This window comes from Streptomyces silvae (assembly GCF_016745505.1).
In the GTDB taxonomy this organism is placed as follows: domain Bacteria; phylum Actinomycetota; class Actinomycetes; order Streptomycetales; family Streptomycetaceae; genus Streptomyces; species Streptomyces silvae.
The window spans coordinates 1-57671 of the sequence record NZ_JAERUC010000207.1 but is presented as its reverse complement, the minus strand read 5'-3'; the positions used below and the strand labels follow the sequence as shown (position 1 = coordinate 57671).

Sequence of the window (57671 nt, the reverse complement as noted above, 5' to 3'; positions counted from 1 at the left end):
GGCGTTGACCTCCGTCGCCGCCATCGCCTCCCTGGCCGCGTCGAAGTCCTCCGTCTCCAGATAGCCGACCAGCGGGCCGTCCTCGCGCAGGAACAGCGAGTAGTTGTGCCAGCCCGCCTCCGACAGCGCGGCGAGCATGTCCGGCCACACCGCCGCATGGCGCTCGCGGTACTCGTCCTTGCGGTCCTCACGGACCTTCAGCAGAAAGCAGACACGCTGCATGGAGCCGGCCCCTCCGGTCAGAAGTCGAACGAGTCGATGTTCTTGGCGTCGAAGACGGTCGGCTCGCCGAGGATGACCTCGCCGTCCTTGCCGATGGTGTACTCGCCGAGCTTGCCCGCCTTGAACTTCTCGCCCTCCGCACCGGTGATCTGCCCCGAGGCCAGCGCCGCGGCCGCGTACGAGCCGAGATAGCCGAGCTCCTCCGGGTTCCAGAGGGAGAACTGCTCGAGGGTGCCGTTCTTGATGTACTTGCGCATCTGGTTCGGGGTGCCGAGCCCGTTGAGGACGACCTTGCCCTTGTACGAGGAGTCGCTCAGGTAGCGCGCCGCCGCGGCGATGCCGACCGTCGTGGGCGAGATGATGCCCTTGAGGTCCGGGTAGGCCTGCATGAGACCCTGCGTCTGCTGGAAGGACTTCTGGTCCGCGTCATCGCCGTACGCGACCTTGACCAGCTCCATGTCCTTGTACTTCGGGAGCTTCAGCTCCTGCTTCATGTACTCGATCCAGGTGTTCTGGTTCGTCGCGTTCTGGGTGGCCGACAGGATCGCGACCTTGCCCTTGTAGCCGATCTGCTCACCGAGGTGCTGGACCAGGCTGCGGCCGATCTCCTCCGAGCCCGCCTGGTTGATGAAGAGCTGACGGCAGTCCTTGGCCGTGTCCGAGTCGTACGCCACGACCTTGATGTCCTTCTTCATGGCCTGCTTGAGCGGGCCGCACACCGCGTTGGGGTCGTTCGCCGCCACGAGGATGGCGTCCTGGCGCTGCTGGATCAGGGTGTTGATGTAGGAGACCTGCGAGGACGCGCTCGCGTCGGACGGGCCGACCTCCTTGCCCGTGCCGCCGTACTCCTTCGCCGCCGCGATCCCCGCCTCGTCGATGAGCTTCTCGTACGGGTTGTTGATCTGTTTGGGCAGAAAGGCGAGCTTCAGGCCCTTCTTCAGCGGTGCGTCCGGATCGGCCTTCGCGGAGCTGCCGGCCTTCGCGCTCCCGCTCTCCTCGCTGTCCTTCGTGGTGCCGGAACAGGCGGTGAGGGCGAGGGCGAGCGAGACAGCGGCGGCTGCGGACGCGACGGCGCGGCGCCCGGCGGCATTGCGGAGCATCATGACGGCGTGTGCCTTTCGGAGGGGGTACGGGGGAGGGGCGTTCAGGACGACCGGGGCGGGGGAGTGTTCGCGGCCCTCCTGTGCCGGCGTTCGACGACCGTGGCGATGACCCGAGGGGTCAGGACGGACGCCACGAGCAGCAGCCCGGTCACGATGACCTGCACCTCGTTGGCGATGTCGTTGAGCGTGAGCAGGTTCTTCAGCAGGCCGATCAGCAGGACACCGGCGACCGCGCCGAAGAGCGTGCCCTTCCCGCCGTCGAAGTCGATGCCGCCGAGCAGGACGGACGCGATGACGAGCATCTCGAAGCCGAGTCCGTTGTCCGCGCGGGCACTTCCGTAGCGGAGGGTGAAGACGACACCCGCGAAGGCGGAGAAGAGACCGGTCACGACGAAGAGCAGCAGCTTGATCCGCTTGACCCGGATACCGGCGAAGTACGCGGCCTCCTCCTGGGCGCCGATCGCGAAGAGCGAGCGGCCCAGCCCCGTGGCGTGCAGCACCACCGCGGCCACCACGGCCAGGACGAGGAAGAGCAGCACCGGATAGGTGAGGAAGGTGCCGGGGACGGTCGTGGTGTCGACGGCCCAGTCCGCGTAGACCTGCGGGAAGTCCGTCACCGCGTCGCTGCCGAGCGCCACCGAGGCCAGGCCGCGGTAGAGCGCCAGGGTGCCGATGGTGACGGCCAGGGACGGCAGCCCCACCCTGGTCACCAGCCAGCCGTTGAGGAGACCACCGGCGACGCCCACCAGCAGCACCACCGGCACGATCATCTCGAACGCCCAGCCCGCCTCCCACAGCGCTCCGGTCAGCGCGCTGCCCAGGCCCAGCATGGAGGCCACCGACAGGTCGATCTGCCCGGCGACGACGAGGAGCGTCATCGGCAGGGCGATGAGGGCGACTTCGGCGATGTCGTTGAAGGCGAACGCGAGGTTCTCGCCCGAGCCGAAGCCCTCCGTGGTCCCCAGCCCGACGACGAGGACCGCCACCAGCAGGACACCGACCGCGGTGTCCCAGCGCAACGCCAGATCACGTACGGGAGAGGGCTTCGTCGCGGCCCGCGGGGCGGGGGCCGTCTTCGTGTCAGGCGCCGTGGTCATGACGGGCGTTCCTCTTCCTCAGGGCGGCGGTCATCCGCAGGTTCACGATCCGGTCGACGCTGATGGCCAGCAGGAGCAGCGCACCGGTGATGGCCCCCTGCCAGAAGGAGTCCACCTTCAGCACGACCAGGACGCTGCCGATGGTGGTGAGCAGCAGGGCGCCGAGCGCGGCGCCCCAGACGGTGCCGGTGCCGCCGGTGATGGCGACACCGCCGACGACGACCGCGCTGACGACGGTCAGCTCCCAGCCGTGCGCGTTGTCCGCGACGACGGTGCCGAAGCGGGCCAGCCACAGGGCCCCCGCGAAGCCGGCGACGGCACCGGAGAAGGCGTACGCGGCGAGGATCCGGCGGCGGATCGGGATCCCGGCGAGCCGGGCGGCCTCGGGGCTCGACCCGATCGCGTACAGCTCACGCCCCGAGCGGTAGCCGCGCAGGAAGTACGCGGTCGCCGCGAGCAGCACGACGGCGATCAGCGGCAGATACGGGATGCCGAGCACGCTCCCGCTGCCGAGCCCCAGCACCGCGTCCGGTACGTCGGAGGCGCTGATCTGCTCGCCCTGCGCCCACCAGTAGTCGACGCCCTGGATGATGTAGAGCATGCCCAGGGTCACGACGAGCGCCGGGACCCTGCCGAAGCTGACGAGGGCGCCGGAGACCAGGCCGCAGACGACGCCGATCGCGATGCCGAGCAGCATCACCGTCAGCACACCGTGGTCGCTCCCCGCGACGAACTTCCCGCAGGCGAAGGCGGACAGGCCGACGACCGAGCCTACGGACAGGTCGATGTTGCGGGTGATCACGACGGCGGACTGGCCGACGGCGAGCAGCACCAGGATCGAGGCGTTGAGCAGCAGGTCCTTGATGCCCTGGTCGGACAGGAAACGCGGGTTGGCCAGATAGGTACCGAGGATCAGCAGGGCCAGCGCCCCCGCGATGGAGATCTCCCGCGCCCGGAAGACCGCGTCCACGAGCGAGGAGGCGCTCCGCTCGGGCGCCTTCGAGGTGTCCGGGGGGCTCTCGATGGTGGTGGTCATGCCGCTGCCCTCTCGTTGCGTCCGGTGGCCGCGGCCATGACCGACTCCTCGGTGGCGGCCTCGCGCGGGATCTCGGCGACGAGCCGGCCCTCGTGCATCACGAGCACCCGGTCCGCCATGCCGATGACCTCGGGGAGGTCGGAGGAGATCATCAGGACCGCGAGACCGTCGGCGGCGAGCGCGGAGAGCAGCCGGTGGACCTCCGCCTTGGTGCCGACGTCGATCCCGCGGGTCGGCTCGTCGACGATCAGCACGGCGGGGCCGGTCGCCAGCCACTTGGCCAGCACGACCTTCTGCTGGTTGCCGCCGGACAGCACGCCCACGGTGTCGGCCAGCCGGCTGTACTTGAGCTGGAGGCGCACCGCCCAGTCGGCGGCCCGGTCGTGCTCCAGGGCCCGGCTGACGAGCCCGCGCTTGCGGACCTCGGCCAGGCCGGTGAGGCCGATGTTCCGCTCGATCGACATATCCATGACCAGCCCGCGCTGCCGCCGGTCCTCCGGCACGAGCGCGAGCCCGGCCTCCATCGCGGCGGTCGGCGAACCGGGGCGCAGCACCGTGCCCGCCACCCTCACCTCGCCCGCGTCGGCGCGGTCGACGCCGAACACGGCCTGGGCGACCTCGGTGCGCCCGGCGCCGACGAGTCCGGCGAGTGCGACGATCTCGCCGCGGCGTACGTCGAAGGACACGTCGCGGAAGACACCCTCACGGGTCAGCCGGTGCACCGACAGGGCGACCTCGCCGACCGCCGCGTCCTGCTTGGGGTAGAGGTCGCCGAGATCGCGGCCGACCATCCTGCGCACCAGGTCGTCCTCGGTGAGCCCCTCCACCGGCTCGGAGGAGATCCACCGGCCGTCGCGCAGGGTCGTGACGCGCTGGCACAGTGCGAAGATCTCGTTCAGGCGGTGCGAGATGAACAGCACCGCCGCGCCCTCGGAGCGCAGCGTACGGACGACGGAGAAGAGCCGGGCCGTCTCGCTGCCGGTCAGGGCGGCCGTCGGTTCGTCCATGATCAGGACGCGGGCGTCGAACGAGAGCGCCTTGGCGATCTCGACGATCTGCTGGTCGGCGATCGACAGCCCCCGGGCGGGGCGGTCCGGAGCCAGATCGACCCCGAGTCTCCGCATCAGCCCGGCGGTGGCCGCGTGGACGGCCCTGCGGTCGATGCGGCCCAGGGACCTCCGGGGCTGACGGCCCATGAAGATGTTCTCGGCGACGGACAGGTCGGGGAAGAGCGTCGGCTCCTGGTAGATGACCGCGATGCCGGCGTCGCGGGCGTCCGCCGGGCCGTGGAAGACGACGGGCTCCCCGTCGAGGAGCACCTCGCCGCTGTCCGGGCGGTGCACCCCGGCGAGGGCCTTGATCAGCGTCGACTTGCCTGCGCCGTTCTCCCCCGCGAGTGCGTGGGCCTCACCGGGGAACAACTGCAGCGACACGTCCTGCAGGGCCCGTACGGCACCGAAGGACTTGCTCACGCCCTTCAGGGCCAGGACCGGGGCCGGGGCGGACTGGTTCATGGGAGCTCCTCAGCGGAGGGACTGTTCCGCTCCACCCGCCGTGAAAGGTTTCAATGAGGTTGCTCGGAAGCTAAACGGGGATTGCGGGCGCCGTCAATGGGTTGATGGCGAGAAGTTCCAGGAACGGGCGCGATATCCGGGCTGAACGGGGGGAGTGGGTGGGCACCCTTGACAGGCCTCGGGGCAGGCCACTATCTTCCCGACGCTTGAATCGATTCATGATGATAGACGCAGACCCGCGTCATGGATGCGCGCGGACCCGCCTGACGGCCGTGCGTCGCCCCACGGGCAGCGCGTGGCCTCCACGCGCGGAAGCCGCTCACGGGCGCGCCGCGGGATGGCCCGGCCCCAGGAGCACGACGAGCCCCGCCCGTCCGGGTACGGACACCGGGACCTGATGCCAGCCCGCCCGCCGGTAGAAGCGCAGCGTCGCCTCGGCGCGTACGGACGTGAGCAGCCAGCACCGCCCGTCCGGGGCGGCTTCGGTGACCGCCGACAGCAGGGCCGAGCCCAGGCCGGCGCCGCGGGCGTCCGGGGAGACGGCCAGCTCGTCGACCTCCAGGGCCCCGGACAGCCAGCCCTCGACACGGCCGGGTCCGAGCGCCTCGGCGACATGGCCGTAGCTGCGGCCCGAGGGGAAGACGTCCGGTGTGGTCCAGGCGGTGGCGAAGCCGCCCACGGTGCCCCCGCCGAGGGCCAGCGCGGCGGTGAATCCTGGGCGCGCGGCGTCCGCGGCGAGCCGCTCGACGTAACGGTCACCCGCCGAGGGGTCCTCGTTCCACGGAGGCTCGGAGAACACATCGGCGTACACCTGGCGGATCCCGTCGGCGTACGAAGGAAGGCTCGCGCCCTCGACCAGCCGGACCCGCATGACCGCACCACTCCCACCCCTGGACCGTTCCGGAAAGGAACTCCCCACCCCTGGACCGTTCCGGAAAGGATAGGGCGCGCGGTCACGGGAGCGTGGCCGGACGAGGGGCGCCCGGACGGCCGCTGTCCGGAAGGAGCCCCTGCGCCGCTCAGCCGGCGGGCCGTACCAGATGGGTGGTGAACCAGTCCCGGGCCAGCTCCGCGACCCGGTCCAGGGCGCCCGGCTCCTCGAAGAGGTGCGTGGCTCCGGGGACGATCTCCAGCCGGTTCTCGCAGTGCAGCGCCGCCTGCGCCTGCCGGTTGAGGTCGATCACCGTGGTGTCGGCGCCGCCCACGACGAGCAGGGTGGGCGCGCGTACCCCGGACAGATCGGCCCCGGCCAGATCGGGGCGCCCGCCGCGGGAGACCACGGCGCCGACGCCCGAGTCCGTCGCGGCGGCGGCCCGCAGCGCCGCTGCCGCCCCCGTACTCGCCCCGAAGGAGCCCACGGGGAGGGGCACCTGGCGCCGCAGCCAGGCGGTGGTGTCCGCCAGGCGCCCGGCCAGCAGGCCGATGTCGAAGACGTTGGCGCGGTAGACCTCCTCGCCGGGCGTGAGCAGATCGAAGAGGAGGGTGCCCAGGCCGGCGCGGTTCAGCACCCCCGCCACGGCGCGGTTGCGCGGACTGAGGCGGCTGCTGCCCGAGCCGTGGGCGAACACCACGACCGCACCGGCGTCCGCGGGGAGTACGAGGTCCCCGGCGAGCGGGACCCCGCCGGCGTCCACCTCGACCTCCTCGGCCGTGGCGGTCCCCGTGGAGGCCCGTGCCAGAAGGGAGACGACCTCCTCGTCGGAGGTCTGGGAGAAGTCCCGGTACCACGCGCCCACGGCGGAGAAGAGATGCGGAGTGGAGAGGCAGACGACCTCGTCGACGTCCTCACGCAGCCTGGCGGCGACATCCGGTGAGGCGACCGGCACGGCGAGCACGACACGGGAGGCACCCTGCGCCCGCACCACCTGGCAGGCGGCCCTCGCGGTCGCCCCGGTGGCGACCCCGTCGTCCACCACGACCACCGTGCGCCCCTTCAGGGGCAGGCGCGGCCGGCCCTCCCGGTACGTCTGCGCCCGCCGCAGCAGCTCCGCCTCCTCGGCGCGCTCCACGGCCTCCAGGTCCTTCTCCCGGACCCCGGCGTGGCGGACGATCTCGTCGCTGATGACCCGGGCCCCGCCCTCCCCGATGGCGCCGAACCCCAGCTCCGGGCGGTACGGCACCCCGAGTTTCCGGACCACGATGACATCGAGCGGGGCGCCGAGGGCCCGCGCCACCTCGTACGCCACCGGGACGCCGCCGCGTGGCAGCCCCAGGACGACGGGATCGCGCCGTTCCAGGTGCCGCAGGGCCTCGGCGAGCTGTCGCCCGGCATCCGTGCGGTCGGTGAACAGCACGGGGGTTCACCTCCAACGGGGGAAGAGCGGAACGCGCACGCGTGACCCCCACCTTCGAAGCAACCGCATTTGCGCCGGTCGGGCAAGTCGGGGACGGTCGGTCCCATGGAGCGAAACGGCGCGGTCCTGATCGACATCGACGGCGTGCTCACGGTGTCCTGGGAACCGCTGCCGGGCGCCGTGGAGGCCATGCGGCGGCTGCGCGCCGCGGACGTCCCGCTGGCGCTGGTCACCAACACCACGTCGCGGACGCGCGCCCGGATCGCCGAGCGGCTCGCGGACCACGGCTTCCCCATCGGCCCCGACGACATCCTCACGGCGCCCGCCGTCACCGCCGCCCACCTCCGAGAACACCACCCCGAGGCCCGCTGCCTGCTGATCAACACCGGTGACGTACGGGGCGACCTGTCCGGCGTGACCCTCGTCGAGGAGGAGGACACCGAGGGGGCCGTACCCGATGTCGTCGTCCTCGGGGGAGCGGGCGGCGCCTTCACGTACGCGGCCCTCAACCGCGCCTTCCGCCTCGTCCAGCAGGGCGCGGCCCTGGTCGCCATGCACCGCAACCTGTACTGGCGCACCGCCGACGGCCTCGACCTCGACACCGGCGCCTTCCTCCTCGGCCTGGAACGCGCCGCACGTGCGGAGGCCGTCATCACCGGCAAGCCCTCCGGCGCCTTCTTCACGGCGGCCCTGGCCCACCTCGGCGCCACCCCGGGCGGGACGCTGATGGTGGGCGACGACATCGACACGGACGTGCTCGCGGCCCAGCGGCACGGCATCACGGGGGCGCTGGTGCGGACGGGCAAGTACCGCCCGGAGACCCTCGCGGCGGCGGCCGGAGCCCCGGACCACGTACTGGACTCCTTCGCGGACGTGCCGGGGCTGGTGGAGCGGTTGGGTGGCTGAGGGAGGACGGGGCAGGCCCGCCATGGGACCGGCAGGGGCATCGGTCCGGTCGGTCGAGTGTTGACTCCCGTAAATTGTGAGAGGACACTCTCACATCATGAACTCCCGTAACCACCTGGGCGATATCGAGATCACCGACCCTCAGGCGATGAGGGCGCTGGCGCACCCGGTGCGGTTGGCGATCCTCGATCACCTTCAGCGGCACGGTCCGGCGACCGCAACGCAACTGGCGCCCCATGTGGGAGCGACCCCGACGGTGACCAGCTGGCATCTGCGCCACCTGGCGGGCTTCGGACTCATCCGTGACAGCGAGCCCGGCCCGGACCGCCGCCAGCGGCGGTGGGAGGCGGTGGCACGCGGCTTCCGGTTCGAGTCCCCGCAGGACCCGGCGGACGAGGAGGGCCGGTCGGCCGCCCGGGTGCTGTCGCAGCAGATGTTCCTGCGTCGCGCGGATGTTCCGAACCGATGGGCGGACGAGGTCGAGCCAGGACTCGATACGACATGGCGCAGGCTGGCCGGGCTGGCCGACACCCGCGTCGTCGTCTCCGCCGATGAGCTCGCCGCGATCGAGGACGGGATCGAGCGCGTTCTCGCGCCGTACGTCATGCGCGACCCCAAGGATCGGCCGGCCGACAGCCGTGGCGTACGGCTGATGCGTTACGTCCTGCCGGAAGACGGTGAGCGACAGGACGGGCCGGCCTCATGAGCGGCGCGGACCGTACCGCCGGGATATCCCTGTGGCGGGACCGGCCGTTCCGCCGCTTCTGGGCCGGGCAGTCGGTCTCACAGTTCGGCGACCGGATCACCGAGCTGGCCCTTCCCCTGATCGCCGTCAGCGCCCTGAGCGCGTCGCCCAACGAGGTGGCATGGCTGACCGCACTCAGCTGGACCCCGAACCTGCTCGCGATCCTTCTGGGTGCGTGGGTCGACCAACGGGCCCGCAAACGCCGTCTGATGATCCTCGCCGACCTGGTACGCGCCGCGGTGCTGCTCAGCATCCCGGGGGCCTACCTGCTGGGAGCGGTGACGTTGGGGCAGCTGTATGCCGTGGCACTGCTGACCGGTGCCGCCGGGGTGCTGTTCAACACCGCCTATCCGCCGTTCTTCGTGCGCCTCGTGTCGCGCACGTCCTACGTCGACGCGAACAGCAAACTCAGCACCAGCCGTTCCGTGTCCCATGTCGCCGGCCCGGCCATCGGGGGAGTCCTGGTCCAGGCGCTGACCGCACCCGTCACCCTCGTGGTGGACGCCCTGACCTTCTTGGTGTCGGCGGTCCTGCTCGGCCAGGTCTCGGTCGACGAGCCACCGGAAGATTCCGCCGGTACGGCGGCTCCCTCCTTGCTGCGGCGAGCCAGGGCAGGCCTGTCGTTCATCTTCCGGCACCCGGTGCTGCGGGCCGGTCTCGGCTGCGCGGCGACCGTCAACTTCTTCACCTTCGTCGCGGGCAGCGGCCTGATCGTCCTGTTCGCCAACCGGAGCCTCGGGCTCTCCGCAGGAGTGATCGGGGTCGCGTTCGGGATCGGGGCGATGGGCGCCCTGCTCGGCGCTGTGCTCGCTCCGAAGATCTCGCGGCGGATCGGTGTGGGGCGCAGCATCGTCGTGGGCGCGGTGCTGTTCCCGGCGCCGCTCGCCATCACCGCGGCGGCGGACGGCCCTCTCTGGCTCCGTGCCGGAGCATTGGCCGCGACCGAGTTCCTCTCCGGTTTCGGCGTCATGCTGTTCGACGTCAACCTCAATTCACTCCAGGCCGCTGTGATCCCCGATGGCATGCGCAGCCGTGTCGCCGGCGCGTACAGCACGATCAACTACGGCGTCCGCCCTGTCGGCGCCGTCGTCGGTGGCCTGCTCGCGACCCATCTCGGTCTGAGGGCGACCCTCGTCATCGCCGCCGTCGGTGGAGCCCTGTCACTGTTCTGGCTGCTGCCCTCACCGATCCCGGGCATCCGCTCCCTTGCCCCGGACCGCGTCGCGGACATGGAGGGCGACGAGGACGACGGCAATCGACCGGTGCCCTGTTGACGACGACATGAGGCGAAGCCAGGGATCCTTCACGAAATGGCCCGGAGCCGCCCGTGCGGCGGCAGGTCGCGGAGCCGGGTCAGTGCCTGCGACGTCTCCTCGTCGGCGGGGAGGAAGACGACCAGTTGCTGGGCGTCCGAGGGGAGGTCGAGCGTCTCGCGGAGCAGGCGGAGTTCGCCCCCGGCCGGGTGGTTGAGGCGAAGGACCCCGCGTCGCGGGACCTCATGGCCGTTCAGGCGGCGGGTGAAGTCGGGGCCCGCGACGGGGGCGAGTTCCGCGGTGAGCCACTCGGAGTTCTCGACGGACGGTGCGAGCCACAGGTCGAAGGCCTGTTCGTCCGCGACGGCGTCCCAGTCGGTGAAGAACGTCCGGGCGCGGGGGTCGGTGAAGACGTAGCGGGTGAGGTTCGGGGCGTCGGTGTCGAGCAGCCCGGTCCCCGCGGTCACCGACTCGTACGCGCTGGTGCGGGCGAGGACGTCGCCCAGCCGGTTGGTCACCATGGCGATGCCCGGTTCGAGGAGGCGGAGCGTCTCCAGGACCGGTGGGCGGACCTCGCGGAGCGGCGGGGCGGGCCGGGCGTGGGCGGTGCACTCGCCGCCGGTGATCTTCGAGAGGAAGCGCAGGTGGTCGCGCTCGGAGACGCTGAGGCTGAGCGCGTCCGCGACCGCGTTCACCACCGCGACCGAGGGGTTGCGGTCGCGGCCCTGTTCCAGGCGGGTCAGGTACTCCACGCTGATACCGGCCCGCCCGGCGAGGTCCGAGCGCCGTAGCCCCGGTGCCCTGCGGCGTCCGTGGTCCGGCAGGCCCAGCGACTGCGGCTGGATGCTGTCACGCTTGGCCCGGATGAAGTCTCCCAACGGCGTCCCCATGCGTCCGAGGATATGGGGGCTGCGGGCGGATCGCCGAGGGCTGAGGGTGGCCCTGCGGGGGCCAGCCTGAGCACGGTCTGGTTGCGTCCGCGGGGCGGTCCGATCGTGAGGGCATGGACAACAACAGGCACAAGCTGGTGATCCTCGTCGGAAGCGTCCGCGAGGGACGGTTCGGCCCGGTCGTGGCCTCGTGGGTCGCCGAACAGGCCGCTGCCCACGGCGCGTTCGACGTGGACATCGTCCATCTGGCCGACATCGACATCCCGTTGGAGCTTCCGGCGGCGTCGCCGAAGTACGCCGGGGACGACTACCCCCGCCCGGCCGGGATGGCGGCGCTGACGTCGGCGCTGGAAGGCGCCGACGCGTTCGTCGTGGTCTCGCCGGAGTACAACCACAGCTATCCCGCGTCGCTGAAGGCGGCCATCGACTGGCACTTCACCCAGTGGACGGCCAAGCCCGTCGCGTTCGTGAGCTACGGCGGGGCGGCGGGCGGCCGGCACGCGGTGCTGCACCTGGAGAACGTACTGACCGAACTGCACGCCGTGACGATCCGGGACGGTCTCGCCTTCCCGAACTACTTCACGGCGTGGGAGGGCGGCCGTCCCCTCGACCCCGAGGCGCCCGGGTACGCCAAGACGCTGCTCGAACAACTGGCCTGGTGGGCGGGCGCCCTGCGGACGGCGCGCGAGGCGAATCCGTACCCCGCCTGACGGAACCCGGCGCCGGGCCCCCTCCGCACGACCTGGGAGGCGGGTCCGGCGCTCCCGCGTGCGCTGCGCTCATCCGCGCCGACGCCCGGTGCGGATTTCGCGACGCGGCCACCGTCATGTCACGAACGTGTCCTGAAGACGATCAAGAGGCAACTCGGGCAACCAGACCGGCCGTCTCGGGAGGTACAAAGCCACACGGGCGGACCATCGCCCCAGCTCGGCCGCCCGCTCCCCACGCAGAGGAAAGACCAGCATGCGCACTCGGAAGATCTCGGTACTGACCATGACCGCCGTGGCCCTCGGCCTGGCGCTGACGGCGTGCAACAACGACGGTGGCGACAACGCGTCCTCCTCTGCGAGCAGCTCATCGGTGACGACCTCGAACACCGCGGAGTCCGGCACGGTGGAGGGCAAGTCGTCCGACACGCCCGCGAAGTCCGACGCGAAGTGCACGGATCAGATCAACTACGCGGGTGACTCGCGGTCGAACGCCGAGATCAACTCCATCGGTGAGGACACGGGGACGTGCCCGCCGGTGCAGAAGGCCGGTGAGGCGGCGGGTACGCCGAAGGACCCGGACACCAAGTGCACGGACCAGATCAACTACGCGGAGGACTCCCGCTCCAACGCCGAGATCAACTCCATCGGCGAGGACACGGGCACCTGCCCGCCCGTGAAGAAGTGAATCGCTGATCGTCCCAGGAGCAAGGAGTCCCGGGGTCCGCCGGCGGACGTAATCACGCCGCGCGCCCCCGGCACTCGGAAGACCGGACCGTGCCGGACCGCCCTCGCAGCCGAGCGAGGCCGGCCCGGCGCTTACGCGTTCGCTACGCCGCCCTCGTTACGGTGCGGTGACCCGCATGTCGACCCGCGTGCCGCCCCACGTGCTGACCCGCAAAAAGGGCCCTCCCGAGGGAGGGCCTCACGCTGTGCGGGCTGAGCGCCCCCGGCAGGACTCGAACCTGCGGCCAAGCGCTTAGAAGGCGCCTGCTCTATCCACTGAGCTACGGGGGCCGGGTGTCGGCCTGGTGCCCCGGAAGGCGCTGGTTCAAGCCATCCGTGACCTTGCGGGGACAAGGATAGGGCTCAGATCGCCTCGTCCCGGTTGCTTCACCTGCGTGGCACGATGTGGAGGTTCGGTGAAGCGAACCGATAATCGCAGGTAGGTGCGATTCATGCACCGCTTTTGGCGCCTCACGCCCCGGGTGTTGTGCACTCGTTATGCCTGCGCCCCACTCGTCCCCTCTGTCCCCGGGGATGGATCCGCCGCGCAGAGGGGCCTATACGCTTCAAAAAGGCGTCAAAATTGGGCATTCTTCACATGTGGTAACCATGGATGTACGGCCCCAGCTCATCGACGCACTTTCCGCCCTGCGCGACCGTGTCGCTGCCGTGCGTCTTCCACTTCCGCTGCCGGGCGCCCCGCGCGCCCGGCAGACGCGGACCGAACTGCTCGCCCAGCTCGACGACTACCTCGTACCCCGGCTCAAGGATCCCGAGGCGCCGCTGCTCGCGGTGATCGGCGGTTCCACCGGCGCGGGCAAGTCGACGCTGGTCAACTCCCTGGTGGGTTGCCGGGTCAGTGAGGCCGGTGTGCTGCGCCCGACGACGCGGACCCCCGTGCTCGTCTGCCACCCGGACGACCACCACTGGTTCGCCGGGGTGCGGGTGCTGCCGCAGCTGACCCGGGTGTGGCTGCCTCCGGGTCAGGTCCCCGACCCGGACGGGCTGGACCACCTCGGCGACGGGGACCGCGACGACACCGTCCTCCGCGTCGAGACCGCGGCGACCCTGCCCCGGGGGCTCGCGCTCCTGGACGCCCCCGACATCGACTCCCTCGTCGTACGGAACCGGGTCCTGGCCGCCGAACTCATCTGCGCCGCCGACGTGTGGGTCATGGTGACCACCGCGTCCCGGTACGCGGACGCGGTGCCGTGGCATCTGCTGCGTACCGCCAAGGAGTACGACGCCTCCCTGGTCACCGTCCTGGACCGGGTGCCCCACCAGGTGATCGCCGAGGTGTCCCGGCAGTACGCCGCCCTGCTCACCCGGGCCGGCCTCGGCGACGTGCCCCGCTTCACCATCCCGGAGCTGCCCGAGTCCGCGGGCGGCGGCAGCGGGCTGCTGCCCACCACCGCCGTCGCGCCCCTGCGCGCCTGGCTCACCCACCGGGCGCACGACCCGGCGGCCCGTCAGCAGGCCGTGGGACGCACGGCGTCCGGGGTCATCGACTCGCTCAACGTACGGATGCCCGAACTCGCCGGGGCCGTCGCCGCGCAGTACGCCGCGGCCGTACGGCTGACCGGTGTGGTCGAGGAGGCGTACGGAAAGGAGCTGGCGCGCGTACGGCGGCGGCTCAGGGACGGCGCGGTGCTCGCCGGCGGCGCCCGCACCCGGTGGCGCGGCTATCCGCTCTACAGCACCGCGGGCGAACTGCTGGACGCACTCGTGGAGAGCCTCGCGGCCCTGCTCCAGTGCACCGTGGCGGCCTCCGACGAGCAGATCCGTACGACCTGGCAGCGCGACCCCGCCGCCGGCGACTTCCGGTTCGAGGACGCGGGCCGGGAAGCCGGCGGGTGGGGTCCCGCCGAGGACATCCAGGGCCGCATCGGGATGGCCGTACGCCGCTGGCGGCGGGTCCTGGAGGAACTGGCCGAGGAAGAGGCCCGGCTGCTCGACCGCAGTGCCGCTCCCGACGCCGAGACGGTCGCGGCGCTGCTGGCCGCCGCCCTCCTCGGGGGGCGCCGCGCCAGGGGCGCCGGGGAACAGCTCGCCGAACGGATCGGCGCCCAGGGGGCGCTGCGCCTCCGCGACAAAGGCGGGGCACTGCTCACCGACTGCCTGGACCGGGTCCTGCACGGCGAGCGCGACCGGCGGCTCGCCCCGCTGGACGCGCTCGACGTCGCTCCCGAGCCGCAGGCCGAACTCATCGCCGCGCTGTCCGTACTGCAGAAGGAGAGGTGGCAGCGATGACTGCCGTCACTGACCAGGGCCGGGACCACGGGCAGGGAGAGCCCGAAGGCGCCAAGGACGCCCCGGGGGACGACGGACGGCGCTGGGACGACGGGCTCATCGCGCGCCGCGCCGCCGAGGCCGCCCAGGAGGACGCGGAGGCCGCACGGACCCCGCAGGAGGACGAACCGGGGCCCCAGGTCGAGGCGTACGGACTGCCCGGCAGCCCCCTGCGGCCGCGGCTGGACGCGCTGCGCGAACTGGTCGGGCTCTCCCGCGCCCGGCTCGACGGGGACACCCTCGCCGAGGCGGGCCGGGTGCTCGACGAGGCGTCGGCCCGTCAGCGGCTCTCCTCCCGGCACACGGTCGTCGCCATCGCGGGCGCCACCGGCAGCGGGAAGTCCACCCTCTTCAACGCGCTCGCGGGCGTCCAGATCTCCGACACCGGGCTGCGCAGGCCGACCACCTCGGCCCCGATCGCCTGCAGCTGGACCGACGGCGCCGCCGGACTGCTCGACCGGCTGGCCATCCCCGGCCGGCTCCGGCGCAGGCCCGTGCAGGGCGGCACGGCCACCGACGAGGCCCTCCAGGGGCTCGTCCTGGTGGACCTGCCCGACCACGACTCGGCGGCGACCGGCCACCGGGAGCAGGTGGACCGGGTGCTGGCCCTGGTCGACGCCGTGATCTGGGTCGTCGACCCGGAGAAGTACGCCGACGCGGCCCTCCACGAACGCTATCTGCGGCCGCTCGCCGGGCACGCCGAGATCTCCTTCGTCGTGCTCAACCAGATCGACCGGCTCTCCGCGGAGGCCGCCGACCTGGTCCTCGACGACCTGCGCAGGCTGCTCGACGAGGACGGCATGGCGGTGGGGGAGCACGGGGAGCCCGGCGCCACCGTCATGTCCCTGTCCGCGCTCACCGGGGCCGGGGTGGGCGATCTGCGCGAGGTGCTCGGCACGTTCGTCCAGGACCGTACGGCGGCGGCGCGCAGGCTCTCGGCCGACGTGGACGCGGCCGCGGCGCGGCTCCGTCCGGTGTACGTCGCCGAGGGGCGGCCGGGGCTCGGCGAGCGGGCCCGCGAGCAGTTCACGGACCGGCTCGCGGAAGCCGTGGGCGCGGCGGCGGCCGGACAGGCGGCGGAGCGCGAGTGGCGCAGGAACGCCGGGCGGGCCTGCGGGACGCCCTGGCTGCGGCTGTGGCGCTGGTACGAGTCCACCCGGCAGCTGGGCGGCGGCCTCGACCTGATGGCGCAGGTGCTCGCACCGCCCGAGGAGGAGCTCACCGCCCGGCAGCGGGTGGAGCAGGCCGTACGGAAGCTGGCGGACGACGCGGTGGACGGGCTGCCCGCGCCATGGGCGCAGGCGGTGCGTGAGACGGCCGTGAACGGGGCGAAGGGGCTCCCCGAGGCGCTGGACGAGCTGTCGCGGAACGCGCAGGCGGGCGCCGGTGGCCGGGGGCGCGGCAGCAACGCGGACACGGGATCCGCCCGGGTCGGCCCCGGGGGTAAGGGCCGGGGCGCACGGGGATCCGAGGACGAGGGCGCACAGGGTCCGGATGCGAAGGGTTCGGGCGGCGTCGGTACGGCGACGGGTGCGGGCCGGCGTGGATCGGGCTCCCCGGGCAGGACGTCCACGCCCGCCGGCGGGACCCCGGGCGGCCGTGGGTCCAGGCCGCCGCGCCCGGCGTGGTGGCCCGCGGCCGTGCTCGCGCAGGCCTCGATGACGCTGCTCCAGATCTTCGGCGGCCTGTGGCTGCTCGGCCAGATCATCGGCGTACTCGAACCGGGCCTGCTCACCCCGGCCCTGCTCATGCTGGCCGGTGTGGTCGGCGGGCCGCTCGTCGAGTGGTCCTGCGCGGCCGCGGCGCGGGGACCCGCCCGCCGGTACGGGCAGGAGGCGGAACGGAGGCTCCGCGAGGCCGCCGCCGGGTGCGGCAGGGTCAGGGTCCTCGACCCCGTCGCCGCGGAGCTGGCGCGCTACCGCGAGGTGCGGGAGCGGTACGTGGCGGTGACGGAGTTGTCCACAACCGGCGGGTAATCCACAGGCCCCCACGGGATTCCTGGTTCCGGTCCAGCATGGTGTGCAGCGGATCGGACGGACGTACAGCCGGACGGACGTCCAGCCGGACGCACGGACAGACGCAGGAATCGGGGGGACGTAAAAATGAACGAGACCTTGGTGACGCTGGTGGGAAACGCCGCGACCGCAGTGGACTTCCGGGACGCGGCGACCGGGCCGACGGCGAGATTCCGTATGGCGGTGACGCCCCGGCGATGGGACCGGGAGCAGCAGATCTGGGCGGACGGCCGCACCAGTTTCTACACGGTGTGGGCACGGCGGACCCTTGCGACGAATCTCGCCGGTTCGGTCTCGGTGGGGGAGCCGCTCGTCGTGCACGGCCGTCTGAAAGTGCGCGAGGAGGAGCGGGACGGGGTGTGGAAGACCTCCGTGGACGTCGAGGCCGTGGCGGTGGGACACGACCTGACCAGGGGAACGGCGGCGTTCCGGCGGGTGGTCAGAGCCGATCCCACCTTGACCGCGCCTACGCATCGTCAGAAACCGGCCACGGAAATGGCATCGGTGTCCTGAAGAGGAGGGGGCGCGCCGAACAGGGCTGTAACGATTACGAGTCGGAATGCTTATCTGATGGCATGACGGGGGAATCCCCTTCGCTCGCTCCATACGATTCCCCCGTACTCATGCGGCACTTGAGTTTGCTGGCGAGACACCTCCCACACGCGCATCAAGCGTGAAGGTCTCGCCCGGAGGGGAATTCTGTGTTTTCTGTGTCTTCAGCATCCACTTCGTCGTCGACGGCGGCGACGGAGGGTTTCCTAGGGAACCGGAGCGGGAGCAGGAGTAAGCGGCACGGCCAGGGGCCTGCCGGCGGCGCCGGCAGGGGCCGCGGTCTCGTCAGGGCGGCCGCCTCGGTCCTGGTCGGCGGGCTCGTCGCCGCGGGAACCCTCGTCGGTGCGACGGCGGCGACGGCGGACGAGACGGGTCAGCACCAGGGCGGGGCGACCGCCGTGCTGGACGGGCTGAAGACCTACGACAGCGCCGTCCTGCGTACCGGTGGTGAGGACGGCAAGCCCGCCACGACGCAGGAGCTGCCCGCCGGGCTGTTCGAGCTGGGCGTCGAGGGCGGCGGCCAGCTGAAGACGTACTGCATCGACATCCACAACCCCACCCAGGACCGGGCGAAGTACCTGGAGACCCCCTGGGACCAGACCTCGCTCGGCGCCAACGAGAACGCCGGCAAGATCCGCTGGATCCTGCAGCACTCCTACCCGCAGGTCGACGACCTCGCCGAGCTCGCCGGTGAGGCGGGCTCCGGGCCGCTCACCGCGAAGACGGCGGCGGCGGGCACCCAGGTCGCGATCTGGCGCTTCTCGGACAAGGCCGATGTCGAGGCCAAGGACGAGCACGCGGAGAAGCTGGCCGACTGGCTGGAGAAGACGGCCGAGAGCGTCGCGGAGCCCAAGGCGTCCGTCTCGCTGGAGCCCGCCGCGGTCTCCGGCAAGGCCGGTGAGCGGGTCGGCCCGGTCACCGTGCACACCGACGCGGGCCAGGTCTCGGTGACCCCGCCCGCCGACGCCGCCGCCGGCGGGGTCAAGGTCACCGACAAGGACGGCAAGCCCGTCATCGAGGCGGCCGACGGCACCGGCCTCTACTTCGACATCCCCGAGGATGCCGCGGACGGCTCCGCCTCGCTGACGGTCCAGGCCACCACGTCCGTGCCGGTCGGCCGGGTCTTCGCCGGGCTGACCAAGAGCCAGACCATGATCCTCGCCGGGTCCAGCGAGTCCACGGTCACCGCGACGGCGACCGCGACCTGGGCGGAGAAGGGCGCGGTCCCCGCGCTCACCGCGCAGAAGAACTGCGCCAAGGGCGGCGTGGACATCACGGCGAGCAACAAGGGCGACGAGGCGTTCACCTTCGAGCTGGCCGGCACCGAGCACACCATCGCGGCGGGCGAGACCCGCACGGTGACGATCCCGGTCGCCGAGGACCAGGCGTACGACTTCACGATCACCGGCCCCGGCGGCTTCAGCAAGAACTTCAAGGGCGTCCTGGACTGCCGGACCGCCGGCACCCCCGTCCCGGGTGACGACATCACGACCCAGACCGGCACCGAGCCGGTGCCCGCCAGCACCGGCACCAGCTCCACCGGTGCCGAGGGTGACCTCGCCGAGACCGGCGGCTCCAGCGCCACCCCGGTCATCGCGGGTGTCGCCATCGCCCTCGTCGTCCTCGGCGGCGGCGCGGTCTTCCTGCTCCGCCGGAAGAAGCCGCAGGACAGCGGCGAGTGACCGAGCGGTGAGTGGCCGCGCGGTGACCGACTGAGCACGGGCGCTGCGCGAATGCGCCGGTGAGCGGCCCGGTACGGACCTCCGTACCGGGCCGTTCGCGTTCCCGGGGCCGCTCCGGACGGCCCGGTCGGGGGCGCCGGGCCCGTACCGGAGGCCGGACTGGTTTCCGTCCGGGTACCGACGTCAGGCAAGATGGGTGTATCTGCCCACACCTCTATTGCTGCCGGACGGTTTCTCTTGGCTGAGTTCATCTACACCATGCGCAAGACGCGCAAGGCGCACGGCGACAAGGTGATTCTCGACGACGTCACCCTGAACTTCCTGCCCGGCGCGAAGATCGGTGTCGTGGGGCCCAACGGCGCCGGTAAGTCCACGGTGCTGAAGATCATGGCGGGCCTCGAGCAGCCGTCCAACGGTGACGCGTTCCTGTCGCCCGGATTCAGCGTCGGCATCCTCATGCAGGAGCCGGAGCTCGACGAGAGCAAGACCGTCCTGGAGAACGTCCAGGACGGCGCCGCCGAGATCATGGGCAAGCTCAAGCGTTTCAACGAGGTCGCCGAGCTCATGGCGACCGACTACTCCGACGCGCTCATGGACGAGATGGGCAAGCTCCAGGAGGACCTGGACCACGCCAACGCCTGGGACCTCGACGCCCAGCTGGAGCAGGCCATGGACGCCCTGGGCTGCCCGCCCGGCGACTGGCCCGTGACCACCCTCTCCGGTGGCGAGAAGCGCCGTGTGGCGCTCTGCAAGCTGCTGATCGAGGCCCCGGACCTGCTCCTCCTCGACGAGCCCACCAACCACCTCGACGCCGAGTCGGTGAACTGGCTGGAGCAGCACCTCTCGAAGTACGCGGGCGCCGTCGTCGCCGTGACGCACGACCGGTACTTCCTGAACAACGTCGCCGAGTGGATCCTCGAACTCGACCGCGGCCGCGCCCTGCCCTACGAGGGCAACTACTCCACGTACCTCGACAAGAAGGCCACGCGCCTCAAGGTCGAGGGCCGTAAGGACGAGAAGCGCGCCAAGCGGCTCAAGGAAGAGCTGGAGTGGGTCCGCTCCAACGCCAAGGGCCGGCAGACCAAGTCCAAGGCACGTCTCGCCCGTTACGAGGAGATGGCGGCCGAGGCGGACAAGATGCGGAAGCTGGACTTCGAGGAGATCCAGATCCCGCCGGGCCCGCGGCTCGGTTCCATCGTCGTCGAGGTCGAGAACCTCTCCAAGGCCTTCGGCGACAAGGTCCTCATCGACGACCTGTCGTTCACGCTCCCGCGTAACGGCATCGTCGGTGTCATCGGTCCGAACGGCGCGGGCAAGACCACGCTGTTCAAGATGATCCAGGGCCTGGAGACCCCCGACTCGGGCGCCATCAAGGTCGGCGACACGGTCAAGATCTCCTACGTCGACCAGTCCCGCGCCAACATCGACCCGAAGAAGACCCTCTGGGCCGTCGTGTCGGACGAGCTGGACTACATCAACGTCGGCCAGGTCGAGATGCCGTCGCGGGCGTACGTCTCCGCGTTCGGCTTCAAGGGCCCGGACCAGCAGAAGCCGGCCGGTGTGCTCTCCGGTGGTGAGCGCAACCGCCTCAACCTGGCGCTGACGCTCAAGGAGGGCGGCAACCTGCTGCTCCTCGACGAGCCCACCAACGACCTCGACGTCGAGACCCTCTCCTCGCTCGAGAACGCGCTGCTGGAGTTCCCGGGTGCCGCGGTGGTCATCTCCCACGACCGCTGGTTCCTGGACCGCGTCGCCACGCACATCCTGGCGTACGAGGGCGACTCCAAGTGGTACTGGTTCGAGGGCAACTTCGAGTCGTACGAGAAGAACAAGATCGAGCGTCTCGGTGCGGACGCGGCCCGCCCGCACCGTGCCACCTACAAGAAGCTCACGCGAGGCTGATCGACTTGGCCCGTCATATCTACAGCTGCCCGCTGCGCTGGTCGGACATGGATGCCTTCGGCCACGTGAACAACGTGGTCTTCCTCCGCTACCTGGAGGAGGCGCGCATCGACTTCATGTTCCGGCTGGCGCCGGGGGACGGTTCGCCGTCCTTCGCGGGCGGGTCCGTCGTGGCCCGGCACGAGATCGACTACGTGCGCCCGCTGGTCCACCGGCACGCGCCGGTGACCATCGAGTCCTGGGTCACGAAGATCACCGCGGCGTCGCTGACGATCGCCTACGAGGTCAAGGACCCCGAGCAGGTGTACGTACGGGCCTCGACGGTCGTCGTGCCCTACGACCTGGCGGCGGAGCGGCCCCGGCGGATCACCGCCGAGGAGAAGCTCTTCCTCCAGGAGTACCTCGACCAGGAGCCTGCCGTCGCATGACAGTGCCCGTGCGGTCGCTGCGGTTCGCCGACGCGAGGGAGGCGGCGGATCTCGCCGCCTTCCTCGGCCGGCTGCTGCACTACGACCGGGCCGCCGCCGTCCGCCTCCAGGCGGGCGGCGGTGCGCTGGCCGTCTTCGGCAGGCCGCCGTCGTTCGAGGTGCTCGCCGTGCGCACGGTCCGCCTCTCCGGGGTCCACGACTTCGACGTCACGGTCTCCGCCGGTGAACTCCTCGAAGCGCTCGACACGGACGGGGCCGAGGCGCCCGGCACGGACGGGTCCGACCAAGCGCCCGGTGTCAGCGCCCTGCCGGCGCCCGTCACCGGACCGCCGTGGGCCGGGATGCTGCCGCCGCGCGGCGGCTGGCAGGAGCGCCCGGGGCTGCCGGACCCCGTCGACCTGCGTGACCGCCTCACCGAGGCGGTCGCCGAATTCCGGGCCCGTGATGCGGCGTTGCCCGAGGAGCGGCGTACGCGCGCGGAGCGCGACCTGATCGGCCGTGACATCTGGTCGCGGACGGTCGGGGACACCGAACTCCCGCTGCGCGCCGTCCATGCCGCCCAGTCCCTCGGCTTCCTGCGCCCGGCACCCGACTTCCCCGTCGCGCTGCTCACCGCGGGTGCCTGGCTGCGGCTGCGCACCCCGTTCGGCTCGATCGCCCTGCGCGGCGCGGGCTCCGGCGGGCTCGGCACGCTCGCCGTGACGGTCGGGACCGCCTGACCCGAGCCGGGAGAAGCTACTCCTTCGGCGCGTCCGGCCACACCCCGATGTGGTCCTGCTCCAGCTCCAGCATCACCCGGTGCTCCATCCCCAGCGCCTCCGTGTAGTCGGCCGGAAGCTGCAGCCGGCCCGCCCGGTCGAGCATCGCGTACTCCCGGGCGACCTGGGACTCCTGCCCCGTCGCCTCGTCCACCTCGGTGGTGCGCAGCACCTCGGAGGACGTACGGCCGTCGCGGATCGCGACCGTGCGGCGTACCTCGCTCGCCACCGCCTGGTCATGGGTGACGATGACGATCGTCGTGCCGAGCTCCTCGTTGGCCCGGCGGAACGCCGCGAACACCTGCTCGCCGGTCGCCGAGTCCAGCTCACCGGTCGGCTCGTCGGCCAGCAGCACCGACGGGTTGTTGGCCAGGGCCACCGCGATCGCCACCCGCTGCTGCTGCCCGCCCGACATCTGCGCGGGGCGCCGGTCACGGCAGTCCGCGACGTCCAGCATCTCCAGCAACGACTCGGCGCGCGCGGCCCGTTCACGGTTGCGGCTGCCGCCGCGCAGCTGCATGGGGAGCGTGATGTTCTGTACGGCGGTGAGGTACGACAGCAGATTGCGGGAGGTCTGCTGCCAGACGAAGCCGACGACGTCGCGGCGGTAGCGCAGCCGCTCCTTCTGCCCCATCGCCAGCAGGTCGCAGCCCGCCACCTTCGCCGACCCGGCCGTGGGCACGTCCAGGCCCGCCAGGATGTTCATCAGCGTCGACTTCCCGCTGCCCGAGGCGCCGACCAGTGCCATCAACTCACCCTCGGTGACCAGCAGATCGAGGCCCTGGAGCGCCTGCACCTCCACACCGTCCGTGGAGAAGATGCGCACCAGCCGGTCGCAGGCGATCAGGGCGTCATGCCCGTACGAGGGCCGGTCACGACGGGCCGCGGCCCGCTGTTCCAGCTCCGCCAGGGTGGTCTCTGTCGACGATGTCACCGGGTGTCTCCTGCCCTGAGTTCCTTGATCGATCCACGACGGCTCGCCCACCACGCCTGCACTCCCGCCACGGCGGCGGCGAGGACGACCACCCCGGCCGCGGGGAGCACCAGCGACCGGAGGTCGGCCCGCAGCGAAATGGTGTACGGCGTCGAGGGGTCGCCGCCGGCCAGTGCCAGCGCGCCCAGATCGACGCCCGGTGCCAGCAGGGCGATGGTCGCCCAGCCGACGAGGAGCCCGCCGAACGCGGCGAGCAGCGCCTGCGGCATCGCCTCGGACGCGAGCAGCCGCCGCCCCTGCCGCGTCGTGAGCCCCATGGTCCGCAGCCGGGCCAGGAGCGTGGCGCGCTCCGGGGCCGTCTGCAACAGGGAGAGGAGCACGGCGAGCAGTGCGTATCCGGCGCCCGCCACGACGGCCGCCCCGTAGATCCGTTCGGCGCCCGACTGCATCGGGGTGTCCACGAACCGCTCGCGCTCCGCCGACCGCAGCCGCACCTCGGACTGCGGCCCCGCCTCGCGCGCGGCGGCCGTCAACTGCTCCCCGTCGAGGGAGGAACCGGTGACCAGCAGCGTCGTGGGACCCGGCTGGGCGAGCCGCTTCGCATCGACGATCAGGAACTCCGAGCCGCTCACCGCGGAGGTACGCGCCAGCACCCCGGCGACCCGTACCTCGATGTCGCCCGCCTGCGACCGTACGGTGTGCGGCCGCTTCCCGAGCCGCTCGGCGAGCGCGGGCGAGACGATCGCGGGAAGCGCCTCGCCCTTCCCCGCCCCCTTCTCCAGCGTGGCGGCCGGGAAGGCCGGCAGCCCGGTGCCGCGCGCCAGCCGGGCGTACGCCTCGGGGTCGACGCCCATGAGGGTCGCCCGCTTCGTGTCCGACCTGACGTCCGTGGCGGCGGCGAGCGGGGTCCCGTACTCGATGCGTACGGCGGTGACATCCTCGACGCCGTCCACCGCCCGCACCTGACGCACGAAGCCGTCGGAGAGCGGGGAGAGCCCGCCCTCCGCGCTGATCCGGGCGTCCGCGCCGACGGCCCGCAGCGCCGCCTCGTCCCGGGCGTCCGCGACCCCCGCGAGCACCGAGCCGCCGAACGCGGCGGTGGTCAGCGCGATCAGCAGGGCCAGCAGGGGGAGCGTGCCGCTGGACGAGGCCCGCCCCGCGCGGGCCAACGACAGGAAGCCGACCGCCCCGCGCAGCCGCGCCACCGGGCGGGCCGCCAGCCGCAGCGGCAGCGGATACAGGCGTACGAGGACGAGCGCGGCGATCAGCCCCACCAGCACCGGGGCGGCGCTGACCAGCAGATCCGCGTCCGAGCCCGTCGACGTGCCACGGCGGCGCAGCGCCGCGACCGCGCCGACGGCCAGGACCAGCAGGGTCAGTTCGGCCACCGTACGGCGCCGGGAGGGCCTGGCGTCCACCATGTCCTCGCGGGCGCCGTGCAGCAGCGGCCTGCGGTGGCCCAGGGCCGTACGGAGCGGCAGCACCAGGCAGACGAGCACCCCGACGGCGGCGGCGCCCACCAGGGCGGGCAGGAACCGGGCCTCGCCGACGAGGAGGACGGCCAGCAGCAGCCCGAGCGCCGCCGCCGGCAGTACGGCCACCGCCGTCTCGGCCAGCAGCCGCCCGCCGATGCCCCGCAGCGAGCCGCCGCGCGAGCGCAGCAGGGCCAGCTCGTGGTGACGGCGGGCGCCGATCAGCCCGCCCGTCATCAGCAGGACGACGGCCGCCACCGCGCCGATGCCCACGGCGGCGACCGTGACCACGGGGCCGATGGCCGTACGGATCGCCGTGTAGGAGTCGAGGATCGCGTCCAGGTCCGTGGTCAGCGTCGTGTTGGGCCCGACGGCGGCGCGCAGCTTCAGCAGCTCGGGGCCGTTCTCCAGCGAGGCGACGGCGTCCCGCAGCCCGGGGACGTCGGCCGCGGTCTGGCCGGAGGGGTCCGGGGCGAGGCGCCAGTACAGCTCCGGCTCGCCCGTGGTGTCCAGCAGCGCGGGCCCGCTGTCGGAGGCCAGGAGCAGCGTCGCCGTCCAGTAGAAGACGGGCGTCGGGGAGCCCGGGTCCGGCGTCAGCGAGGGGGCGCGGTAGAGGGGGTCCACCGACCAGTAGCCGCTCTCCGGGTGCAGCGGGGTGACCAGGCCGGTGATGCGGACGGTCACCTGCTTCCCGTTCTGGGTGGGCACCGTGACCGTCGAGCCCGGCTTCATCCTCAGCTCCGCCGCGGTCTCCTCGGTGACGGCGGCCTCCACCTCACGGGTGCCGGCCGTCACCTCGCCGTGCGTGGTGGGCCAGCGGCCCGCGGTGAGCCTGCTGTGCTTGTCGAGCGCCGACGGGACCGCGTAGTGCAGCTGCGGGGGCATCGCGTTGGGGCGGGGCAGCCAGGGCTCCTCCGCGACGATCGGCTTCGTGGTGTGCACCCCGTAGGAGGAGAGCGGCACATCGGCCCGTACGGGCGCGGGGAGCGACGTCACCAGCGCGCGGTCCACCCCGGCCAGCGACTTTTCCCGCAGGACCTGTTCACGCTTCGGGCGCGCCACCGCGAGCGAGGGCGGCGGCGTGGCCACTTCGAGCACACTCTGCCCGGGCGCCGCCGTCGTGACGTCATGGCGCAGCGCCTTCGTCTCGTACGCGTCCACGGAACGCGGGAACGCGGCGGCGAGGAAGGCGGTCAGGAACACCAGGACCGCGAGGGCGGCCGGGATTCCGGGGGCGGTGCGCAGCCGCGTACGCACCCAGGGGGCGCAGGCGGCAGGGATCTTGGCGGCGTTCATGTCAGTTGTCCCCCTGGTGGCGCAGCGACACCGCAGGATCGGCGCGGCGCAGTGTGACCGCGGCGACGATCAGCAGCGGCAGTGCGGCGACCGACGCGAGCAGGACCGCGACCTGGCCACCCGGCAGCAGGACCAGCACGTCCGGTACCGGCCTGGTGGCCTGGCCGGTCAGCACGACGAGCGGTACGACGGCCCGGGTGAGCACCGCCCCGAGGGCGAGTCCGATGAGCAGGGCCAGGGTGATCAGGACGCCCTGTTCGGCGGCCGCCGTCCGGGCCAGCCTGCGGCGGGGCGCGCCCAGCGCGCGCAGCACGGCGAACTCGGCGGCCCGCTCGCGCTGCGACCCCACCAGGCCGACGGCGAACCCGACGGCGGCGAGCGCGGCGGCCACCACGGCGACGGCCAGCAGCGCGGACTGCGGCCCCGCTCCCAGCGGGTCGTCCGCCAGCTCCCGCGCCACCTCGTCCCGCACCCGCACCTGCGCCGGATCGGTGCCGGGCAGCGCGCGCAGCTCCGCCGCCACCTTCGGGCCGTCGCCGGGCGCGGCGCTCAGCCACCACTCGGTGGGCGCGAGGGTGGCGCCCGTCCGGTGGGCGAGCACCTCCGACACCGCCCTCAGGTCCAGCAGCAGACTGCCGCCCGGCTTCGCGGACGACTCCTCCGTGACGCCCCCGGGCGAGCCCGCGGCCGCGCCGGGACCGGTCGTCGGGAGCTCCCGCACCGACTTCACCAGCTTCACCCGGACCGTGTTGCCCGCCAGCGTGAGGTCGATCTCCTGCCCCGGCTTCGCCCCCGCGTACGTCAGATACGCATCGGTGGCCACCGCCTTCAGCGCGGGGGCGGCGGGCCGGGCGGCGGTGATCCGGAGGGTGCCGACCGAGGCGCCGCTGCCCCAGAAAGAGTCGTCCGGCGGGAGGGCGTCGCTGTCGTACCGGAAGGACGGGGAGGCGCCCGAGCCGGTCACCTCCCGGACCTTCCCGCCCGGGCGGCTCTCGCCCCCGTCGGACAGGGTCGCCGCGGCCTGCCAGCGGACGCCGTCGGCGGCCGGTGCCTGCTGCTCGCTCCCGTCCCCGGAGAGGGCCCGGAGCCCCGTCACGGAGACCAGACGCGTCTCGGCGCGTACGGCGGGCACCTCACCGTCCACCTCGAAGCCGGTCACCGCCAGCTCGCCGGCGGCGGACACGGGGAAGGACAGGGGGTGCGTACCGCCGTCGACCGGCACCCTGCCCGCCCCGATCCGGTACCCGATGCCGTAACGGTCCTCCAGCAACACGCTGACCAGCACCGTCGAACCGGACGGTGACCTCCCGCCGGATGCCGAGGTGTCACGGATCCGCACATCGAACAGCGCCCGTTCGCTGCCCTTCGGCAGGACCACCCCGGCCCGTGCCGTCCTCGACGGGGCGATCGCTTCGAACAGCTCCCGCGAGGACGCCCCGGAGAGGTCCTCCCGTATCAGCATTCCCTCGTCCGCGTGCGCGGTGTCCAGGGCGAGCACCTCGGCCGTCCGGCCGCCGGAGAGGTCGGCGGTCGTACGGAAGGCGGGGGCCGCCTCCCGCACTCCCGGCAGTTCCGTGTACGGGGCGGCCTTCGCCGGGTCGCCCGACAGCGTGCCGACCATGCGCACGGACGCGCCGGACCTGAAGTCCGCCTGGTCGCTCTGCGAACGGTCCCAGGACGCGCTCTGGCCGATGGCCAGCATGCCCATCGCCACCGACAGCACCAGCAGCAGCACCGGTCCCGCGCCCCGGAGCGGCCGGCGGCTGAACTGCCAGCCCGCCAGGGCCGCCGACAGCCCCCGGCCACCCGCCGCACGGCGCTCCGCGAGCCTGGCGGCCGGCGGCAGCAGACGCAGGGTCAGGACGGTGCCCGCCAGGAGCGCCAGCGCCGGGGCGGCGACCAGCAGCGGATCGATGCCCAGCTCACCCGACCGGTCACCGCTGAGCGCGCCGCTGCCGGATGCCCCGGTCTGCCGGTCCAGCTGCCAGTAGGCCACCCCCGCGATCAGCAGCAGCCCGATGTCGGCGCCCGCGCGCACCGGTGTGGGCAGCGCCGCGGACCGGGCGCCCCGGCGGCCTCCCGCGCCCTCCGCGAGGGCCGGTGCGACCACGGCGAGCGCGCACACCAGCGCGACGGCGCCCGCGACCAGCCAGACCGTGCCGTCCGCACCGCCGTCGAGCCGCAGCCCGATGCGGCCCAGCTCGCTCCGGGAGGCCAGCAGCCGGGTCAGCGGACCGGCGAGCAGCGGCGCGACGACGGCGGCGGGCACCGCGAGCAGCAGCGCCTCGACGGCGGCCAGTGAGGCGATGCGGCCCCGGGATCCGCCCCGGGCGCGCAGCAGTTCGGTCTCACCACCGCGCTCGCTGCTCAGCAGCCGGGCCACGAGCAGCAGGGCGTACCCGGCGAGCAGGACCAGCTGCACCGCGACGATCATGATGGTGGAGCGGGAGACCAGCAGCGCCCGCTCGATCTGGTCGACGACGGTCGGCAGCGCGGTCCGCACCGTCGCCCCGTCCCCGAAGAGCGGGGAGGCGGACAGCGCCTTCGGACCGTCCGTCGCCGCCCGGTGCAGCGCCTCGGTCCGCCCGGTCGTCATCGCCCGGAAGTCGGCGGCGGCCAGCCAGGACACCGGCCCGGCGCTGACCCGGGAGGAGGCGAGCACCGCCGGGTCGGCCAGCAGCGGGCCGTACGTGGTGAAGACGACCTTGCGGGCACCGCGCCCGGCCAGCGGGTCCAGCTGCCAGTACGGGTCCTCCAGGTCGGACGCCTCGTACAGGCCGGTGATCTCGACGGGCAGCCGTGTCTCCGCCAGCCGGTCGGTGAGGGTGAGGCGGGAGCCCGGCTTCAGCTTCAGCGCCTCGGCGGCGGTGCGCGGCAGGGCGACCTGCACCCGTTCCCCCGCGCCTCCCGCCCCGGCGTCCGGCAGGCGCCCCGCGGTGACACGGATCCGGCTGCGGTCGAGCGAGGCGAGATGCGTCAGATCGGGCTCGTCGCGCTGCGCGGCGGGCGCCTGGGCGCCGGGCGGCAGTGCGTACGCCCCCGAGCTCTCCAGCTTCCGTACGGTCACCGGCAGCCCGTCGAACGTCTCACCCGCCGCCCGGCGTACGGCGGCGTCGGCCTCGTCCCTCTGTGCGCGGTCCACATCCGCGGAGACGAACAGGGACGCCTGCGCGGCGGAGCGGTGGGTGAGCGTGTGGCGCAGCGCGGCGTCGCCCATGGAACCCGAGAACGCGGTGAGCGCGGCCAGCACACACGTCGTGAGCAGGACGGCCAGGACCGCGGCGGCGAGGAGGAGCCGGTGCGCGCGCACCCGCAGAAGGACGAACCCCGTCACCTGATCCCCCGAACCTCAGCAGCCGCACGCCCCCCGACGTGTACCGGATGCTTTCAGAGTGCACGGGCTCCTGGAAACCGCTTGTGGGTGCACCTTGATGGGATCGTGACCGTTATGCGGCAGCGGAGCACCGCATTCCGCACGCCGGCTCATCCCTCCGTGTTGACCATCGAGGCGGCGGCGTAGGTGAGGTAGTCCCACAACTGCCGCTCCTGCTCGGGCGGAAGGCCGAGCTCGTCGAGGGCGGTCCGCATGTGCCCGAGCCAGGCGTCGTGCGCCGCCCGGTCCACCTGGAACGGGGCGTGCCGCATCCGCAGCCGCGGGTGTCCCCGCTGGTCGCTGTAGGTGCGCGGTCCGCCCCAGTACTGCATGAGGAACAGCGCGAACCGTTCCTCGGCGGGGCCCAGATCCGCCTCCGGGTACATCGGCCGGAGCAGCGGGTCGTCCGCGACGCCCTGGTAGAAGCGGTGGACCAGGCGCCGGAAGGTCTCCTCGCCGCCGACCTGCTCGTAGAAGGTCTGCTCCTGAAGCGTGTCGCGCGGAATCTCTGTCACCTGTCCATCGTCGCAGACACACCGGCCGAGGTCAGGAGTCCTAGGACTCCTGCCCCGGCCGGAGCGTGCGGTTCAGTCGCGGCGGACCGTGATCGTCGTCCAGGCACCCACGTGCACCTGGTCGCCGTCCTGGAGCGGGACGGGGACATAGGGCTGGATGGGGTCCTCGGCGCCGTTGAGCGTGGTGCCGTTGGTGGAGTTCTGGTCGACGACCGCCCAGGTGCCGTCCGGCTGCTGCACCAGCACCGCGTGCTGGTGCGAGACGCCCGGGTCCTCCGGCGGCACGGCGAGATCGATGTCGGGGGACTCGCCGGTGCTGTGCCGGCGGCGCCCGATGGTGATCTGGTTGCCGGTGAGCGGGAGGTGCTGCTCCGGGGAGTACGCGGGCAGGTTGAGCCCCGTCGCCTCGGGGCCGCTGCGCTGCATCATCGCCAGGAAGTAGTCGCGGTCCGGGCCGATGACGGCCGTCCAGCTGCCCGGCCCCTGGTCCCGTCCGCCCTGGGCGGGGCCCTGCCCGGGGAACTGCTGCTGCGGGGGCTGCGATGTCTGCGGAGCCAGCGGCGCCTGGGGCGTCTGCGGGCCCTGTTGGAAGGCCTGCGGATGCTGCTGCTGCGAGGGCGGCGGCAGCATCCAGTCGTCGTCCCCGCCCTGGCCCGGGGCCTGCGGGCGCTGGGGCGCGGGCGGCGCGGACTGCTGCTGGAACGACGGCGGGGGAGGAGGCCCCTGCCGGTGCGGCTCGAACGGCGACGGCGGGCCACCCTGGCCGGGACCCTGAGGGCCGCCGGGACCCTGCGGCCCGCCCGGACCCTGCGGGCCGGGACCCTGAGGGCCCTGTCCCTGCGGACCGGGACCCTGCTGGCCGGGGACCTGCTGGCCCGGACGGCCCTGCGGCTCGAACGGGGACGGCGGGCCCTGCGGGTTCCGGCCCTGCGGACCGGGGCCCTGCTGGCCAGGGCCTTGCTGTCCGGGCCCCTGCGGACCAGGACCCTGAGCGCCGGGACCGTGCTGTCCCCGCTGCTCCTGCTGCTCCTGCTGTCCCTGCTGACCCTGTGACTCGAACGGGGACGGCGACTGCTGCTGGAACGCAGGCGGAGGCGGCGGACCCTGCTGGAACGACGGCGGGGGCGGCGGCGGCCCGGGACGGCTGCCCTGCTCCGGCGAGAGCGGCTCGGCCGGCCGGTTCACCTGTGAGGGCCGGGAGCCCTGGTACTCGAACGGGTCCCGCTGCTGCTGCGGCGGCGGGGCCTGCTGCGCCTGGAAGCCGGGCGGCAGATTCAGCCCGGGAGCCGGGCCGCCCACGCCGCCCTGCGGGGCCAGCGGGGTGTACGACGTCGCCGTGTTGGTGAGGAAGTTCCAGCGGCACTCCTCGCAGTACGGCGCCATCGCCTCACGCGGGGTGCGGCACTGCGGGCAGAGCTCGGCCTGTGCGGTCGGCTCCCCGGAGCCGGGCCCCGGGTATCCGTAACCGGGCGCGGGCGGCGGGGGAGGCGGCGGCGGGACCGCGCCCGCGGGCGCGCCCGTCCCGGCCATGCGGTGTCCGCAGACCTCGCACCAGTCCTCGGAACCCGACTGGTGTCCGTTCGGGCAGGTCGGCATGTCGGCGCTTCCCCCTCTCCTCGTCCGGCCCGGAGGCCGCCATGCTGGTCGGTGCACCGTCCGGTCGGCCGGGGCGGCCCTCCGTACGGCTGCGTTCCTGTCGTCCGTGTCGCTATTTCTTGACGCGAACTGTCTTGGTCGAGCGCGTTTCGAGTGTCATCTCGTCCGCTTCCGCGACCCTCGCTTTCAGTCGCACAGTACCGGTCGCCGCGTCGACGACGTCGACCACCTTCGAAAGCAGTTTCGCAGTATCCGCGTTTCCGGAGACCGACGCGAGCTGCACCGCACGGCCCAGTTTGGCCGTCGCGCCGTCGAAGTCTCCCGATTTACGCGCATCGAGTCCCTGCTGGATGACTTGTGCCAGTTCCGCCTGTCCTGTGTAGTGCGCCACCTGAGGATTGATCGACGTGGACGCGACCATGTCGTCGGTCCACACGGCCCGTACGAGACCCTGGGACAAGGTCTGCGGGGTGCCCCCGCCGGACGGCGGCGGCAGGATCAGCGAGACCCGGGCCGCCAGCATCTCCTGGCCGATCCCGGCCTCCGGAACCCTCACGCACACGTGGTAGTCCCGGGATTCGTCGCCCCAGGAGCCGGTCGGGTAGTCGCCGGCACGCGGCCCCGCCTCGGTGCGGCGCCCGGTCAGATCGGCGACCGTCGGAGCCACCTGCTTGACGAACACGATCTCCACACCGACGGGCGTCCACAGCCGCAGGACCACGTCCGCGACCTCCTTGCCCATCGCGTTCTCCATCATCCGCGTGAAGTCCGCGGCGAGGCCCGCCGGATCCGCGACGATGTCCGCCGTGCCGAGCAGGGCGGAGGCGATCGCTGTGACCTCTTTCACCTCCCAGTCGGTGCCGACACCTCGCGCGTCACAGGTGAAACGGCCCGCACAGGAGTCCAGAGCGGCCCGCAGGTCCTCCGGGGACTCGTGCTCGTTGCGCCCGTCGGTCAGGAGGATGCCGTGCCGGATGTCGACCTCGGCGGCCCCGAGCAGCCGGTCGGCCAGCCGCAGCCATGTCCCGATCGCGGTGCCCCCGCCCGCGCTCAGCCGGCGCAGGGCTTCCTTCGCCTGGGCCTTGGTCACCGGATCGGCCGTCGCCAGCTGCCCGTTGCCCGGGTAGACGTCCTTGGCCACGTGCGTCCCCGCGACCACGGCGAACCGGGTGCCGTCCCGCAGGGTGTCGATGGCCGCCGCCGTCGCGTCGCGCGCGTTGCGCATCTTCGTCGGCGGGTAGTCCATCGAGCCCGAGCAGTCGACCATCAGGACCACGGCGGCGTCCGGCGCCTGTCCCGCACGGCGCGCCGAGGCCGGGGCCCCGTCGGCCAGCGGCACCCCGCCGGTTGTCCCCCCGCCCGTGGACGTGACGGTGACGATCGCGTTGACGTCGCGGCCGCCCTCGGGCAGGAATTCGTTCTGGTACACCTCGACGGAGAACTGCGGCACGCTGGACTTGGAGAAGTTGGCCATCTGATCGGCTCCTTGAGGCTCCACGTATGCAGGACGAAGACAGAGGACAGGCGTACGGACGGAGTTGACGGACGCCGGCCCGGAGCGCGGACGCGCGGGGCGGCGGGCAGGGCAGGGCTGGACGCCGCCCGGACGGCGGCGCCCCGATCGTGACTCAGGCCGATCCTGCCCCTGGGGCCGTCACGGCGAACGGCAGCAGCGCCACTGTTACGTTGTCGTGGCCCCCGCCGTCGAGCGCGTGACCGACCAGCACCTGGGCGCCGTGCAACGGCCGTTCGTACGCGTCGGCCGGCACGGCGGCGGCCATCTCGTCGGCCCCCTCCGCGTAGTTCCACAGACCGTCGGTGCAGACCACCACCAGGCCGGGCCGGTCGGGCTTGAAGGACGCGGTGTGCGGCTCCAGTTCGTACGCGTCGGCGCCGAGCCAGCCCGTGATCGCGTGGGCGCGCTCGTCGGCGTACGCCTCCGCCTCGTTCATCAGGCCGGCCGCCACCATCTGCGCGGCCCAGGAGTCGTCCTCCGTGAGCCGGGCCGACGCGTGGGAGCGGTCCTCGGGGACCCAGTAGACCCGGCTGTCGCCGACCCAGCCGACGACCAGCAGACCGCCCGCCATGATCGCGCCGACCAGGGTGCAGGCGGGGGCGTTCTGGTGGCGGTGCTGATCGTGCTCCAGCGCCTGACCGGGGTCCTGGGCCAGTGCGTTGACGGCCTCCGACGCGGCCAGGATCGCCTCGTGCATCGCCTGCTGCGGGTGCGTGCCGCGCGGCAGCGACTCCAGCAGCGCCTCGTTGGCGGCGCCCGCCGCTGCGGCCGAGGCCTCGTCGGGGCGGCTCGCCGAGGAGACACCGTCGCAGACGATGGCGACGACGGCCGGTGAACCGTCCGGCAGGGCCGTGGTGGACACCGCGAACGCGTCCTCGTTGCGGTGGTGGCGCAGCCCGCGGTCGCTGACCGCGGCCACCGGGCCGAGCTCCTGCTCCATGTGGTCGCGCTCGCGGGGCTGGGCATGACCGCAGTTCTCGCAGTAGCCGTCGGTGTCCACCCGGCCCGAGCGGCAGGCCACACAGACCTTGGCGCCCGCCGCCACGGCACCGGCGGTGGCGTGCTCCGCCGCACGGGGATCGGGTGCGGCCAGCTCGAAGTCGCCCGAGGCACCGCCCTCGGGGGCGTCCGGCTCGTCGTAGCGGACCGCCGTCCCCTCCGCGGTGGGCAGGGGCTTGCCGCCCGAGTCCACCCCCGGCAGATCGGCCGGCCGGTGCGTCGGCGCGGGGACGTCGGCGCTGTCCGTCACGGAGGCGGGAGGCCATTCCACCGGACCACCGGCGGCGGCCGCCCCGGCGCCCTGCGCGGGCACCGTGATGGCGACCGTCGGACGGTCGCCCGGCGGCGCGGGCACGGCCGACAGGTCGTACCCGCACGCTCCGCAGAACAGGTCGCCCGGCTCCAGCGGTTCCTCACAGCTGGGGCACCCCGGCAAGGAGGCCTGCTGGTGGCTCTGTGACATCTTCACACCCAGGTCCGGGGGCGGAAACGGTTGGCCCGCTCCACCAGTTCGATCCTCTCGTCGCCCCGCTGCGCGAGCCGGGCGAGCATCCTGTACGAGCGTTCGAGGCCGAACCTGAGGCCCCGCTCGTCCAGCTCACTGCCCAGCACCGTCCTCGGGCCCGCAGCCGCGGGAGAGGACCGAGCCGCCGGCTGAGCCGTGGGACTACCGGAGAGTACCCAGTCGAGTGCCGTCCCCAGCACCTCGGTCGACAACTGCTCACGTCTCACCGCGTCCAGGCCGTACTCCCGCAGCGCCGTCACCTGGTCCGCGGCGGCCGACAGATCGTCGATCAGCGGCTCGTGCGGGGCCCGCTCACGCAGCCTGGCCCGCACGGCGGCCACCCGGGCCGCCGTGTAGTGGATCGACGACTCCGGTACGGACTCCAGGGTGCGCACCGCCGCCCCCCGGTCACCCGCGGCGATCTGCACCCGGGCCAGACCGAACGCCGAACTCACGAAGCTCGGGTCCGTCGCCCACACCAGGCGGTAGTACTCGGCGGCGTTGTCCAGCTGCCCCAGGACCTCCGCGCAGATACCCAGCGCGAGCTTCGGCGCGGGCTCACCCGGGAAGGCGTCGTACACCGCGTCGAACGACAGCGCCGCGTTCTCGTTGTCACCGGTCACCAGCGAGGTGATCCCCCGGTACCAGACCACCCGCCAGTCGTCCGGGTGCTGCGTCTCGACCGAGGTCAGCGCCCTTACGGCGGAGTCGAGTTCGCTCATCTCCAGGCGGGCCCGCAGCTCCCGCAGCCGGGTCTCCAGCGAGGCGGCGGGCACCGAGTGCAGCGCGGCGATCAGCTCCGCGGGCGCCGACGCCATCACCCCGGCGAGGAAACCGGCGTTGGGGTCGTTCGGGTCGACCCGGGGCACCGGCAGGGCCAGCGAGGTCGCCCGCGCGTCGAACGGGGCCAGCCGGGGACCGGCGCCCGGGTACACCGCGGGGAGCACACCGGCGCCCTGGACCGGCGCGCGTGGGGCCGGAACGGCCGCCGGAGGCTGCGGATACGCCATCGCGCCGCCCGCAGCGCCGACCACCGCGCCGCCCGCCGGGCCACCGCCGGTGCCGCCCCGGACATGGGTGTCCGGCGCGTACAGCGGGCCGGCGCCGGGCGCGGTCGGCGGTACGGGGGCGATCGGCGGGGCGACGGGCGGGGCGGCCGTCAGGGACGGGGCCGGAAGTGTGGCTGCCGGGACAGCCGCTGCCGCCCGCCGGCGCCCGAAGCGGCCCGAACCGCCCGAGGGGCCCGTCCGGACGCCGAGCCGGGACACCTCACCGGCCAGCTCCGCGAACAACGCCGTGTCCGTCACCCGCAGTTCCGTGCCGAACAGCGTCGAGAGCGCCGGACGCGGACGCCCCGTCTGGAGGGCGACCACCTCCCGCAGCACACCCGTCAGCTGCTCCGCCATCTCCGCGGCCGACGAGAACCGCCGGGCCGGATCGGGGTCCGTGGCCCGAACCAGCAGCCGGTAGAACGACTCGTACCTGCGGAAGACCTCGATGTTGTCCGGGTCGGGGAGCGAGTCCACGAAGACGTTCGTGTACCCCTGGAAGTCGAACGTCAGCACCGCGAGGGTCCGCGCCACCGTGTAGAGGTCGGAGGCGACGGACGGGCCGACCTCCGCCACCTCGGGCGCCTGGTAGCCGACGGTGCCGTAGATGGCCGACTCGTCGTCGTCCATCCTGCGCACCGCGCCCATGTCGATGAGCTTGAGCTGGTCCTCGGTCTGGATCGCGTTGTCGACCTTGAAGTCGCAGTACAGCACGTTGCGGCTGTGCAGGTGGCCGAGCGCCTCCAGCGCCTCGATCCCGTACGCGCAGGCCTGCTCCACCGGCAGCGGATCCCGCTTGCCGGCCGGTGTGCGGCGCTCGTTGGCGATCTCCTTGAGCGACTTCCCGCCGACGTACTCCATCACTATGTAGCCGTCGAGGGAGCCGGTGCGCTGGTCCAGGTGCTCCACGAAGTTGTAGATGCGGACGATGTTGGAGTGCTCGATCTCCGCGAGGAAGCGCCGCTCCGAGATGGCCGCCGCCATGGCGTCCTGGTCCCCGGTGTCCAGCAGGCCCTTGAGGACCACCCAGCGGTCCGAGACCGCCCGGTCCACCGCGAGATAGACCCAGCCGAGCCCGCCGTGCGCGAGGCAGCCCGCCACCTCGTACTGCCCGTGCACGATGTCGCCGCCGCGCAGCTTCGGCACGAAGGAGTAGGGGTGCCCGCACTTGGTGCAGAACCCCTCGGTACGGCCCGGCCGCTCGCCCCGCGCCCGGCCCACCGGCGCACCGCAGTCCGAGCGCGAGCAGAACCGCTTCCGCTCGGGGACCTCGGGGTTCTGCATCACGGCCGTCTGCGGGTCGGGCCGCGGCACGTCCGGGACGAGCACCAGACCCGCGCCCAGCCTGCCGCGCCCCGAGGAGGACCCCGTCGAGACGCCCGAGGAGCGCACCGACACCGAGCGGGACGTCGAGCTCCCGGACAGGGAGCGGGAGAGCCGCCCGGAGACCGAGCGCCGGGAGGTCGACGAACGGGACGAGGAGCGCGCCGACGCCTGCGAACCGGTCCGCTGCGAGGTGCTGCTGCTTCCCCGGCCGCCGGCCCCCCGGCCGCCGCCCGCGATGCCGGTGGGCGGCGAACTCACCATGCCCGTCGGCGACACGACCGGCGCGAGGCCGCAGGTGTCGCAGTACAGCTCGCCCCCGCCCATGTCCTCGTAGCTGCCCTCGCACGTGGGGCGCTGGCACTCCGTACTCACGATGTCTCCCCCTGTCCGCCGTGCTCGCCCCGGGGGCGCGGTGTCAGCAGATCCGTGGCGGCCCGCTGGTAGCGCAGGACCGCCTGTTCGGCGACGCGCAGATCGCACGGTGCGCTCCACAGCATCCGGCGGGCCGCGTCGTACCGCTCGATCAGGAGCGGGTCCTCGGCCAGCCCGTGCCGGGCCACCTTCGCCTTGTACGCGTCGAGCCTGCCGCGCAGCTCCGCACGGACCGCCAGCGGCGCCGTCACGGACGTCAGCGACTCCCGGGCGCGCAGCAGCTCGTCCTCGGCCTCCCGCTCCAGCGAGTCCAGCAGCGGCGACAGCCGGTTCCACTGGGCGTGCCTGCGGTACTCGGAGGCGGCGGCCAGCCGCTCCTGGAGCGCGGTCGGCGGGCCGCTGACCGCGGGCACCTCCGAGGCGGCGATCTTCGCCAGCACCTCGCCGCGCGCGGAGCGGGCCTCCGAGAGCGTGCGGTCCGCGCGGGACAGCACGTCGCGCAGCTGGACCAGGCGCTGTTCGGCGTCCTGCCGGACGGCGAGCACCGCCTCGATCTCCCGCCGTACGTCCTCCAGGGCGCGGGCCGCCCGGTCGTAGCGCGAGGTGTCGGGGCGACCACCGCCGGGGGCGGCGCTGCCCGGCCCGGGCAGCCAGAACGCCAGGGGGTCGGAGATCACCTGCACCCGCAAGGTGGTCAGTTCCTGGGTGATCGACTCCAGGTCGTCCCCCGCCGGATGCTCTCCGGGGCGTACGCCGACGGAGTGCGCCAGCGAGCGCGTACGGCGCAGCTCCGCCGCGAGAAGGTCTATCCGGGCGGGCAGCGCCGACCACACGGAGTCCGCCGCGACGACCATGTCCAGCGAACGGGCGTACAGGTCGTTCATCCGGGCGACCAGCTCCTCCAGCGTGAACCGCTCGGAGAGCCTGGCCGGGCCGCCGGTGGCGGGATCCGCGCCGACCGCACCCGGGTTGGCGACCGTCACACTGTCGCCGCGCAGCACCTCGGTCAGGGCCGCCAGGTCGTCCTTGCCGGGGTAGCGGCGCCCGGCCCGGATCTCCCGGGCCCGGGCGAGCGCCGCCGCGTAGGCGTCGAAGTACCCCCACAGCAGGGTGATGGACTGTTCGGCCGAGGCCCAGCGTTCCTTGGTGACGCCGGTCAGGTCGGCGCCCTCCAGGAGCCGGCGGCCGGCGTGGTCCTGCAGGGCGAGGAGCGAGGTCTCGATGGCCTCGTGCTCCGCGCCGAGCCGGGCCAGCGCACGGTCCGCCTCGTCCCGGTCCATGACCGGGCCGGGGGGCCTCCCCGTGAATCCGGGGAAGGATCCCGCCACGCCCATCGATCACCTCTCCGTATCGGCCGCCGGGCCCGCGAGGGCCCGGACGGGTTCAGTTGCTGCGGTACTTGGGCGCCGGGGGCCCCTCGATGCCGGGCAGCCCCTCCTCCAGCCAGGTGCGGTACGACGTCATCCAGGGGCTCTGCGCCCCGCCCTGGCGGTACTCGGCCAGCACCTGGTTGACCCGGGCCACCAGGTCGTCGGCGCCGAGCTTCGCGGCCACGCCGTAGTACTCGGTGGTGAACGGGCCGTCGCCCTTCAGCTCCACCGCCGGGTCCTGCGCCGCCTGGCCCGCCGCCAGCGCGTTGTCCGTGACCACCGCGTCGACCTCACCGAGCTGGAGCCGCACCAGGCAGTCCAGCTGGTTGGGCACCGTCAGCTGGTCCTCGTCCGCCGCGGTGCCGTCGTGCGCGTCCTTGAAGACCGCGCCGAAGGACTTCGCGGCCAGCGCGTCGTACGCCGTCGAACCCTCCGCCGTGCAGACCCGCTTGCCCTTGAGCGACGCGTTGTAGCCGTCGATCGTGGACTCCTTGGGCGCCAGGACCTGCTGGCCGGCCTGGAAGTACGCCGTGGAGAACGCGACCTGCTCGGCGCGCTTGCAGTTGATCGTCATGGTGCGGACGACGACGTCCACCTTGTCGTGCTCCAGCGCGGCGATGCGCTGGTTGGTGGGGATGGCACGGAAGATCACCGCGTCGCGGTCGCCGAGGATGTTCTCCGCGATGGCCCGCACGAGGTCGATGTCGAAGCCTTCGAGGGTGCCTGCCTCCGCGTTCCGGTACCCCCACCGGAAGCTGTTCTGGTCGACACCCGCTATCAGCTTGCCGCGCTCCTTGATCTTCTTGATGTTCGGGCCGTCGGCCTTGGACGCCGGGAGGCTCGCCTCCGGGTCCTTGCACTCCTCGGCCTTCACGGGCACCGCGGAGGCGGCGCCGTGGCCGGAGCCCTGCCCGCCCAGCGTCCCGTGGCTGTGCGCCAGCGGCAGCAGGGTGAGCGAGGCCGTGACGGCACAGGCCACCGCCATGCCCGTCACACCGCCCCAGCCGCGCAGTCCGCCGCCCGCGGCCCGGCCTTTCGCCCTGGTCATGGCTCGTCCCCTCACCGGTACTCCGAGAGCCTGCGGTTGACGCCGACGATCGCGGCGACCGCGCCCAGCACGGCGAGGACGGCGGCCCCGGCCGGCAGTCCGCCCAGCGCCCCGCGGCCGTCCGCGGCCGCCGAGTCGAACTGGTCCTGCTCATGGGCGAGGGCCAGCTCCAGCGCGTCGTCCACCTCGTCGAAGGACTCACCCGTGGAGTTCTCCGGACCGATGATCTGCGACAGCGCGCTGTCGTAGTCGCCCTGGTCGTCCGTCTCCCTGGCCTTCTTGTGCCGGTCCTGCCACTCGGTCACGCTGGTGGCGGCCGCGTCCACGGGCGCGCGTCCCGTGGAGTCGTCGCCGGCGAGCTTCGCCGCGCTCGCCAGCTGTGCGCCCAGTGCCTTCATCCCCGTGCCGTAATCGGTCTCGTACTGATCCTTCGTGCCGTCCGGGGTCAGGACCGCGCCCCGGGCGACCAACGTGAGGTTCTCGTTGGCGCGCGCCTTCAGCGAATTGATCCGGGCCTTGTTGAGCACGTCGAGAGACTGCTGCCCGTTCACCATCGCACCATGCAGCTCCGCCCGCGCGACCGTGTGGCCCACGGCCAGCCACAGCAGCACCACCGTGGCCGCCGCCGTCGCCGCTAGCAGCCCGTGGTTGAAGACGCGGTTGGTCCGGCGGTAGTTGCGCCGCTGCATCCACACCAGCGCGGCCAGCGCCACGAGTCCGGCCGCCAGCGAGAGGAAGGGCCACCGCCGCGCGTCGGCGGAGTCGGTGCCGAGCCTGTGGGTCTCCGCGGTGTACAGCCGCTCCGCCGCGGGGAGGATCTCGTTCGTCATCTTCTGGTTGGCGTACCGGAGATAGGCGCCGCCGAGCGGCAGCCCCTGCCGGTTGTTCGCCCTGGCCCGCTCGATCAGGCCCGTGTACTCGGGAAGCAGCTCGCCCAGGGTGGTGATCTCCTGGTGCGACGAGGACGAGGTGTCGGTGCTCCCCGCCGCCTTCACCAGCAGCCGGGAGGCCTCCTTGATGTCCTTCTCGTACTGCTCGTGCACGTCCTTCGGCTCCTGTGCACCGGCCAGGAAGCCGCTCGCCGCCATCGTGTCCGCGTCGGCCAGCGAACGGTAGATGCTCGCGGCGTCCGCGCTCAGCGGCTGACTGCGGGTCACCACGTCGGCGGCGGACGAGGCACGCCCCGAGACCTCCAGGACGGTCACCGCCCCGAACACCACGACCAGCAGCGCCAGCGCGGCCCCGATGATCTGGAGCCTGCCCGGCTCGGTCGTCGCCGCGGTGCGCAGCCGCTCGACGGCGACCGACGGGGCACCACGGCGCTGCGCGGGCACGGTCACGGGCGCGGACGACAGGTCCGGCCCGGGCTCCCGCAGCGCGGGCCCGCTCGGCGGGTATGTCACGTGACCTCCCCCTCGGTCATGACGACGGCCCGGGCCCCCCGGCCGATCGGGGGACGACGCGTCCTGGCCTGAAGTATGGCCCCGGATGCCGCAGTCCACCAGGAATGCCCGGATCCCGTACCGTCCCCCGTATTCGATCAGGAGGATCGCCGGCGATCAAGGCGATCGGCCCGGCGGGCCCCTGAGCAGCCCGGTCCCCCTGTCCTTCTCCCCACCAGGAACACGTTCGGGGCGACCGATCGGTTCCCGTACGCGAAGGGCGCCCCGCGCGGCACCGCCACGGGACGCCCGGCCGCTCCGCCCCTCAGGCGTACTGCGCGCGCAGCACGGTCTGCGCCTCCGGGGCGGCGCCCGTGTGGTCCAGCCCCAGCAGCGCGGCACCGAGCACCGGGGGAGCCGAGACGACCCGGACCACCGCCTTCGGGGCGCGTACGGCGAGGAGCGCGGCGATCCTTTCGTCCAGGGCCGGGTGACGGGCCGCCAGCACACTGCCGCCCAGCACCACCGGGGCCTCCTCCTCCAGCAGGCCGAGCCGGCCCAGCGCGACCGAGGCCATCGCCACGACCTCCTCGCCGAGCCGGTCCACCAGGCCGCGCGCGACCGGATCGCCGGCCGCGCCGGTGGAGAACAGCACGGGCGTCAGCTCGTGCCTGCGCGCGTACGGGATGTGGCCCAGGTGCAGTGCCTCGATCAGGGCGTACATCGAGTCGAGCCCGAAGTGCCCCGGCAGGGTCCGCGCCAGCTCGGTCGGCTCGCCCCGGCCGTCCTCGGCCCTCGCGGCGAACCACAGCGCCTCCTCGGCCAGCCCCGAACCACCGCCCCAGTCACCGGAGATACGGCCGATCGCGGGGAAGCGGGCGGTCGCGCCGTCCGGGCGCATGCCGACGCAGTTGATGCCCGCCCCGCACACCACCGCCACACCGCGGGGCTCGTCTACCCCCGCGCGCAGTATCGCGAAGGTGTCGTTGCGCACCTCCACGGTGGCGCCCCAGCCCCGGCCCTCCAGCGCCTGGGCCAGCTCCCGCTCCTCGACGGGGAGATCCGCGTTGGCGAGACAGGCCGACACATGGTCGACGCCGTCCACCCCCGCCTGCGCCAGGGCGGGCCGGACCGCCGCCGCCAGCGCGTCGACGGCCGGACCGATCCCGACGATCGGCGGCTGGAAACCGCCCCCGCGACCGGTGCCGAGGACCGTACCGTCGGCGCCGATCACGGCCACGTCGGTCTTGCTGTTGCCCGCGTCGATCGCGAGCACATGTGCGGTCAGGCCCACGCCAGGTGCTCCCGGTTGTGCGCGATCAGCTTGTCGGTGAGCGCCTCGGCGTACTCGAACTGGCCGACCAGCGGGTTGGCCAGCAGCGCCTTGAAGACCCGGTCGCGGCCACCGCGCAGCGCGGCGTCCAGGGCCAGGTCCTCGTACGCGGTGACGTGCCCGATCAGCCCGGCGAACAGCGGGTCCAGCTCCGGCACGGCCAGTGGGGTCGCGCCCGTGCCGTCGACCCGGGCCTGCACCTCGATCACCGCGTCGTCCGGCAGGAACGGCAGCGTCCCCTTGTTGTACGTGTTGACCACCTGCACCGCGGAGCCGCCCCCGCCGAGCAGGGACGAGGCCAGGTCGACGGCCGCCTCCGAGTAGAAGGCACCGCCCCGCTTGCCCAGCAGCGCCGGCTTCTCGTCCAGGGCCGGGTCCCCGTACATCTCCAGGAGTTCCTTCTCCATCGCGGCGACCTCCGCCGCGCGGGACGGCTTCGTGCCGAGCTCCCGGACGACCTCGTCGTGCGCGTAGAAGTACCGCAGGTAGTACGAGGGGACCACGCCGAGCCGGTCGATGATCTGCCGGGGCATGCGCAGGTCGCCCGCGATCCTCTCGCCGTGCTCCGCCAGCAGCTTCGGCAGGACGTCCTCGCCGTCCGGGCCGCCGAGGCGCACCCCGAGCTCCCACGTCAGGTGGTTGAGCCCGACGTGGTCGAGGTGGACCTCGGAGGGCGTCACGTCGAGCAGCGCGGCGAACTTGCGCTGGAAGCCGATCGCCACGTTGCACAGCCCGACGGCCTTGTGCCCGGCCTGGAGCAGCGCCCGGGTGACGATGCCGACCGGGTTGGTGAAGTCGATGATCCAGGCGTCGGGGTTGGTACGGCGCACCCGCTCGGCGATGTCGAGGACGACCGGGACGGTGCGGAGCGCCTTCGCGAGACCGCCGGCCCCGGTGGTCTCCTGGCCGACGCAGCCGCATTCGAGCGGCCAGGTCTCGTCCTGGTTGCGGGCGGCCTGCCCGCCGACGCGGAGCTGGAGCAGCACCGCGTCGGCGCCGGCGACCCCGGCGTCCAGGTCGGAGGTGGTGACGATGCGGCCCGGGTGGCCCTGCTTGGCGAAGATCCGCCGGGCCAGGCCGCCGACCAGCTCCAGCCGGTCGGCCGCCGGGTCGACGAGCACGAGCTCCTCGACCGGCAGGGTGTCCCGCAGCCTCGCGAAACCGTCGATCAGTTCGGGGGTGTAGGTGGACCCGCCGCCAACTACTGCGAGCTTCATGCTTCAGCCCTTTACTCCGGTGAGGGTGACGCCTTCTACGAAGGCCTTCTGTGCGAAGAAGAACACGATGATGACCGGCGCCATGACGAGCAGGGTCGCGGCCATCGTCAGGTTCCAGTTGACCGCGTGGGCGCTCTTGAAGGACTCCAGGCCGTAGCTCAGGGTCCAGGCGCCCGGATTCTGCGCGGCGTAGATCTGCGGGCCGAAGTAGTCGTTCCAGCAGTAGAAGAACTGGAAGAGCGCGATGGCCGCGATGCCCGGCTTCGCCATCGGTACGACGATCTTGAGCAGGGTGCGGAACTCACCGCATCCGTCGACCTTCGCCGACTCGATGTACTCCTGCGGAATGGTGAGCAGGAACTGCCGCAGCAGGAAGATCGAGTAGGCGTCGCCGAACGCCATGGGGATGATCAGCGGCCAGAGCGAGCCCGACAGGTGGAACTGCTGGGCCCACACCAGGTACATCGGGATGATGATGACCTGCGGCGGCAGCATCATGGTGGAGATGACCAGGATCATCGCCGTACGCCGCCCACGGAAGCGGAACTTGGCGAGCGCGTACGCGACCGGCACCGACGAGCACACCGTGAACACGGTGCCCAGCAGCGCGTACATCAGCGAGTTGCGCCACCAGCCGAGGAACCCCGGGGTGTGGAAGACCGTCGAGTAGTTCGACCAGTTCCAGGAGTCCGGCCACAGATCGCCGCTCATCGCCTGGTCGTCGCTCATCACCGAGGTGAGAAGGACGAAGACGAACGGCAGGACGAAGAACAGGGCGAGCGCGACGGCCACGGAGTGGACCGCGATCCAGTTCAGGACGCGCTTACGGCGGTGCCGCGCGGCGTCGGAGCCGCTCGGCCGGCTCGCCGCGGCGGTGTCCGGCCTGGTCAGGGTGGTGGTCATGGTGATCTCAGTCCTCCGCCGGGATGAGGCCGACGCTCTTGCGCATCAGCAGAAGGGTGACGGCCATGGCGATGGCGAAGAGCACGAGCGAGAGGACGCACGCGGCACCGGTGTTGAAGTTCTGGAAGCCCATCGAGTAGACGAGCTGCGGGACCGTCAGGGTGGAGTGGTCCGGGTAGCCGGGCTGGATCACCGTGCCCGGGCCGATGGAGACGCCCGAGGCGAGCTTCCCGGCGACGAGGGCCTGCGTGTAGTACTGCATCGTCTGCACGACCCCGGTGACGACGGCGAAGAGCACGATCGGCGTGATGGTGGGCCAGGTGACGTAACGGAACTTCGTCCAGGAACCGGCGCCGTCCAGGTCGGCCGCCTCGTACTGCTCCTTCGGCACGTCCAGCAGCGAGGCCATGAAGATGACCATCAGGTCGCCGATGCCCCACAGCGAGAGCAGGACCAGCGAGGGCTTCGACCAGTTCGGGTCGTTGAACCAGCTCGGGCCGTGCAGGCCGACCCACGAGAGGATCTCGTTGACCGGGCCGGTGGACGGGTTGAGCAGGAAGACGAAGGCGACGGTGGCCGCGACCGGCGGGGCCAGGTACGGGATGTAGAAGGCCGTACGGAACAGCCCGACCCCGGTCTTGATCTTCGTGATCAGCAGGCCGATGCCGAGGCCGAACGCCACGCGCAGCGCGACCATCACGACGACCAGCCACAGCGTGTTCCACAGGGCCGGGCCGAACAGCGGCATCTGCTCCAGCACGTACCGCCAGTTCCGCAGCCCGACGAAGGTGGGCTCCTTGATCTGGTTGTAGTGCATGAAGGAGAAGTAGACGGTCGCGATCAGCGGGTAGCCGAAGAAGACCGAGAAGCCGACCAGCCAGGGCGAGAGGAACCCCAGGGTGCGCAGCCGTTCGCGGTTCCGCTTGCGCCGCAGGGGGGAGTTGCGGGGGGCCGGTTCGGTCCCCCGGCCGGCGGACTTCGCCGGGGTGGAGAGGGAAAGTGCCATGACTCGGCTCCTCAGTTTTCCGACTGGAGGTTGTCGGCGTCGATCTGCTCGTCGAGTTCCCTCAGGCCCCGGTGCAGGTCCTTGGTCCGGCCCGCTTCGACGCCCTGGGAGAAGTCACCGAACGAAGTGATGTACTGACCGCCGTTGTTCGACGGCGGCACGGCCTGGCTGTGCGGGTTCTGCGCGATCTCGATGAAGGTCCGGAAGGCCGGATCGGCGTCCAGGTCGGGTGACTTGAGCGCCTCGAACGTGGACGGCACGTTGTGGATCGCGTTGGCGAAGTGGACGACCGGCTCGGTGTCGATCGTCAGGTACTTCACCAGCTCCCACGCCGCGTTCTGGTGCCGGCTGCTGTGCGCGATACCGGCCACGGTGCCCGTCAGATAGCCGCGTCCGTAGGTGTCCGCCTGGTCGTCGGGGACCGGCAGCGGGGCCACACCCCAGTCGAACTTCGCCTCGGCCTCGTCGAGCATCAGCCCGCGCCACTCGCCGTCCAGATGCATGGCGAGCTTGCCGGTCAGGAAGGCGTTCTGCGACGACATCTCGTCACCGAAGGTGGCGCGCAGCCGCTCCATGGCCTGGTAGCCGCCCTGGGCGTCGGCGAGGCCGCGCATGGCGGAGAAGAACTGCTCGGTCCTGGGCTCGTCGGCGAGCTTCGCCTTGCCCTCGGCGTCGAAGTACTCGGGGCCCCACTGCGCGAACATCCGGTCGGGGGAGTTCTGGTAGAGCTGGAAGTTCGGCATGAAGCCGGCACGTTCCAGCGAGCCGTCCTTCTTCTTCCGCGTCAGCTTGACCGCGTCCGCCTTCATCTCGGACATGGTCCGCGGCGGCCGGCTGATCCCGGCCTCCTCGAAGGCGTCCTTGTTGTAGTACATCCCGAACGCGTCGGCGAGCAGGGGGGACGCGCACTGCACGCCCTCGTACTGCGTGTAGTCCAGCAGCGTCTTCGGGAAGACCTTCGCCTTGTCGATCCCGCTCTTCTTCAGGAAGGGGTCGAGGTCCGCCCACATGCCGGAGGAGCAGTACTGGCCGACGTTGTTGGTGGTGAACGAGGTGACGACGTCCGGGGCGTCGCCGCCGCCGGCCCGCAGCGCCTGGTTGATCGTCTCGTCGCTCACATTGCCGGTGGAGACGACGTCGATGTTCGGGTGGAGCTTCTCGAACCGGGCGATGTTCTCGTTGATCGCCTTGACCTCGCCGGGCGCCGACCAGCCGTGCCAGAACTTCAGCGTGACGGGTTTCGTGGGGTCGTCGGTGTTGCTGCCGGTGCTCGGATTCGCGCAGCCGGACAGCAGCAACGCGGCTGCGCCGAGCGCCAGGGGCACGCGGGTACGAATGCGCCGTAGCGCCATGGCGGACTTCCTTTGCCGGGAGAAGGGACGGAGGGTGAGGGGATCGGGGTACGACTCGGAACCGGCGCGCGCGGGGGCGGCTCACCGGGCATGGGGGTGCCGTACGGACCACCCGGTACGGGCGGACACGGTGCGGGGTCGGGTCGGACGGGGTAAGGCGGTGCGGTCAGGCGGTGTCGAAGGTGCTGTCGCGCGCCTGGGAGAGCGCGGTCCGCAACGCACCGGTCAGGATGGGGTCACCCTTGATGTCGCTGATACGGAGCAGCGGCCTGGGCAGGGCCAGCCCGGTCATCTCGGCCTCCACGCACGCGCGGAGCTCCTCCCCGCCGGCCTGGGCCACGAGGCCGGAGAGGACGACCAGCTCCGGATCGACCACGGCGACCACGGAGGCGAGCCCGGCGGCCAGCCTGCGGGCGACCTCCGCGCGTACGGTCTCGTCGGCGAGGGCCTCGGCCAGTGGTCTGCCCCCGGCCAGGTCGCGTACGGCGGGGCAGGAGACCTGGCTCTGGAAGCCGCCCCCCGCGTCGGGTCCCGCCCAGTCGGCCGCGCCGCCCCGGGCGAGCGGGGCACCGGGCAGCGGCATGTAGCCGATCTCCCCGGCGCCCCCGGTGGCACCGCGCAGGAGGGCGCCGTTCAGCACGATCGCGGCGCCGACCCCCTCGTCGAGCCAGGCGAGCACGAAGTGGTCGTGGTCCTGCGCGGCACCCTCGTACTGCTCGGCGACGGCGGCGAGGTTCACGTCGTTCTCGATGACGACCGGCCTGCCGACCACCTCGGCGAGGTCGGCGAGCAGGGTGCGGGAGTGCCAGCCGGGCAGATGGGGCGCGTAACGCAGCTGCCCGGTGTGCGGGTCTATCGCGCCCGGAGTGCCCACCACCACGGCGGCGAGGTCGTCATGGCCGAGACCGGTCGGCCGCAGGGCGCCGTCCACGGCCTCGGCGACGAGCTGGGCGGTGCGGTGCCGTACGTCCTCCGCGACCGCGTCGGCCTCCACGCGGCAGGATCCGACCACCGTGCCGGTGATGTCGGCGACCACGGCGTCGATCCCGGTGGGCCCGACGGAGAGCGCCGCGACATGGGCGGAGGCCGGGTCGATCTCGTACAGCACGGCGTTCGGCCCGGGGCGCCCGCTCTGGCTGCCGGTCGAGCGGACCAGCCCCGCCTCCTCCAGACGCGCGAGCAGCTGGGACGCGGTGGGCTTGGAGAGCCCGGTCAGCTCCCCGATGCGCGTACGGGTCAGAGGCCCCTGGGTGACCAGGAGATCGAGCGCGGCCCGGTCGTTCATGGCCCGCAGAACGCTGGGGGTGCCTGGTGTGGTTCCGGCCATGAGCGACGCGCCTGCCCTCTGTTAGGAAACTTTCCTATCGGTGAGAGGAAGGTATGGCGGCGTCACCGGGGCGTCAATGGGAAGCGCCCCCGAGGCAACCAAAGCGTTACCTGCGGGGGCGCCGCGCGCACCGGCCGTCCCGGGCCGGTCACTTCGTCAGATTGGCCGGCGGTATCGGGGTCGCCGCCAGGGACTGCGGCGATGTCGCCGACGCGTACGCCGAGGGGGCCGCCATGGCCGCCGTCGGGTCCGCGGCGGACTCGCCGTCGGTCTGGAGGGGAAGGGTGCCGATCATCCGGATGCCTGCGGCGTCCAGCGCCTGCTTGATGCGCCAGCGCAGCTCGCGCTCGACGCCCAGCGCCTTGCCCGGCATGGTCTTCGCGGTGACCCGCAGGGTCATCGAGTCGAGCAGCACCGCGTCCAGGCCGAGGATGTCCACCGGACCCCACAGCCGCTCCGACCAGGGCTCTTCCTTGGTCATGGTCTCGCCCGCCCCGGCGATCGCCTTGCGGACCAGCTCCAGGTCCTCCGTCGGGCGGACCGTGACGTCGACGCCGGCGGTGGACCAGCCCTGGCTGAGGTTGCCGATCCGCTTGACCTCGCCGTTGCGCACGTACCAGATCTCGCCGTTGTCGCCGCGCAGCTTCGTGACCCGCAGGCCGACCTCGATGACCTCACCGGAGGCGACGCCCGCGTCGATCTGGTCGCCGACGCCGTACTGGTCCTCCAGGATCATGAAGACGCCGGAGAGGAAGTCGGTCACCAGGTTGCGCGCGCCGAAGCCCAGTGCCACACCGGCGACCCCCGCGGAGGCCAGCAGGGGTGCCAGATTGATCTGGAAGGCGCCCAGGATCATCAGGGCCGCGGTGCCCAGGATCAGGAACGACGTCACCGAACGGAGTACGGAGCCGATGGCCTCCGAGCGCTGGCGGCGGCGCTCCGCGTTGACCAGCAGCCCGCCGAGCGCCGTGCCCTCCACGGCCTGGGCGCTGCGGTTCATCCGGTCGATGAGGTTGGTCAGGGCGCGCCTGATCAGATAGCGCAGCACGATCGCGATGGCCGCGATGAGGACGATGCGGAGACCGGTGTTCAGCCAGGTGGACCAGTTCTCCTCGACCCAGCCTGCGGCGTTCCCGGCCCGCTCGGCGGCTTCGTCCAGCGAGCCCGCGGCCCCGGGGGACGGAGTCGCGGCCAGGAGGGCGGACAGGGACACGGCGGGGACCTCCAGGGGTGCGACAGCAGACCAACCACAGTAACGAAGCCGGGGGAGTGGTTCGTTGCAGCCGGGGAGGGAGAGACACGTCTCACCCGGGGATACACGGTGTGTGGCCGATCGCACAGCGGGGCCGGCCCGCCCTGCTGGAGCAGCGGTTCCGGTGCCCGCGGCAGGTGCGGCGGACGGGGACGGTGAGAAAAATCCCTCCGGCCCGTTACCCGCACGTGGTGGCGCTCGGACCAGGCATGAGGAGAGACTGAGATCGGATCGTCCCGGCGCGAGCCACGCGTCGCCGGCGTACAAGGAGGCATCCACGTGCCGCACGTCCTGGTTCTCAACGCTTCGTACGAGCCGCTCGGCGTCGTACCACTCCGCCGCGCGCTCGTCCTCGTCCTCGAGAACAAGGCCATCTGCCTCGAGGAATCCGGCGCCTTCATGCACAGTGCCACCCGTGCCGTGCCCGCGCCCAGCGTCGTCCGTCTCAAGCGCTTCGTCCGGGTCCCCTACCGAGGGCCCGTCCCGCTGACCCGCCGGGCGCTCTTCGCCAGGGACGGCGGACGCTGCATGTACTGCGGGGCCGCCGCGACCAGCGTCGACCACGTCATCCCGCGCAGCCGCGGCGGTCAGCACGCCTGGGACAACGTGGTGGCGGCCTGCCGCCGCTGCAACCACGTCAAGGCGGACCGCCATCTGCCCGAGCTGGGCTGGCGGCTGCGCCACCAGCCGGCGCCGCCCAGCGGTCTCGCCTGGCGGATCATCGGGACGGGGCACCGGGATCCGCGCTGGCTGCCGTATCTGCAGCCGTTCGGCGCGGACGACGTGATGGCCCGGATCGACGGCGTTTCCGCCTGAGGAACCGGGCCTGACGTGTCTCAGGGAGCGTTCCCGGGCCTCTTACGGTCCCAGGGCGCGTTCCGGCCTTCTGTGCGTCTCCAGGGTGCGCTCCGGGCCTACGCGTCTCAGGGCGCGTCCCGGCGTCCTACGCGTCTCAGAGGGGCGTTCCGGCGTCCTACCCGTCTCCTCCAGCGCGCGTTCCAGGGCCCCACGTGTCTCAGGGCGTCTTCCGGTCCTTCCCCGCGACCGCGTAGGCCTCGACCGACCAGAGCGAGTAGCCGTACTCGGTGGCCCGGGCGTCGCCCTGGATCCTGATGAAGCGGGTGTCCCCGGCGTCCATCCGGACGGACTCGCGCCCGCCCCGGCTGTCCTGGACGGTCGCCGCGTCACGCCACGTGCGGCCGTCCGGGGAGACCCGTACGCGGTAGCGGGAGGCGTGGGCGTCCTGCCAGCGCAGCACGACCTGGCCCAGCCGGACCGGCTCGGGCAGCTCGGCCTGCCACCACGCGTCGTCCTCGACGGGCGAGGACCAGCGGGTCGTGGGGTCGCCGTCCGAGGCGGCCGACGCGGGGAAGTCCGGGGTCTCGTCACCGGACGAGGACACCTTCGCCGTACGCACCAGATCGGGGCCCGAGGCCGCCGGGAAGGCCCGCACGGTCAGGGTGCTCTCCTCGCCCGCGAAGCGCAGCGGCACCTCGTACTCACCGGCCGGGGTGCCGTCGGGCACGGTGATGTCCACGGGGACGTCGGTGCGTGAGCCGCCGGTCACCGTCGCCTGCTTCGGCACCTTCACCTCGATGCCCTCGGGCGCCTTCGCCGTCAGTGAGCCCTTCACCTCGCCGGGCCGCCCGCCGGCCAGCCGCGCCTCGACCCGCTGCGTACCGCCGCCGATCACCGCGTCCGTCCGGTCGCGGACGAGATCGAGCCGGGCCGCGGGCTCGTCACCGAACCAGGGGACGAGCGCCCGCACCTCGGGGGCTTCCCGGGGCGGGGACACGTCCGGCGCCCCGGGGGCCGGCGGGCCCACCAGCACGGGGCGGGCGGACGGGGCGGTGACCCGCAGCGCGTCCGCCCGCAGCCCCTTCGCCGCCGTCTGCGTCCAGCCCGTCGCCGACAGGGGGCCGAGGCGGCGCCAGCCCTCGCCCGGGACATGGGCCTCCAGGACGGCGTCCCCCGCCGCGTCACCCGGCCGGGCCAGCGTGGTGACCGCCTCCAGCGGGCGTGCGCGGTCGAGCCTCACCGTGCAGCCGTGGGCGTCCCGGGTCGCCGTCCCCGTGTCGCGGTCGGTGCCGTTCCAGGCGTCGGCCTCCTTGTCGACCCGGTCCAGGAACGGGTCCAGGACGCCCTTGCCGACCGTCGCCGTGCTCGCCCGGATCGCCTTGCGCAGGGGTTCGAGGGCCAGCTCGGCCCGCCAGGCGGCCGGCCCGTCGCCCCGCTCCTGCGCGAGCAGCAGATCCACGGCGAGCTCACCCGCCCTGCCGTACCGGGCCAGCTGCGCCGTCCACGGCGCCACCTCGTCCCGCAGCCGGCCGCCCGCGGTCGCCTCCAGCCGCTCCGGGGCCTGCCGCATCACGCCGAACGCCGCCCGCAGCTCACGGGCCGCCCTCGCGCGGCGCGCCCCGTCCGAGGCCGTACGCGAGGCCTCGAACGCGGCCAGCAGCGGCCGGAGGTACGCGGACTCGTCGCCGCCCAGCACCGAGCCGGCGCTGTTGCCCGCCAGGGCGCCCAGAGCGGCCCGGGCGGCGGTGTCCCCGTCCGCCAGGTCGTCCAGGGCCGCCTGCCAGGACTCCTGGGGCCGGTACCCCTTCGGGTTCCAGGCGAAGTCGGCCGCCGTGAACAGCGGGACACGGGAGGCCGAGGGCTGCTCCATGGCGTTGGCGAGCAGCGCGGCGGACCCGCCGGCCACCGCCGGGTCCCGGCCGGTGTAGGGGCCGAGGAAGATCCGGTCCTGCGCGTAGTCGTTGACCGGGTAGTTGTCCATGGTGACCAGGGGATGGCGGAAGGCAGCCCGGGCGGCCGCCAGCTCACCCCCGGTGATCGTCCTCGGCACGACCCCGACGCCGGTCCACGCCACCTGCACCCGGTCGTCCAGCTCCGCGGCGAGCGCCGAGCGGTAGTCGGTGGCGCCGTCCTGGTAGAACTCGGTCGGCATCACCGACAGCGGCTCCGCGCCGGGGTGCCGGTCGGCGAGGTGCCGGGCGACCGCGCTCGCGACCCGGGCCTGCGCCCTGGCCGCCGCCTCAGGACCGCTGCCGAACGTCTCCGCGTCCCGGTCGCAGTGCCACTCGCTGTAGCTGACGTTCTGGAACTGCAGCTGGAAGGCCCGCACCCCCAGCGCCCACATCGCGTCGATCTTCCGGTTCAGCGCCCGTACGTCCCCGTCGGACGCCATGCACATCGCCTGCCCGGGCGAGACGGCCCAGCCGAGCGTGACGTGCTCGGCCCGCGCCTTCGCGGCCAGCGCGCGGAAGCCGGCCCGCTCGTCGGCGGGGTAGGGGTCGCGCCAGCGGGACTGCCGGTACGGGTCGTCGCCGGCCGCGTAGAGATAGCGGTTCTGCTTCGTACGTCCCATGAAGTCCAGCTGCGCGAGCCGCTCGTCCAGGGTCCACGGCTGCCCGTAGAAACCCTCGGTCATCCCGCGCACGGCGGTACCCGGCCAGTCGCGGACCACGGCTCCGGCCACGGTGCCGCCCCGCACGAGCCCGCGCAGCGTCTGCACGCCGTGGAACAGGCCGTCCTCGCCGACGCCGTCCAGGGCGACCGTGGGCCGGCCGTCGGCACTGCCCGCCGCGAGGCGGTAGCCGCCGGACGGCAGATCGCCGCGGTCGGCCGCTCCCAGGGCCCGCAGCGCACGGCCCGCGCCGGTCCCGCCGAGCCGGATCACCGGCCCCTCGCCGGGCAGGGTGTCGTGCACCGTACGCACACCGGAGTCGCGCAGGAGCTCCTGGAGCGCGTCCACGGTGTACGGATCGGCCTCCGCGTCGGCCAGGACGGTCACCTCGGTGCCCAGGGCGACGGCCTGTCCGGACGCCCTGAGGGACTGCGGCCGGGGCCAGACGGCGGGCAGCCGCGCGTCACCGGTGCGCTCCGCGGTGGTCGAGGCGGGGCCGTCGGGGCCGTCGGGGGCCGCGAGGGCGGCCGGAGCGAGCGGGCCGAGCGGGCCGAGCAGCCCGCCGATCACGGCGAGGGCCACGGCCGCCGCATGCTTCCTGCGCCCGAGCTGCACGCCGCACTCCTTCGTCCCCGACTCCGTCCGCGGCCCGGTCCCCGTTCCCGCCCGGCGGTGACGTACGAGCCCACCACCCGGGCGCGGAGGTGTCAACGCACATGGCCGTGTCGTGCCGATATGCCCGTCGTGTCGCACGGGGTGACGTGCGGGCCGTGGGGGAGAGTTGGCGAGTGGCCGAAAACGGCCCATACCCGACGGGTGCGGGAACGAAGTGTGACCCAGGGCACGTTGGGGTCGTTGTCATAACGCCTATGTCACGTCCACGTCTGCTCCCGCGCCCGCTGGGTAGGCCTGCTGTGTCCTGTTGTCCACGGCCAGGAGGCCACCATGCCCGCATCCGCGCAGCTTCTGCTCTCCGCCCTCTCCAAACAGGTACCGAGCCCCATGGACCCCGATCCGCTGGCACGCGACACGTCCCCGACCTTCACCGCTCCTCCGATGATCAGTGAGCTGCCGCTCGCCGATGTCTCCCACCTGACCGGCGAGCCCGCGTTCGCCGACAGCGCCCCGCTCACCAGCGAGCCCCCGCTCGCCGACGCCACACCCCTCACGAGCGAGCCACCGCTCGCCGCCGTCGCCCCTCTGACCAGCGAGCCGACAGCACCCGGCACCGCAGGGGGCATGGAGTCCCCAGGAGTCTGAATGGGCTTGTCCCGGCTCGCCGCACTGCACGGCGTCGCCACCTCCTTCTCCCCGTCCGCGGATGTCACGGTGTCCGTCCCCGACGACACGGTCACGGCCGTGCTCGCCGTGCTGGGCGTCGACGCCGACACTCCCGCGGAGGTACGGAGATCACTCGCCGCAGCCGAATCGGCGGCGGCCTCCCGACTGCTCCCGCCGACGGTGGTGGTCTGGTCGGGAGAGCCGCTGCCGGCCGCGCTCACCGGACTGCCGGCCGGCGCGCTCCTGACCGTCGACCCCGAGCCCGGGACCGCGCCCTCGCCCCTGCGCATGCGGGTGCTCCCGGCGCCCGCCCCGTCCGGGGACGCCCCGACGACGCCCTCCTGGTGGACCGAACCGCCCCTGGGCGTGCACCGGCTCGCCGTCCGCACGCCGGACCACCACCACGCGACCGCCACGCTCGTCGTCGCCCCGGACCGCGTACCCCAGCCGCCCGCCCGCACGCACGGCTTCCTCGTCCAGCTCTACTCGCTGCTGTCCGAGCGCTCCTGGGGCATGGGCGACCTCTCCGACCTGGCCGACCTCGCCGCCTGGGCGGGACGGACCCTGGGGAGCGGCTTCGTCCAGGTCAACCCGCTGCACGCCGCCGTACCGGGCAGCCCGACCGACCCGTCCCCGTACCGCCCCTCCTCGCGCCGCTTCCCCGACCCCGTCCATCTCCACATCGAGTCGATCCCGGAGTACGGCCATGTCGCCGAGCCGGGCAGGACGGCCCTGGACGACCTGCGCCAGCAGGCCGCGGCCCTGCGCGAGGCCGTGCTGAACAAGGGCGCGCTGATCGACCGGGACGCCGTCTGGGCGCTCAAGAAGCAGGCCCTGGAGATCGTCCACGAGGTCCCCCTGACCCCCGGCCGCCGCGCCGCCTACTGCGACTTCCTCGCCGGACAGGGGCAGGCCCTGGAGGACCACGCCCTGTGGTGCGCCCTGGCCGAGGTGCACGGCCCCCGCTGGCGCGACTGGCCCGAGGGGCTGCGGGACCCCCGCTCCCCGCAGAGCACCCGGGCCCGCACCGAGCTGCTGGACCGGGTCGACTTCCACTGCCGGCTCGCCTGGCTGACGGACACCCAGCTCGCCACCGCGCAGAGCGCCGCACGCGAGTCCGGGATGGCCGTCGGGATCGTCCACGACCTCGCCGTCGGCGTCCACCCCGACGGCGCCGACACCTGGGCCCAGCAGGACGCCTTCGCGCTGGGCATGTCCGTCGGCGCGCCCCCCGACGCCTTCAACGCCCACGGCCAGGACTGGGGACTGCCCCCCTGGCGCCCCGACGCCCTCGCGGCCTCCGGGTACGCCCCCTACCGCCACCTGCTGCGCGGTCTGCTCGCCCACGCCGGCGCCCTGCGCATCGACCACGTCATGGGCCTCTTCCGGCTCTGGTGGGTGCCCGAGGGGCAGCCGCCCACCGAGGGGGCGTACGTCGGTCAGGACGCCGAGGCGATGCTCGCCGTCCTCGTCCTGGAGGCGCACCGGGCCGGTGCCGCCGTCATAGGGGAGGACCTCGGCACCGTCGAGCCCGGTGTGCGCGAGGCGCTCGCCCGGCGCGGGGTGCTCGGCACCTCCGTGCTCTGGTTCGAGCGCGACTGGGGCGGCACCGGACGGCCGCTCGCCCCCGAGAAGTGGCGCGAGGACTGCGTGGCCACGGCGACCACCCACGACCTGCCCTCCACCGCGGCCCGGCTGACGGGGGAGCATGTGACGCTCCGCCACCGGCTCGGGCTGCTCACCCGCGGGCTGGAGCAGGAACTGGCCGAGGACGCCGCCGACACCGCCGAGTGGCTGGCCTACCTGGCCCGGCTCCGGCTGCTGCCCGAGGGCGACGGCGACGAGGAGGCGGCCGTCCGCGCCGTCCACCGCTTCCTGCGGCGCACCCCCGCCCGGATGGCCGGGGTCTGGCTCCCGGACACCGTGGGCGACCGGCGCCCGCAGAACCTCCCCGGGACCTGGGACCAGTACCCCAACTGGCGCCTGCCCATCGCCGATGCGGAGGGGCATCCCGTCACCCTGGAGGAGATCACCGCCTCGCCCCGGCTGCACCGGCTCATGGCCGTCCTGGCGGAGGGCCCGGAGTCCCCTACGGCACCCCCGGGCGCGCGCCCCTCGTAGGCGTTCGCTACGTTTGCACCGTGGACAAGAAGAACGCTATGCGCGCCGGCGCCGTCGCGGCCGGTACGACGCTGATGATGCTGCTCATGTCGTCCCCCGCGCTCGCGCTGACCCGCGACGACGGTGACGACCCGGGCCCGGGTCTGAACGTGCTGGAGACCCTCGGCCTCTACGTCGCGACACCGATCGTCCTGTTCCTGGTCATCGCCGGACTCGTCATGGTCCTCGACAAGTCCAAGAAGCAGGCCTAGAGCTTTCTCCGGGTGCGCCGCCGGTACGACGTACCGCGCGGCGCACCGGCATGTCCGGGCTCCGGGTAGGTTTCGGCCATGACCGAGTGGGACGTCAAGAAGCTCCGCATCCTGCGCACCCTGCGCGACCGGGGCACGGTCACCGCCACGGCCGAGGCCCTGCTCATGACCCCGTCGGCCGTCTCGCAGCAGCTCACCAACCTCGCCCGGCAGCTCGGCGTACCACTGCTGGAGGCGCAGGGCCGCCGCGTACGGCTCACCGACGCCGCGCACCTCGTGCTGCGCCACGCCGAGGCGGTCTTCGCCCAGCTGGAGCGGGCCGACGCCGAACTGACCGGCTATCTGCGGGGCGAGGCGGGCCTGGTGCGGGTCGGTGCCTTCTCGACCGCCGTGCCCGCCCTCGTCGTACCGGCCGTGGAGCTCCTGGCCGCCGGTGACCGGCCCGGGCCCCAGGTGCGCGTACGGGAGGCGGAGGCGGCCCAGGCCTACGAGCTGCTGTCGGCCGGTGAGGTGGACCTGGCGCTCTCCCTGGCGGCGCACGCCCCGACGGCCCGCGACCCCCGCTTCACCCTGCTGCCGCTGCTGGCCGACCCGCTGGACGTGGCCCTGCCCGCCGGCCATCCGCTGGCCGGGGCGCCCGCGCTGCGGCTGGCGGACCTCTCCGGGGAGCCCTGGATCTTCGGCGGGTCCGGCCCGTGGTCGGAGATCACCACCGCGGCCTGCGAGGCCGCCGGGTTCGTCCCCGAACAGGCCCACAGCGCCGCCGGCTGGACCGCCATCCTGGCCATGGTGCGGGCGGGCATGGGCGTCGCTCTGATCCCGCGCATGGTCTCGGCCTCCGACCGGCCGCGCGACGGCGTGCAGATGCGCGTCCTGGAGGAGGACCGGCCGTACCGGCATGTCGTCGCGGCGGTACGGCAGGGCGCCGAGCGCGGGCCGGCGGTGGCGCGGGTGCTGACGGCGCTGGAGCGGGCGGCAGGCCGGATCGTTCAGCAGAACTGAAAGAACTGTACGAAAAGTTTCGATGGACCTGATCGGTGGTGCGGCGGCACAGTGGGGACATGCCCACCGACAAGATCCAGACGGAGCCCTCATCCACCGACCCGCACGCCAACGACGCGGCCCCCTACGGCGGCGGTGACCCCTACGCCGACTACCGGGCGGGCGACTTCCCCTTCACCGAACTGGTCGACCTCGCGGACCGCCGCCTCGGCGCCGGCGTGATCGCGGCGAACGACGAGTTCTTCGCCGAGCGCGAGAACCTCCTGATCCGCGAACGCGCCGTCTTCGACCCCGAGCGCTTCGGCCACAAGGGCAAGATCATGGACGGCTGGGAGACCCGCCGCC

44 protein-coding genes, 1 tRNA gene and 1 pseudogene (1 of these 46 running past the window's edge) are annotated in these 57671 nt (G+C 72.8%); 18 read left to right on the top strand and 28 right to left on the bottom strand.

The genetic code is table 11. The features are described 5' to 3' along the window. The 7 genes from JKV81_RS35855 to JKV81_RS35825 all read right to left on the bottom strand — a co-directional run. On the bottom strand, window positions 1–222 hold the 5' portion of the coding sequence (locus JKV81_RS35855; protein ID WP_202079778.1) for an L-rhamnose mutarotase. Its footprint begins 93 nt before the window's first position; the window shows 222 of its 315 coding nt (coding positions 1–222); the start codon lies at window positions 220–222; its stop codon lies off the left edge, out of view. A 17-nt stretch (window positions 223–239) separates the two neighbouring features. Beyond that, the gene (gene rhaS, locus JKV81_RS35850; protein WP_129263061.1) at window positions 240–1325 is read right to left on the bottom strand and encodes a rhamnose ABC transporter substrate-binding protein; all 1086 of its coding nucleotides are present in this window, start codon (window positions 1323–1325) and stop codon (window positions 240–242) included. Between the two features lie 41 nt (window positions 1326–1366). After that, window positions 1367–2422: an ABC transporter permease gene (locus tag JKV81_RS35845; protein ID WP_129263059.1), complete on the bottom strand. Its 1056-nt coding sequence runs from the start codon at window positions 2420–2422 to the stop codon at window positions 1367–1369. Continuing rightward, window positions 2406–3458 (bottom strand): ABC transporter permease, encoded by a 1053-nt coding sequence (locus JKV81_RS35840; RefSeq protein ID WP_202079776.1) that lies wholly within the window; start codon window positions 3456–3458, stop codon window positions 2406–2408. Before JKV81_RS35840 ends, JKV81_RS35845 begins: the two co-directional genes overlap by 17 nt. Next, entirely contained in the window at window positions 3455–4972 is a 1518-nt protein-coding gene (locus tag JKV81_RS35835) for a sugar ABC transporter ATP-binding protein (RefSeq protein WP_129263054.1), read from the bottom strand. The genes JKV81_RS35840 and JKV81_RS35835 overlap by 4 nt, the downstream gene beginning before the upstream one ends. A gap of 319 nt (window positions 4973–5291) precedes the next feature. Further along, a complete protein-coding gene (locus JKV81_RS35830) occupies window positions 5292–5843 on the bottom strand; it encodes a GNAT family N-acetyltransferase (RefSeq protein WP_202079774.1) in 552 nt (183 codons plus the stop codon). A gap of 148 nt (window positions 5844–5991) precedes the next feature. Continuing rightward, window positions 5992–7266, bottom strand: coding sequence for a phosphoribosyltransferase family protein (locus JKV81_RS35825; RefSeq protein ID WP_202079773.1), 1275 nt, complete (start codon window positions 7264–7266; stop codon window positions 5992–5994). 105 nt (window positions 7267–7371) lie between these two features. On the opposite strand from JKV81_RS35825, the gene JKV81_RS35820 reads away from it, so the two are divergent. The 3 genes from JKV81_RS35820 to JKV81_RS35810 all read left to right on the top strand — a co-directional run bounded on the left by JKV81_RS35820 (window position 7372) and on the right by JKV81_RS35810 (window position 10191). After that, window positions 7372–8172 carry an HAD-IIA family hydrolase gene (locus JKV81_RS35820; RefSeq protein WP_129263048.1) on the top strand — a complete coding sequence of 267 codons (801 nt, stop codon included), beginning with the start codon at window positions 7372–7374 and terminating at the stop codon, window positions 8170–8172. Window positions 8173–8269: 97 nt separating this feature from the next. Then, window positions 8270–8878, top strand: a complete 609-nt coding sequence (locus tag JKV81_RS35815; RefSeq protein ID WP_202079771.1) for an ArsR/SmtB family transcription factor — start codon at window positions 8270–8272, stop codon at window positions 8876–8878. Further along, window positions 8875–10191: an MFS transporter gene (locus JKV81_RS35810; protein WP_202079769.1), complete on the top strand. Its 1317-nt coding sequence runs from the start codon at window positions 8875–8877 to the stop codon at window positions 10189–10191. Before JKV81_RS35815 ends, JKV81_RS35810 begins: the two co-directional genes overlap by 4 nt. A 29-nt stretch (window positions 10192–10220) precedes the next feature. Here JKV81_RS35810 and JKV81_RS35805 read toward each other — a convergent pair whose 3' ends face one another. Further along, window positions 10221–11060: a helix-turn-helix domain-containing protein gene (locus JKV81_RS35805; protein WP_202079767.1), complete on the bottom strand. Its 840-nt coding sequence runs from the start codon at window positions 11058–11060 to the stop codon at window positions 10221–10223. A 113-nt stretch (window positions 11061–11173) separates the two neighbouring features. Between JKV81_RS35805 and JKV81_RS35800 the strand changes: the two genes are divergently transcribed. Both JKV81_RS35800 and JKV81_RS35795 read left to right on the top strand, forming a co-directional pair. Beyond that, the gene (locus JKV81_RS35800) at window positions 11174–11770 is read left to right on the top strand and encodes an NADPH-dependent FMN reductase (RefSeq protein WP_129263039.1); all 597 of its coding nucleotides are present in this window, start codon (window positions 11174–11176) and stop codon (window positions 11768–11770) included. Window positions 11771–12023: 253 nt separating this feature from the next. Next, window positions 12024–12455, top strand: coding sequence for a hypothetical protein (locus tag JKV81_RS35795; RefSeq protein ID WP_129263038.1), 432 nt, complete (start codon window positions 12024–12026; stop codon window positions 12453–12455). 256 nt (window positions 12456–12711) lie between these two features. Here the strand turns inward: JKV81_RS35795 and JKV81_RS35790 are convergent. After that, window positions 12712–12784 (bottom strand) — tRNA-Arg (locus JKV81_RS35790). 318 nt (window positions 12785–13102) lie between these two features. On the opposite strand from JKV81_RS35790, the gene JKV81_RS35785 reads away from it, so the two are divergent. The 7 genes from JKV81_RS35785 (at window position 13103) to JKV81_RS35755 (ending at window position 22080) form a co-directional block, all read left to right on the top strand. Further along, a complete protein-coding gene (locus JKV81_RS35785; protein WP_202079765.1) occupies window positions 13103–14743 on the top strand; it encodes a GTPase domain-containing protein in 1641 nt (546 codons plus the stop codon). Further along, on the top strand, window positions 14740–16758 hold the full coding sequence (locus JKV81_RS35780) for a YfjP family GTPase (protein ID WP_202079762.1): 2019 nt from the start codon (window positions 14740–14742) through the stop codon (window positions 16756–16758). The genes JKV81_RS35785 and JKV81_RS35780 overlap by 4 nt, the downstream gene beginning before the upstream one ends. Before the next feature lie 126 nt (window positions 16759–16884). Next, the gene (locus JKV81_RS35775; protein ID WP_124276439.1) at window positions 16885–17310 is read left to right on the top strand and encodes a single-stranded DNA-binding protein; all 426 of its coding nucleotides are present in this window, start codon (window positions 16885–16887) and stop codon (window positions 17308–17310) included. A 188-nt stretch (window positions 17311–17498) separates the two neighbouring features. Continuing rightward, entirely contained in the window at window positions 17499–19031 is a 1533-nt protein-coding gene (locus JKV81_RS35770; protein WP_202079760.1) for a Cys-Gln thioester bond-forming surface protein, read from the top strand. 237 nt (window positions 19032–19268) lie between these two features. Further along, window positions 19269–20933: an energy-dependent translational throttle protein EttA gene (gene ettA, locus JKV81_RS35765; RefSeq protein ID WP_129263034.1), complete on the top strand. Its 1665-nt coding sequence runs from the start codon at window positions 19269–19271 to the stop codon at window positions 20931–20933. A gap of 5 nt (window positions 20934–20938) precedes the next feature. After that, entirely contained in the window at window positions 20939–21361 is a 423-nt protein-coding gene (locus tag JKV81_RS35760) for an acyl-CoA thioesterase (protein ID WP_099172624.1), read from the top strand. After that, a complete protein-coding gene (locus JKV81_RS35755) occupies window positions 21358–22080 on the top strand; it encodes a DUF8010 domain-containing protein (RefSeq protein WP_129263033.1) in 723 nt (240 codons plus the stop codon). Before JKV81_RS35760 ends, JKV81_RS35755 begins: the two co-directional genes overlap by 4 nt. A 16-nt stretch (window positions 22081–22096) precedes the next feature. Here JKV81_RS35755 and JKV81_RS35750 read toward each other — a convergent pair whose 3' ends face one another. The 18 genes from JKV81_RS35750 to JKV81_RS35665 form a co-directional block, all read right to left on the bottom strand. Further along, window positions 22097–23053 carry an ABC transporter ATP-binding protein gene (locus tag JKV81_RS35750; RefSeq protein ID WP_129263031.1) on the bottom strand — a complete coding sequence of 319 codons (957 nt, stop codon included), beginning with the start codon at window positions 23051–23053 and terminating at the stop codon, window positions 22097–22099. Further along, on the bottom strand, window positions 23050–25821 hold the full coding sequence (locus JKV81_RS35745) for an FtsX-like permease family protein (RefSeq protein WP_202079758.1): 2772 nt from the start codon (window positions 25819–25821) through the stop codon (window positions 23050–23052). The genes JKV81_RS35750 and JKV81_RS35745 overlap by 4 nt, the downstream gene beginning before the upstream one ends. A 1-nt stretch (window position 25822) precedes the next feature. Continuing rightward, entirely contained in the window at window positions 25823–29155 is a 3333-nt protein-coding gene (locus tag JKV81_RS35740; RefSeq protein ID WP_202079756.1) for an FtsX-like permease family protein, read from the bottom strand. A gap of 149 nt (window positions 29156–29304) precedes the next feature. Next, complete coding sequence (locus JKV81_RS35735; RefSeq protein WP_099172619.1) at window positions 29305–29709, bottom strand: globin; 405 nt, start codon at window positions 29707–29709, stop codon at window positions 29305–29307. A 72-nt stretch (window positions 29710–29781) separates the two neighbouring features. Further along, window positions 29782–31305, bottom strand: coding sequence for an FHA domain-containing protein (locus JKV81_RS35730; RefSeq protein ID WP_202079754.1), 1524 nt, complete (start codon window positions 31303–31305; stop codon window positions 29782–29784). 112 nt (window positions 31306–31417) lie between these two features. Beyond that, on the bottom strand, window positions 31418–32779 hold the full coding sequence (locus JKV81_RS35725) for a vWA domain-containing protein (protein WP_129263023.1): 1362 nt from the start codon (window positions 32777–32779) through the stop codon (window positions 31418–31420). A 154-nt stretch (window positions 32780–32933) separates the two neighbouring features. Next, a complete protein-coding gene (locus JKV81_RS35720) occupies window positions 32934–34283 on the bottom strand; it encodes a PP2C family protein-serine/threonine phosphatase (RefSeq protein ID WP_202079751.1) in 1350 nt (449 codons plus the stop codon). Window positions 34284–34285: 2 nt separating this feature from the next. Next, a complete protein-coding gene (locus JKV81_RS35715; protein ID WP_129263019.1) occupies window positions 34286–37072 on the bottom strand; it encodes a serine/threonine-protein kinase in 2787 nt (928 codons plus the stop codon). Beyond that, window positions 37069–38406, bottom strand: coding sequence for a coiled-coil domain-containing protein (locus JKV81_RS35710; RefSeq protein ID WP_202079750.1), 1338 nt, complete (start codon window positions 38404–38406; stop codon window positions 37069–37071). The genes JKV81_RS35715 and JKV81_RS35710 overlap by 4 nt, the downstream gene beginning before the upstream one ends. Window positions 38407–38455: 49 nt before the next feature. Further along, window positions 38456–39490: a glutamate ABC transporter substrate-binding protein gene (locus JKV81_RS35705; RefSeq protein WP_147985090.1), complete on the bottom strand. Its 1035-nt coding sequence runs from the start codon at window positions 39488–39490 to the stop codon at window positions 38456–38458. Between the two features lie 11 nt (window positions 39491–39501). Continuing rightward, window positions 39502–40893, bottom strand: a complete 1392-nt coding sequence (locus JKV81_RS35700) for a GlnX family signal transduction membrane protein (protein ID WP_129263015.1) — start codon at window positions 40891–40893, stop codon at window positions 39502–39504. A 304-nt stretch (window positions 40894–41197) separates the two neighbouring features. After that, the gene (locus JKV81_RS35695; protein ID WP_129263013.1) at window positions 41198–42166 is read right to left on the bottom strand and encodes an N-acetylglucosamine kinase; all 969 of its coding nucleotides are present in this window, start codon (window positions 42164–42166) and stop codon (window positions 41198–41200) included. After that, window positions 42157–43422 carry a 6-phospho-beta-glucosidase gene (locus tag JKV81_RS35690; RefSeq protein WP_124276455.1) on the bottom strand — a complete coding sequence of 422 codons (1266 nt, stop codon included), beginning with the start codon at window positions 43420–43422 and terminating at the stop codon, window positions 42157–42159. The genes JKV81_RS35695 and JKV81_RS35690 overlap by 10 nt, the downstream gene beginning before the upstream one ends. 3 nt (window positions 43423–43425) lie before the next feature. Then, window positions 43426–44325: a carbohydrate ABC transporter permease gene (locus JKV81_RS35685; RefSeq protein ID WP_202079748.1), complete on the bottom strand. Its 900-nt coding sequence runs from the start codon at window positions 44323–44325 to the stop codon at window positions 43426–43428. Window positions 44326–44332: 7 nt separating this feature from the next. Beyond that, window positions 44333–45331, bottom strand: a complete 999-nt coding sequence (locus JKV81_RS35680) for a carbohydrate ABC transporter permease (RefSeq protein ID WP_202079746.1) — start codon at window positions 45329–45331, stop codon at window positions 44333–44335. Window positions 45332–45342: 11 nt separating this feature from the next. Beyond that, window positions 45343–46683: an ABC transporter substrate-binding protein gene (locus JKV81_RS35675; protein ID WP_202079744.1), complete on the bottom strand. Its 1341-nt coding sequence runs from the start codon at window positions 46681–46683 to the stop codon at window positions 45343–45345. Between the two features lie 166 nt (window positions 46684–46849). Beyond that, window positions 46850–48010 (bottom strand): ROK family transcriptional regulator, encoded by a 1161-nt coding sequence (locus tag JKV81_RS35670; protein ID WP_129263007.1) that lies wholly within the window; start codon window positions 48008–48010, stop codon window positions 46850–46852. A 148-nt stretch (window positions 48011–48158) separates the two neighbouring features. Then, window positions 48159–49223: a mechanosensitive ion channel family protein gene (locus JKV81_RS35665; protein ID WP_124276459.1), complete on the bottom strand. Its 1065-nt coding sequence runs from the start codon at window positions 49221–49223 to the stop codon at window positions 48159–48161. Window positions 49224–49541: 318 nt separating this feature from the next. Between JKV81_RS35665 and JKV81_RS35660 the strand changes: the two genes are divergently transcribed. Further along, on the top strand, window positions 49542–50078 hold the full coding sequence (locus JKV81_RS35660; RefSeq protein ID WP_104785722.1) for an HNH endonuclease: 537 nt from the start codon (window positions 49542–49544) through the stop codon (window positions 50076–50078). Between the two features lie 199 nt (window positions 50079–50277). On the opposite strand, the gene JKV81_RS35655 is transcribed toward JKV81_RS35660, so the two are convergent. Further along, on the bottom strand, window positions 50278–53286 hold the full coding sequence (locus JKV81_RS35655) for a glycoside hydrolase family 84 protein (protein WP_202079742.1): 3009 nt from the start codon (window positions 53284–53286) through the stop codon (window positions 50278–50280). Between the two features lie 330 nt (window positions 53287–53616). Between JKV81_RS35655 and JKV81_RS35650 the strand changes: the two genes are divergently transcribed. The 5 genes and pseudogenes from JKV81_RS35650 to JKV81_RS35630 all read left to right on the top strand — a co-directional run. Then, the gene (locus JKV81_RS35650; RefSeq protein WP_099172605.1) at window positions 53617–53931 is read left to right on the top strand and encodes a hypothetical protein; all 315 of its coding nucleotides are present in this window, start codon (window positions 53617–53619) and stop codon (window positions 53929–53931) included. Beyond that, window positions 53932–56073, top strand: a complete 2142-nt coding sequence (gene malQ / locus JKV81_RS35645) for a 4-alpha-glucanotransferase (protein ID WP_202079740.1) — start codon at window positions 53932–53934, stop codon at window positions 56071–56073. It abuts the gene before it with no gap. Window positions 56074–56093: 20 nt separating this feature from the next. After that, window positions 56094–56324, top strand: a complete 231-nt coding sequence (locus JKV81_RS35640) for a hypothetical protein (protein WP_241748442.1) — start codon at window positions 56094–56096, stop codon at window positions 56322–56324. A gap of 78 nt (window positions 56325–56402) precedes the next feature. After that, a complete protein-coding gene (locus tag JKV81_RS35635) occupies window positions 56403–57326 on the top strand; it encodes a LysR substrate-binding domain-containing protein (RefSeq protein WP_202079738.1) in 924 nt (307 codons plus the stop codon). A 59-nt stretch (window positions 57327–57385) separates the two neighbouring features. Then, window positions 57386–57671: pseudogene (locus tag JKV81_RS35630) on the top strand (allantoicase); the annotation flags it as partial.

Coding starts and splice junctions, on each gene's coding strand:
- rhaS (WP_129263061.1), bottom strand. CDS start 1,325: ATGATGCTCCGCAATGCCGCCGGGCGCCGCGCCGTCGCGTCCGCAGCC.
- JKV81_RS35845 (WP_129263059.1), bottom strand. CDS start 2,422: ATGACCACGGCGCCTGACACGAAGACGGCCCCCGCCCCGCGGGCCGCG.
- JKV81_RS35840 (WP_202079776.1), bottom strand. CDS start 3,458: ATGACCACCACCATCGAGAGCCCCCCGGACACCTCGAAGGCGCCCGAG.
- JKV81_RS35835 (WP_129263054.1), bottom strand. CDS start 4,972: ATGAACCAGTCCGCCCCGGCCCCGGTCCTGGCCCTGAAGGGCGTGAGC.
- JKV81_RS35830 (WP_202079774.1), bottom strand. CDS start 5,843: ATGCGGGTCCGGCTGGTCGAGGGCGCGAGCCTTCCTTCGTACGCCGAC.
- JKV81_RS35820 (WP_129263048.1), top strand. CDS start 7,372: ATGGAGCGAAACGGCGCGGTCCTGATCGACATCGACGGCGTGCTCACG.
- JKV81_RS35815 (WP_202079771.1), top strand. CDS start 8,270: ATGAACTCCCGTAACCACCTGGGCGATATCGAGATCACCGACCCTCAG.
- JKV81_RS35810 (WP_202079769.1), top strand. CDS start 8,875: ATGAGCGGCGCGGACCGTACCGCCGGGATATCCCTGTGGCGGGACCGG.
- JKV81_RS35805 (WP_202079767.1), bottom strand. CDS start 11,060: ATGGGGACGCCGTTGGGAGACTTCATCCGGGCCAAGCGTGACAGCATC.
- JKV81_RS35800 (WP_129263039.1), top strand. CDS start 11,174: ATGGACAACAACAGGCACAAGCTGGTGATCCTCGTCGGAAGCGTCCGC.
- JKV81_RS35795 (WP_129263038.1), top strand. CDS start 12,024: ATGCGCACTCGGAAGATCTCGGTACTGACCATGACCGCCGTGGCCCTC.
- JKV81_RS35785 (WP_202079765.1), top strand. CDS start 13,103: ATGGATGTACGGCCCCAGCTCATCGACGCACTTTCCGCCCTGCGCGAC.
- JKV81_RS35780 (WP_202079762.1), top strand. CDS start 14,740: ATGACTGCCGTCACTGACCAGGGCCGGGACCACGGGCAGGGAGAGCCC.
- JKV81_RS35775 (WP_124276439.1), top strand. CDS start 16,885: ATGAACGAGACCTTGGTGACGCTGGTGGGAAACGCCGCGACCGCAGTG.
- JKV81_RS35755 (WP_129263033.1), top strand. CDS start 21,358: ATGACAGTGCCCGTGCGGTCGCTGCGGTTCGCCGACGCGAGGGAGGCG.
- JKV81_RS35745 (WP_202079758.1), bottom strand. CDS start 25,821: ATGAACGCCGCCAAGATCCCTGCCGCCTGCGCCCCCTGGGTGCGTACG.
- JKV81_RS35730 (WP_202079754.1), bottom strand. CDS start 31,305: ATGCCGACCTGCCCGAACGGACACCAGTCGGGTTCCGAGGACTGGTGC.
- JKV81_RS35725 (WP_129263023.1), bottom strand. CDS start 32,779: ATGGCCAACTTCTCCAAGTCCAGCGTGCCGCAGTTCTCCGTCGAGGTG.
- JKV81_RS35720 (WP_202079751.1), bottom strand. CDS start 34,283: ATGTCACAGAGCCACCAGCAGGCCTCCTTGCCGGGGTGCCCCAGCTGT.
- JKV81_RS35710 (WP_202079750.1), bottom strand. CDS start 38,406: ATGGGCGTGGCGGGATCCTTCCCCGGATTCACGGGGAGGCCCCCCGGC.
- JKV81_RS35705 (WP_147985090.1), bottom strand. CDS start 39,490: ATGACCAGGGCGAAAGGCCGGGCCGCGGGCGGCGGACTGCGCGGCTGG.
- JKV81_RS35690 (WP_124276455.1), bottom strand. CDS start 43,422: ATGAAGCTCGCAGTAGTTGGCGGCGGGTCCACCTACACCCCCGAACTG.
- JKV81_RS35685 (WP_202079748.1), bottom strand. CDS start 44,325: ATGACCACCACCCTGACCAGGCCGGACACCGCCGCGGCGAGCCGGCCG.
- JKV81_RS35680 (WP_202079746.1), bottom strand. CDS start 45,331: ATGGCACTTTCCCTCTCCACCCCGGCGAAGTCCGCCGGCCGGGGGACC.
- JKV81_RS35675 (WP_202079744.1), bottom strand. CDS start 46,683: ATGGCGCTACGGCGCATTCGTACCCGCGTGCCCCTGGCGCTCGGCGCA.
- JKV81_RS35670 (WP_129263007.1), bottom strand. CDS start 48,010: ATGGCCGGAACCACACCAGGCACCCCCAGCGTTCTGCGGGCCATGAAC.
- JKV81_RS35650 (WP_099172605.1), top strand. CDS start 53,617: ATGCCCGCATCCGCGCAGCTTCTGCTCTCCGCCCTCTCCAAACAGGTA.
- malQ (WP_202079740.1), top strand. CDS start 53,932: ATGGGCTTGTCCCGGCTCGCCGCACTGCACGGCGTCGCCACCTCCTTC.
- JKV81_RS35635 (WP_202079738.1), top strand. CDS start 56,403: ATGACCGAGTGGGACGTCAAGAAGCTCCGCATCCTGCGCACCCTGCGC.